The sequence below is a fragment of the Actinomadura bangladeshensis genome (assembly GCF_004348335.1).
GTDB lineage: Bacteria > Actinomycetota > Actinomycetes > Streptosporangiales > Streptosporangiaceae > Spirillospora > Spirillospora bangladeshensis.
Map to the genome: position 1 here is coordinate 1 of NZ_SMJW01000006.1, position 56,204 is coordinate 56,204.

At 69.4% G+C, this 56,204-nt stretch carries 52 protein-coding genes, 2 tRNA genes and 1 pseudogene (1 of these 55 running past the window's edge); 25 read left to right on the forward strand and 30 right to left on the reverse strand.

Annotated features, from left to right (window positions below; genetic code table 11):
- From E1284_RS02430 to E1284_RS41150, 4 genes are all read right to left on the reverse strand, one after another.
- Nucleotides 1–685: hypothetical protein (locus E1284_RS02430; RefSeq protein ID WP_207923517.1), on the reverse strand; the 685-nt coding region annotated here is incomplete at its 3' end.
- Between the two features lie 85 nt (nt 686–770).
- Complete coding sequence (locus E1284_RS02435) at nt 771–2,480, reverse strand: MFS transporter (RefSeq protein WP_131936559.1); 1,710 nt, start codon at nt 2,478–2,480, stop codon at nt 771–773.
- Nucleotides 2,481–2,745: 265 nt separating this feature from the next.
- Complete coding sequence (locus tag E1284_RS02440; protein WP_131936561.1) at nt 2,746–4,638, reverse strand: nSTAND1 domain-containing NTPase; 1,893 nt, start codon at nt 4,636–4,638, stop codon at nt 2,746–2,748.
- A 50-nt stretch (nt 4,639–4,688) separates the two neighbouring features.
- Nucleotides 4,689–4,835, reverse strand: a complete 147-nt coding sequence (locus E1284_RS41150; RefSeq protein WP_165965098.1) for a hypothetical protein — start codon at nt 4,833–4,835, stop codon at nt 4,689–4,691.
- 243 nt (nt 4,836–5,078) lie between these two features.
- Between E1284_RS41150 and fxsT the strand changes: the two genes are divergently transcribed.
- Nucleotides 5,079–7,613 (forward strand): FxSxx-COOH system tetratricopeptide repeat protein, encoded by a 2,535-nt coding sequence (fxsT, locus tag E1284_RS02445; RefSeq protein WP_131936563.1) that lies wholly within the window; start codon nt 5,079–5,081, stop codon nt 7,611–7,613.
- Here fxsT and E1284_RS02450 read toward each other — a convergent pair.
- Together E1284_RS02450 and E1284_RS02455 are read right to left on the reverse strand one after the other, a co-directional pair.
- Nucleotides 7,544–8,827, reverse strand: a complete 1,284-nt coding sequence (locus E1284_RS02450; protein WP_165965099.1) for an FxsB family cyclophane-forming radical SAM/SPASM peptide maturase — start codon at nt 8,825–8,827, stop codon at nt 7,544–7,546. The genes fxsT and E1284_RS02450 overlap by 70 nt on opposite strands.
- Before the next feature lie 77 nt (nt 8,828–8,904).
- The gene (locus E1284_RS02455; protein WP_131936567.1) at nt 8,905–9,450 is read right to left on the reverse strand and encodes a GNAT family N-acetyltransferase; all 546 of its coding nucleotides are present in this window, start codon (nt 9,448–9,450) and stop codon (nt 8,905–8,907) included.
- A 216-nt stretch (nt 9,451–9,666) separates the two neighbouring features.
- Between E1284_RS02455 and E1284_RS02460 the strand changes: the two genes are divergently transcribed.
- From E1284_RS02460 to E1284_RS02470, 3 genes are all read left to right on the forward strand, one after another.
- A complete protein-coding gene (locus E1284_RS02460; RefSeq protein ID WP_131936569.1) occupies nt 9,667–12,405 on the forward strand; it encodes a helix-turn-helix transcriptional regulator in 2,739 nt (912 codons plus the stop codon).
- Nucleotides 12,406–12,539: 134 nt separating this feature from the next.
- Nucleotides 12,540–13,496, forward strand: a complete 957-nt coding sequence (locus E1284_RS02465) for an alpha/beta hydrolase (protein ID WP_131936571.1) — start codon at nt 12,540–12,542, stop codon at nt 13,494–13,496.
- Entirely contained in the window at nt 13,493–14,203 is a 711-nt protein-coding gene (locus tag E1284_RS02470; protein WP_131936573.1) for an alpha/beta fold hydrolase, read from the forward strand. The genes E1284_RS02465 and E1284_RS02470 overlap by 4 nt, the downstream gene beginning before the upstream one ends.
- Before the next feature lie 31 nt (nt 14,204–14,234).
- On the opposite strand, the gene E1284_RS02475 is transcribed toward E1284_RS02470, so the two are convergent.
- A complete protein-coding gene (locus E1284_RS02475) occupies nt 14,235–14,978 on the reverse strand; it encodes a class I SAM-dependent methyltransferase (protein ID WP_131936575.1) in 744 nt (247 codons plus the stop codon).
- A 437-nt stretch (nt 14,979–15,415) separates the two neighbouring features.
- Here E1284_RS02475 and E1284_RS02485 point away from each other — a divergent pair, with 437 nt between their 5' ends.
- Nucleotides 15,416–16,090 (forward strand): hypothetical protein, encoded by a 675-nt coding sequence (locus E1284_RS02485; RefSeq protein ID WP_131936577.1) that lies wholly within the window; start codon nt 15,416–15,418, stop codon nt 16,088–16,090.
- A 97-nt stretch (nt 16,091–16,187) separates the two neighbouring features.
- Here the strand turns inward: E1284_RS02485 and E1284_RS02490 are convergent, their stop codons facing one another.
- The gene (locus E1284_RS02490; protein ID WP_131936579.1) at nt 16,188–16,538 is read right to left on the reverse strand and encodes a hypothetical protein; all 351 of its coding nucleotides are present in this window, start codon (nt 16,536–16,538) and stop codon (nt 16,188–16,190) included.
- Between the two features lie 622 nt (nt 16,539–17,160).
- Here E1284_RS02490 and E1284_RS02495 point away from each other — a divergent pair.
- Nucleotides 17,161–17,823, forward strand: a complete 663-nt coding sequence (locus E1284_RS02495) for a hypothetical protein (protein ID WP_131936581.1) — start codon at nt 17,161–17,163, stop codon at nt 17,821–17,823.
- Nucleotides 17,824–17,921: 98 nt separating this feature from the next.
- Here E1284_RS02495 and E1284_RS02500 read toward each other — a convergent pair whose 3' ends face one another.
- Nucleotides 17,922–18,656 (reverse strand): SMI1/KNR4 family protein, encoded by a 735-nt coding sequence (locus tag E1284_RS02500; protein WP_165965100.1) that lies wholly within the window; start codon nt 18,654–18,656, stop codon nt 17,922–17,924.
- Between the two features lie 356 nt (nt 18,657–19,012).
- Between E1284_RS02500 and E1284_RS02505 the strand changes: the two genes are divergently transcribed.
- The 4 genes from E1284_RS02505 to E1284_RS02525 all read left to right on the forward strand — a co-directional run bounded on the left by E1284_RS02505 (nt 19,013) and on the right by E1284_RS02525 (nt 21,212).
- Complete coding sequence (locus E1284_RS02505) at nt 19,013–19,399, forward strand: DUF4234 domain-containing protein (protein ID WP_131936585.1); 387 nt, start codon at nt 19,013–19,015, stop codon at nt 19,397–19,399.
- Between the two features lie 125 nt (nt 19,400–19,524).
- Nucleotides 19,525–20,007 (forward strand): hypothetical protein, encoded by a 483-nt coding sequence (locus E1284_RS02510; RefSeq protein WP_131936587.1) that lies wholly within the window; start codon nt 19,525–19,527, stop codon nt 20,005–20,007.
- Nucleotides 20,007–20,366: a hypothetical protein gene (locus tag E1284_RS02515; RefSeq protein ID WP_131936589.1), complete on the forward strand. Its 360-nt coding sequence runs from the start codon at nt 20,007–20,009 to the stop codon at nt 20,364–20,366. The genes E1284_RS02510 and E1284_RS02515 overlap by 1 nt, the downstream gene beginning before the upstream one ends.
- A gap of 450 nt (nt 20,367–20,816) precedes the next feature.
- A complete protein-coding gene (locus E1284_RS02525) occupies nt 20,817–21,212 on the forward strand; it encodes a hypothetical protein (protein ID WP_131936593.1) in 396 nt (131 codons plus the stop codon).
- Nucleotides 21,213–21,457: 245 nt separating this feature from the next.
- On the opposite strand, the gene E1284_RS02530 is transcribed toward E1284_RS02525, so the two are convergent.
- From E1284_RS02530 to E1284_RS02545, 4 genes are all read right to left on the reverse strand, one after another.
- Entirely contained in the window at nt 21,458–21,787 is a 330-nt protein-coding gene (locus E1284_RS02530) for a helix-turn-helix domain-containing protein (protein ID WP_131936595.1), read from the reverse strand.
- On the reverse strand, nt 21,784–22,158 hold the full coding sequence (locus E1284_RS02535) for a type II toxin-antitoxin system RelE/ParE family toxin (RefSeq protein WP_131936597.1): 375 nt from the start codon (nt 22,156–22,158) through the stop codon (nt 21,784–21,786). The genes E1284_RS02530 and E1284_RS02535 overlap by 4 nt, the downstream gene beginning before the upstream one ends.
- A gap of 122 nt (nt 22,159–22,280) precedes the next feature.
- Nucleotides 22,281–22,357 (reverse strand) — tRNA-Phe (locus E1284_RS02540).
- A 17-nt stretch (nt 22,358–22,374) separates the two neighbouring features.
- Nucleotides 22,375–22,452 (reverse strand) — tRNA-Asp (locus E1284_RS02545).
- A gap of 286 nt (nt 22,453–22,738) precedes the next feature.
- On the opposite strand from E1284_RS02545, the gene E1284_RS02550 reads away from it, so the two are divergent.
- The 3 genes from E1284_RS02550 to E1284_RS02560 all read left to right on the forward strand — a co-directional run bounded on the left by E1284_RS02550 (nt 22,739) and on the right by E1284_RS02560 (nt 27,150).
- Nucleotides 22,739–24,154 carry an amino acid permease gene (locus E1284_RS02550; protein WP_207923518.1) on the forward strand — a complete coding sequence of 472 codons (1,416 nt, stop codon included), beginning with the start codon at nt 22,739–22,741 and terminating at the stop codon, nt 24,152–24,154.
- Between the two features lie 49 nt (nt 24,155–24,203).
- Nucleotides 24,204–25,871 (forward strand): adenylate/guanylate cyclase domain-containing protein, encoded by a 1,668-nt coding sequence (locus E1284_RS02555; RefSeq protein ID WP_243714208.1) that lies wholly within the window; start codon nt 24,204–24,206, stop codon nt 25,869–25,871.
- 163 nt (nt 25,872–26,034) lie between these two features.
- On the forward strand, nt 26,035–27,150 hold the full coding sequence (locus E1284_RS02560) for a glycerophosphodiester phosphodiesterase (protein ID WP_131936601.1): 1,116 nt from the start codon (nt 26,035–26,037) through the stop codon (nt 27,148–27,150).
- Nucleotides 27,151–27,203: 53 nt separating this feature from the next.
- Here E1284_RS02560 and E1284_RS02565 read toward each other — a convergent pair whose 3' ends face one another.
- Nucleotides 27,204–28,085, reverse strand: a complete 882-nt coding sequence (locus tag E1284_RS02565; RefSeq protein WP_131936603.1) for a LysR family transcriptional regulator — start codon at nt 28,083–28,085, stop codon at nt 27,204–27,206.
- Between the two features lie 269 nt (nt 28,086–28,354).
- Between E1284_RS02565 and E1284_RS02570 the strand changes: the two genes are divergently transcribed.
- Nucleotides 28,355–29,686 (forward strand): sensor histidine kinase, encoded by a 1,332-nt coding sequence (locus E1284_RS02570; protein WP_131936604.1) that lies wholly within the window; start codon nt 28,355–28,357, stop codon nt 29,684–29,686.
- Nucleotides 29,687–29,874: 188 nt separating this feature from the next.
- On the opposite strand, the gene E1284_RS02575 is transcribed toward E1284_RS02570, so the two are convergent.
- Nucleotides 29,875–31,488: a cyclic nucleotide-binding domain-containing protein gene (locus E1284_RS02575; RefSeq protein WP_131936606.1), complete on the reverse strand. Its 1,614-nt coding sequence runs from the start codon at nt 31,486–31,488 to the stop codon at nt 29,875–29,877.
- A gap of 898 nt (nt 31,489–32,386) precedes the next feature.
- On the opposite strand from E1284_RS02575, the gene E1284_RS02580 reads away from it, so the two are divergent.
- Complete coding sequence (locus E1284_RS02580) at nt 32,387–33,259, forward strand: helix-turn-helix domain-containing protein (protein WP_131936608.1); 873 nt, start codon at nt 32,387–32,389, stop codon at nt 33,257–33,259.
- Nucleotides 33,260–33,541: 282 nt separating this feature from the next.
- Nucleotides 33,542–33,727, forward strand: a complete 186-nt coding sequence (locus E1284_RS02585) for a DUF397 domain-containing protein (protein WP_243714209.1) — start codon at nt 33,542–33,544, stop codon at nt 33,725–33,727.
- A 142-nt stretch (nt 33,728–33,869) separates the two neighbouring features.
- Here the strand turns inward: E1284_RS02585 and E1284_RS02590 are convergent, their stop codons facing one another.
- Together E1284_RS02590 and E1284_RS02595 are read right to left on the reverse strand one after the other, a co-directional pair.
- Entirely contained in the window at nt 33,870–34,262 is a 393-nt protein-coding gene (locus tag E1284_RS02590; protein ID WP_131936612.1) for a maleylpyruvate isomerase N-terminal domain-containing protein, read from the reverse strand.
- Between the two features lie 128 nt (nt 34,263–34,390).
- On the reverse strand, nt 34,391–35,008 hold the full coding sequence (locus E1284_RS02595) for an alpha-ketoglutarate-dependent dioxygenase AlkB (RefSeq protein ID WP_131936614.1): 618 nt from the start codon (nt 35,006–35,008) through the stop codon (nt 34,391–34,393).
- Between the two features lie 162 nt (nt 35,009–35,170).
- Between E1284_RS02595 and E1284_RS42845 the strand changes: the two are divergent.
- Nucleotides 35,171–36,079 (forward strand): annotated as a pseudogene (locus E1284_RS42845) (MFS transporter); the annotation flags it as partial.
- Nucleotides 36,080–36,178: 99 nt separating this feature from the next.
- On the opposite strand, the gene E1284_RS02605 reads toward E1284_RS42845, so the two are convergent.
- Together E1284_RS02605 and sigJ are read right to left on the reverse strand one after the other, a co-directional pair.
- The gene (locus E1284_RS02605; RefSeq protein ID WP_243714210.1) at nt 36,179–37,063 is read right to left on the reverse strand and encodes a helix-turn-helix domain-containing protein; all 885 of its coding nucleotides are present in this window, start codon (nt 37,061–37,063) and stop codon (nt 36,179–36,181) included.
- 356 nt (nt 37,064–37,419) lie between these two features.
- Nucleotides 37,420–38,373, reverse strand: a complete 954-nt coding sequence (gene sigJ / locus E1284_RS02610) for an RNA polymerase sigma factor SigJ (RefSeq protein WP_131936618.1) — start codon at nt 38,371–38,373, stop codon at nt 37,420–37,422.
- Nucleotides 38,374–38,531: 158 nt separating this feature from the next.
- Between sigJ and E1284_RS02615 the strand changes: the two genes are divergently transcribed.
- Entirely contained in the window at nt 38,532–39,212 is a 681-nt protein-coding gene (locus E1284_RS02615) for an LUD domain-containing protein (protein ID WP_207923519.1), read from the forward strand.
- On the opposite strand, the gene E1284_RS02620 is transcribed toward E1284_RS02615, so the two are convergent.
- The 4 genes from E1284_RS02620 to E1284_RS02635 form a co-directional block, all read right to left on the reverse strand.
- Nucleotides 39,209–40,246 carry an XRE family transcriptional regulator gene (locus tag E1284_RS02620; protein WP_131936620.1) on the reverse strand — a complete coding sequence of 346 codons (1,038 nt, stop codon included), beginning with the start codon at nt 40,244–40,246 and terminating at the stop codon, nt 39,209–39,211. The two genes, E1284_RS02615 and E1284_RS02620, sit on opposite strands and share 4 nt — an antisense overlap.
- A 16-nt stretch (nt 40,247–40,262) precedes the next feature.
- Nucleotides 40,263–40,913 carry a hypothetical protein gene (locus E1284_RS02625; protein WP_243714211.1) on the reverse strand — a complete coding sequence of 217 codons (651 nt, stop codon included), beginning with the start codon at nt 40,911–40,913 and terminating at the stop codon, nt 40,263–40,265.
- Between the two features lie 56 nt (nt 40,914–40,969).
- Complete coding sequence (locus E1284_RS02630; RefSeq protein WP_131936622.1) at nt 40,970–41,758, reverse strand: glutamate ABC transporter substrate-binding protein; 789 nt, start codon at nt 41,756–41,758, stop codon at nt 40,970–40,972.
- 211 nt (nt 41,759–41,969) lie between these two features.
- On the reverse strand, nt 41,970–42,401 hold the full coding sequence (locus E1284_RS02635) for an SRPBCC family protein (protein ID WP_131936624.1): 432 nt from the start codon (nt 42,399–42,401) through the stop codon (nt 41,970–41,972).
- 77 nt (nt 42,402–42,478) lie between these two features.
- On the opposite strand from E1284_RS02635, the gene E1284_RS02640 reads away from it, so the two are divergent.
- Entirely contained in the window at nt 42,479–43,345 is an 867-nt protein-coding gene (locus E1284_RS02640) for a sigma-70 family RNA polymerase sigma factor (RefSeq protein WP_131936626.1), read from the forward strand.
- Between the two features lie 122 nt (nt 43,346–43,467).
- On the opposite strand, the gene E1284_RS02645 is transcribed toward E1284_RS02640, so the two are convergent.
- Together E1284_RS02645 and E1284_RS02650 are read right to left on the reverse strand one after the other, a co-directional pair.
- Nucleotides 43,468–43,833, reverse strand: coding sequence for a hypothetical protein (locus E1284_RS02645; protein WP_131936628.1), 366 nt, complete (start codon nt 43,831–43,833; stop codon nt 43,468–43,470).
- The gene (locus tag E1284_RS02650; RefSeq protein WP_131936630.1) at nt 43,821–44,225 is read right to left on the reverse strand and encodes an ATP-binding protein; all 405 of its coding nucleotides are present in this window, start codon (nt 44,223–44,225) and stop codon (nt 43,821–43,823) included. Before E1284_RS02650 ends, E1284_RS02645 begins: the two co-directional genes overlap by 13 nt.
- Nucleotides 44,226–45,021: 796 nt before the next feature.
- On the opposite strand from E1284_RS02650, the gene E1284_RS02655 reads away from it, so the two are divergent.
- Entirely contained in the window at nt 45,022–46,248 is a 1,227-nt protein-coding gene (locus E1284_RS02655; RefSeq protein WP_131936632.1) for a helix-turn-helix domain-containing protein, read from the forward strand.
- Nucleotides 46,249–46,465: 217 nt separating this feature from the next.
- Here E1284_RS02655 and E1284_RS02660 read toward each other — a convergent pair whose 3' ends face one another.
- Complete coding sequence (locus E1284_RS02660; RefSeq protein WP_131936634.1) at nt 46,466–47,800, reverse strand: DNA cytosine methyltransferase; 1,335 nt, start codon at nt 47,798–47,800, stop codon at nt 46,466–46,468.
- Between the two features lie 191 nt (nt 47,801–47,991).
- Complete coding sequence (locus E1284_RS02665) at nt 47,992–48,684, reverse strand: hypothetical protein (protein ID WP_243714212.1); 693 nt, start codon at nt 48,682–48,684, stop codon at nt 47,992–47,994.
- 112 nt (nt 48,685–48,796) lie between these two features.
- Between E1284_RS02665 and E1284_RS02670 the strand changes: the two genes are divergently transcribed.
- The 3 genes from E1284_RS02670 to E1284_RS02680 all read left to right on the forward strand — a co-directional run bounded on the left by E1284_RS02670 (nt 48,797) and on the right by E1284_RS02680 (nt 52,867).
- Nucleotides 48,797–50,212 (forward strand): ParB/RepB/Spo0J family partition protein, encoded by a 1,416-nt coding sequence (locus E1284_RS02670; RefSeq protein WP_131936636.1) that lies wholly within the window; start codon nt 48,797–48,799, stop codon nt 50,210–50,212.
- Between the two features lie 2 nt (nt 50,213–50,214).
- On the forward strand, nt 50,215–52,044 hold the full coding sequence (locus E1284_RS02675) for a DEAD/DEAH box helicase (RefSeq protein ID WP_131936638.1): 1,830 nt from the start codon (nt 50,215–50,217) through the stop codon (nt 52,042–52,044).
- Between the two features lie 181 nt (nt 52,045–52,225).
- Nucleotides 52,226–52,867, forward strand: coding sequence for a protein NO VEIN domain-containing protein (locus E1284_RS02680; protein ID WP_165965101.1), 642 nt, complete (start codon nt 52,226–52,228; stop codon nt 52,865–52,867).
- Here E1284_RS02680 and E1284_RS02685 read toward each other — a convergent pair.
- Nucleotides 52,837–53,346 carry a very short patch repair endonuclease gene (locus E1284_RS02685; RefSeq protein ID WP_279433015.1) on the reverse strand — a complete coding sequence of 170 codons (510 nt, stop codon included), beginning with the start codon at nt 53,344–53,346 and terminating at the stop codon, nt 52,837–52,839. The two genes, E1284_RS02680 and E1284_RS02685, sit on opposite strands and share 31 nt — an antisense overlap.
- Before the next feature lie 6 nt (nt 53,347–53,352).
- Nucleotides 53,353–53,604 (reverse strand): DUF6881 domain-containing protein, encoded by a 252-nt coding sequence (locus tag E1284_RS43920; protein WP_424923463.1) that lies wholly within the window; start codon nt 53,602–53,604, stop codon nt 53,353–53,355.
- 433 nt (nt 53,605–54,037) lie between these two features.
- On the opposite strand from E1284_RS43920, the gene E1284_RS02690 reads away from it, so the two are divergent.
- The gene (locus tag E1284_RS02690) at nt 54,038–54,883 is read left to right on the forward strand and encodes an SEL1-like repeat protein (protein ID WP_131936642.1); all 846 of its coding nucleotides are present in this window, start codon (nt 54,038–54,040) and stop codon (nt 54,881–54,883) included.
- 183 nt (nt 54,884–55,066) lie between these two features.
- A complete protein-coding gene (locus E1284_RS02695; protein WP_131936644.1) occupies nt 55,067–55,276 on the forward strand; it encodes a hypothetical protein in 210 nt (69 codons plus the stop codon).
- A gap of 114 nt (nt 55,277–55,390) precedes the next feature.
- Here E1284_RS02695 and argS read toward each other — a convergent pair whose 3' ends face one another.
- Nucleotides 55,391–56,204, reverse strand: partial view of an arginine--tRNA ligase gene (gene argS / locus E1284_RS02700; RefSeq protein ID WP_424923464.1) — the end only. The gene runs 914 nt beyond the window's last position; 814 of the gene's 1,728 nt are visible here — the last part of the coding sequence; its start codon lies beyond the right edge, outside the window; it ends in the stop codon at nt 55,391–55,393.

Genomic DNA, 56,204 nt, shown 5'->3' on the forward strand with positions numbered 1-56,204 from the left:
AAGAGACAGCCGTCGGCTCGGCCGGCGGCGGTAACACCCGGACGGTCCTGGTCACGCGGGGCGGCCCGGGGACGGGACGTCCTGCCGCGGGCACGCCGGGCAGCCGCACCCAGGCATGCGCGACCGTCTCCTTCACCTGGACGTCGATCCGGTGGTACTCGCCGGGATGCACCATGCCCGGGCCGTGCCTGATCACGTCCTCGTGGACGCGGTCGGAGGCGATCAGCGCCAGCTCCGCACCGGACCGCAGCAGCCCCTGCCGGAGCGCGTCGGCCTCCAGCAGGCGGAACACGTGGTTCACCGCCGTCCCGACCAGCCCCTCGCCGTCGGAATGGGCGACTCCCGTGTGCACGGCGACCCTCAGCTGCATGTGCGCGGTGGCGCTGGAGACCTCGTTGTGCCGCCGCACCTCGCCCCGCAGCAGGTCGATCAGGGAGGTGATCAGCCGCGCCGTGTCGACGTCCGGGGGGACCACCACGAGCGCCCCGTCGCCGCGGTCCTCGCGGTAGCAGGCGGGGAACCCGATTCCGTCGGCGTCGAAACTCGCGCGGAGCCCCTCGTAGAGCGCCTTGCGCACCTTCCGCCGGTCGAGGTCGGTGCGCGCCGGATGCCCGAACGAGGCGATGTCGCAGGCGAACAGCGAGCACAACCCGTTGGGCGTCCATCCACCGCCGGATTCGGACATGCGCCGTCGCCTTCAGATCGCGAGCCGTCGAATGCCATCTACCACCATGGCGCGCGAACCCGTCAAGGTCTGGTGACACAAACGGCTAATGCGCGGGCAGCGGTTTCGGCCGGCGCTCGTGAACGGCCTCCGGAACCGGCAGGGACCTCCGGATTTCCAGTGCACTGGTCGAGCGGATCCGGATCACATCGACGATGGGCAGCGCCGGGACTCCGAAGCCCATCGGGAAGATGACGGTGATGCGGATGATGGTCACCGCCGGCGCCCCGAGGGCCATCGGAAGGATCGCGGTGACGCGGACGATGGTGACCGCGCGGACGGCCGCCATGGCCGGCTCGGGCACGGTCGGCATGGTCGGCGTCGCGTAGGCGGGCGGAATGGCGAAGCCGGCCGGGATGATGAAGGCGGCCGGAATGACGAAGGCGGCCGGGACCATGGCGGCGGCCGGAATGGCGGGCGCGACGGGGGGCGCGGGGACGGCCGGAACCGCCGGGACCGACGGCAGGGCCGGGACCGCCGGAATGGCGGGGACCTCCTGGAGGTCCCTCGGCAGGGAGATCCGGTACTTGAGCCGGTCGACCGTCCGGTCCGGCAGCATCCTGCGCGGACGCAGCAGGACGGGCACGGCGAGGCACAGGACCGCGATGACGCAGAACACCAGCCGCGCGGCGCCGTCGGGCCGGAGCTCGGCGATGATGTAGCCGGCGCTCAGCGCGCCCAGCGGGACGGCGCCGCCGGTGACGAAGCGGTTGACGGCCATCACGCGGCCGAGCATGTGCTCGGGCACCCGGCCGGTCTGGTGGTTGATGATCGCCACGTTGAGGAAGCCGCCGGTGACGCTGAGGCCGCCCCACGCGAGCAGGCCCGCGACCGGGTGCACGGTGCCCGCGACGATCCCGATCAGGGCCAGCCAGACCACGACGCAGAACACGATGATGCTCCGCTCCCGCCGGAACCGCTTGCCGACCTTGGGGGCGACGACCGAGCCGATGAGCCCGCCGACGCCCGAGGACGCGAGCAACAGCCCGATCTCGGTACCCGACATGTGCCGCTGCTCGGCCAGCACCACCAGCAGCAGCACGACGGTCTGGAAGAAGAAGTTGCCGACCGCGCAGACCACGATCACCGTGCGGAGAAAGGGGCTGAGGAGGACGAATCTCAGGCTGCCGAGAAATGGGGCGCGCGGCGTCCGCGCGCCCGTCCGGACGGGTGAGCCGTCCGCCTCTCGCGGCTGATAGTCCTTCTTCTTCATCGAGATCAGCGCCCGTATGGAGACCGCCGAGGCCAGGATGCCGAAGAAATACGGAAGCGTTCTGTCGAGGCTGAAGAGCAAGCCTCCGAGGGGCTTGCCCGCCATGAGCGCGAGATGGCCGCGGGCTTCGTTCGTGGCCAGCGCCGACGGCAGTTCCGCGGAGTCGACGACGCGCTGCACCGCGGTGATCTCGGCGGCGTTGTAGAGGACGAGGAAGACGCCTTCGAAGAACGCGCCGAGAATCAGCAGCGTCGCCGGATGGTAGTCGAAAACGATCGCGCAGACGGGCAGCAGGCAGGCGGCGAGCCGCCCCGTCTGGCCGATGAACATCAGCAGCCGCCGGTTGCAGCGATCGACGAACCAGCCGGCCGGGAGCTGCATCAGCAGGGCCGGGATCGTGCTGGCCGCGCCGACCCAGCCCGCGACGACGGGCGAGTGCGTCAGCAGCAGCGCGAGCAGGGGATTGGCCGCGGCCAGGCACATGCTCCCCAGCTGCGAGGCCGCCGAAGCGCTCCACAGCAGGGTGAAGTCACGCCCTCTCATCGGCGCGGACCTCTTCCAGAGTGACCATCCTCATCGAGGGTCGCCCTCCTGGTCATGGAGCGATCGCTAAAACCAACATTGCACAGGTAAAGCTGAGGAGCAGGGCAATGGTGGGACAAAACGGACGAGACTTGCCATCCGCGTCCCTTGGCGATGGGATCGCGATCAAAGGAGCGACGCGCCCGTCATCCGACTCCCGAAGCCAATGCCACGCACGCTATCAGGCTGATGGACCGATTCACCCCAAAGGCTGCCCAGTCAATGCCTATTGAGTCATGAGGCGCTCCGCCTCTTTGTGCAAATGCCGCGGCAACGGCGGCCGCCGCGCGTTGACGGCCCGCCTGGCCAGCCCCGCGGCGGTGTCGGCCGCCCCGCCGAGCCGCAGCACCCGGGCCACGCGCAGCAGCACCGGGCCGCTGTCGTCGGCGTCCGCGGCCAGTTCGAGCTCCTCGGTCGAGGCCAGGCCGCAGGGCCCGTCGCGCGTCCGCCTGGCGAGCGCCCACGCGGCCCGCGTGGAGGGGCGGTCGCCGTGGTCGACGCGGTCCAGGTCGCGGAGGGCCGGCTCGGCCCGGTTCAGGTCGGCCAGCAGCTCGCCGCGCAGCCGGAGCGCCTCCGGGACTCCGCCGTCCTGGCTGAGCGCGTCGTCGAGGACGGCGATCGCCGCCTGCGTCCGCCCGGCGTACCAGAGCGCCTGGGCGAGGCTCGTGCGGACGAAGAGGTCGCCGGGCAGCCGGGTGAGCGCGGCGCGCAGCCGGTTCACGGCCTCGGCGGCGTCCTCGTCCATCCGCAGCCGGCCGATCGCCGCGAGCAGCATGCCGACGCGGACGGTGTCCCCGGCCGCACCGAAGGCGTTCACCGCCTTCTCGTAGTGCTCGACGGCGGGCGCCGTCCCGCCCCGGTGGTAGGCGATGGTGCCGAGCAGGCACTCGGCCGCGCCGCGCAGCCGCGCGTCGCCGGCCGCCCCCGCGGCCACCGCCCGCGCGCGCCGGCGGGCCAGTTCGGGCTCGCCGGAGGTGAACGCCGTCTCGGCGGCGTCCAGCCGCGGCGGCTCCGGCGGCGCGGACGCCGGGTCCGGGCCGAGGTCGCGGACGACGGGCCGGAGGCGGGCCTGGCGCAGCCGGTACCCGCCGCGCTCGCCGGCGGACAGCAGGCGCGCGTCCTCGAGGGCGCGCAGCACCGTGCCGGGCATGTCCCGCGTCTGCGGGACGCCGCCGGACCGGCCTCCGAAGGTCTCCCGGAACCACTCGGTGAGGCCGCTCGGCAGGCGCTCGTACTCATACGCCGTCCTGGCCAGCGCGGTCAGGCAGTGGTCGCGGAGGATCGGGTCCAGTGCCCGCGGCAGGTGCGCGATTCCGGTTCCGCTCTCGGGGCTCAGCTCGCCCCAGAGGCGGCGGCACACCATCTGCAGGAGGGCCGGATCGACATGGGTCTCACCGGCCGCGAGCTCGTCGACGAGTTCCGGTGCGCTCGCGGCCAGCGGATGCCCGGTGCCGCCGAGAGGCCCGCGGACGGCCTGCCGCGCCGCCGCCGGCCGTAACGGCTGCAGCGGGAACCGGGCCACGGCCTCGTCCGGCATGCCGGCCCCGGCCAGCAGCCCGAGGAGCCCGTCGAGGTTCTCGGTGCGGACGGCGATCAGCAGGTGCAGGCCGTGCTGGGCGGCGGCCTCGGCGAGTTCGGCGGCGAACCGGATCCGGTGCCGGTCCCAGTGGCCCGCCGCCCGGAACAGGAGGTCGGCGTGGTCGACGGCGGCGAGGACGGGCACCGGGTCGCCGTAGCGGTCGGTGCGGGTGTTCCTGCGGACCAGCCCGGAGACCGAGGAGCCGGACGCGCGGGTCGGCGACTCGTCCGGGTACCACGACGTGAGCAGCGCGAACGTGAAGGGATTCAGATCCGGTAGCGCGGCCAGCGGGAAGTCGGCGCGGAACGCCGGCCCTCCGATCGGGAGCACGTCCACGCGCGGCCGGCGGCCGAGCCGGGGCAGCACGCCGGCGCGCAGCAGCGAGGACTTGCCCACGCCGGACGGGCCGTGCAGCACGGTCAGCCGGCGGTCCGGCCACAGCTGCGCGAGGGCGGCGGCCTCCTCGTCCCGCCCGTGGAAGAGCGCTTCGTCATCGGTGTCGAAGGGGCGCGAACCGACGAAGGGGGAACGCGTGCTCATGTCTGGTCGCGGCCGGAACAGGCGCCGAGCGGAGCCGGGGCCCCTCGCGGCTAGAACCTGTTCTCGAAACCGGTGCCGTCCAGGATGGGCTGCGTCACGCCGTTGGCCTCCAGGACCGCGTCGGTGAGCACCGGGCTGTCCTCGGGGCGCAGCAGGTCGGGAGTGATCTCGCGGGCGTCGATGGTGAGCGATGGCATGGTACCTCCCAATGACTCCATGACATGGCGACGAGCCGCCTGGGCAAATATAACCGCAAAGTCCGGCGGTACTTGTTCTGTTCCCGAACCTAATGGTGGATGGGGAGCGGCCGAATCAAGTGTGTCGTGTGACGCAAGATGCGGAAAATTGATCGGCCGTGTCCAAATGGTATAGCTGATTGTGCCGACCGGACATAGGCTTGTCCATGGCCAGTGGAATGAGTACGGGTCGGAGGCGGGCGAGTGTCCGGACAAGAGGCAGCCGCGGCGGCTCTGGAGAAGCGCGTTCCCCCGGTCTGGGGGAATGTTCCGCCGCGTAACAAGAATTTCACCGGCCGCGAGGAGTTGCTGGCGGCCCTGCGGGAGGGCATCGCGGAGAAGGTGACGGCGGTCGTCCCGCAGCCGCAGGCGCTGCACGGGCTGGGCGGCGTCGGCAAGACGCTGATGTCGGTCGAGTACATCTACCGCTACCGGCACACCTACGACGTCGTCTGGTGGATTCCGTCCGACCAGCCGTTCCTGGTGAAGACGGCGCTGGCCGATCTCGCTCCGCACCTCGGGTTGCGGTCCGCCGCCGTGAGCGGGATCGAGGAGGCCGCACGAGAGGTCCTGGACGCGCTGCGCCGCGGCGAGCCCTACCAGCGGTGGCTGCTCGTGTTCGACAATGCCGACCAGCCGGAGGATCTGTTCGACATCATCCCGCAGGGACCGGGGCATGTGCTGATCACCTCCCGCAACCACCGCTGGGCGAGCATGGTCGACGCGGTTCCGGTGGACGTCTTCAGCCGGGAGGAGAGCGTCGAGTTCCTCCTGAAGCGGGTGCGCGCCGGAATCACCGGCGAGGACGCCGGCCGCCTCGCCGAACAGCTGGGAGACCTTCCGCTGGCGCTGGAGCAGGCCGGCGCGCTGCTGTTCGAGCGCGGCATGACCGTGCCGGAATACCTGGAGCAGCTGGAGGAGCGCACCAGCCAGCTGCTCTCGCAGGGGCGTCCGGCCGAGTACCCGGTGCCGATGACGGCCGCGTGGAGCGTTTCGGTCGCCAACCTGAGCGAGAGCCTCCCGGAGGCGGTCGACCTGCTGCGGGTCTGCGCGTTCTTCGGCTCCGAGCCCATCCCGCGCGAGGTCATCGGCAGGGCTCCGGACGGTCTCCGGCCGCAGCTGGCGGGACTGATCGGCGACACCATCCGGTTGGGACGGGCGGTCGGCGAACTGGGTCGGTACGCGCTCGCCAGGCTGGACATCAACGCGCGGACGATCGAGGTTCACCGGCTCGTCCAGAGACTTGTGCAGGACGAACTGTCGCCGGAGGAGCAGCGCCGGATCCGGCATGAGGTGCATCTCCTTCTCGCGGCCTACGACGCCGGTGACCCGTACGACGAGGAGACCTGGCCCAAGTACGGCGCGCTGTCCGGGCACCTGACCCCGGCGGGGATCGCCGGTTGCGAGGCACCGGAGGTCCGCGCGTTCGCCATCCGGATGCTGCGCTACATGTTCGGCTCCGGTGACTACGACTCGGCCCGCAAGACCGCGGAGAACTTCATTGAGAAGTGGGGCGCCGATTCGGGACCCGAGCACCCCGATGTGATCCGGATGAAACTCGAGCTCACCAATACGCTGCGTGAAGTCGGAGAGTACGACACCGCCACCGAACTGAACGACGAGATCCTGGCGGCGGCGGAGAAGGTCCTCGGACGGGACGATCCCGACACGCTCAGGTCGCTGCGGGGATCGGCGGCCGACCTGCGGGCCGCCGGCGATTTCCGGGAGGCGCTGAAACGGGACGAGGAGGCGCTGCGCCGCTTTGAGGACAGGTACGGCCCCGAGCACGCCGGGACGCTCCGCGCCGTCAACAACCTCGCCCTCGACTACGGTCTGCTGAGCGACTACGGAAAGGCCCGTGAACTGCACGACCGATCGTATTCCGGTTGGCGGGACCGCGGCGCCAAAATGGTCCGGGCGAGCGTCGTGGCCGCGGTGAGCGGGCTGGCCAGGGCCGTCAGGCTCTCCGGCGGGTACTCGGAGGCGTGCGACCTCGGGTTCGACGCCTACGCGATGGGGCAGGAGTCGCTCGGCGCCGAGCACAACTGGACGCTCCGCACGGGGAAGGATCTGTCGATTGCGCTTCGCAGGTACGGGGAATTCGACCAGGCGGAGGAACTGGCGACGCAGGTGCAGGAGCGCTGCGTCCGGCTGCTCGGCCCCAATTCGCCGGACACGCTGGCCGCCGCCGTCTGCCTGGCCAACCTCTGGCGCACGACGGACCGGCTGGACGAGGCCGCCGAGCTGGTCGCCGACTCGGCCTCCCGGTACGCGGAGGTCCTGCGCCCCGACCACCCCTACACTCTCGCGTGCCTGACCAACCTCGCCGTCCTGCGCCGCATCCAGGGCGATGCGGTGGCCGCGCGCAAGCTGAACGAGCGCGCCCTGGCGGGCCTGGACGCCAGACTCGGCCGGGACCACGACTACTCGTTGACGGTCGCCGTCAATCTCGCCACCGACCTGGTCGCGCTCGGCGACCTCGAGGCGGCGTGCCGGCTCGGCGAGGGGACGCTGCGGCGGCTCCGCGCCCTGTTCGGCGACCTGCACCCGCTGACGCTGACCGGTGGCGCCAACCTCGCCGCCGACCTGAAGGCCGCCGGCCGGACGGAGGAGGCGGCGGAACTGGCCGAGCGCATCCGGACCGGCTACCGGCGGACGCTCGGCCTGAATCACCCGGACGCGGTCGTCTTCGAGGAAGGGCGGCACCTGGACGCCGACTTCGACGCGCCGCCCATCTGATCCCGCCGCGCCCTGATGTCGGCGATGTCGCGGGACACCACCCCGTGGATGTGCGTGATCAGCCGCTGGAGGTCGTGGCAGTAGACGCTCGGATTCCGGAATCCGGCACCGCTCCGGTACCGGTGGGTGTAGTGGCCGGCTCCGCACACTCTGCGGAGCCGGCACTCCCGGCATTCGTCGGCGAGCGCGAGCTCCCTGATCTGGCGGGCGGCGATCGAGGGGTGCATCAGCGCGGTCTCGAACGGGTCGCGGGAGACGTGCAGCGTCGTCCTCGCAGCGCCCTCGTAGGCCGATTTGAGGGTGTCGACCTGCTCGATCTGCCCGTTGGTCTCCACGACCACGATCGCGACGGGGGCCAGCCCCATCGTCTCCCCGGTGGAGCGGCGTCCGAGCAGCAGCCGCAGGACGTCCTCGAAGAGCCGCACGCCGGTGCGCTTCTCCGGCGAGCCGTACCAGCGGTCGAAGACGGTGACGAGCCAGTCGCCATAGGGCGTGGACGCGTCGGGCGGCCGGCCGGGCGGGGGAGCGTCCCAGTTCCCGTGCGGAAGCAGGAAGCTGATGCCGGGCGGCTCGAACTCCAGCATCGCCTCGTACGTCTTCTCCGGATCGTTGGCCAGGTCGACCGTGCTCAGCAGCCCGCTGAAGAGGTGCCGGTACCGTTCGGCGCCGATCCTCAGCAGCCCGTCCCGGACGGCGTGGAAGCTGCCGTGCCCGTTGGCCGTCCTGCGGTGCCGGTCGTGTCCCTCCTCGTCGCCGTCGAGGCTGACCCCGACGTGGACGTCGTACTCGTCGAACAGATCCAGGAACGGCGGGTCGAGCAGCACGCCGTTGGTCTGGATGTTGAAGCGCACGTCGACGTCGGGCGCGCACGCGTCCCGGACGGTCTCGATGGTGTACCGCAGATGGTCCACTCCGGCGAGCAGCGGTTCGCCGCCGTGCAGGGTGACGTCCACCCGGTCGAGCAGCTTCGCCCGCGCGTGCTCGGCGATGCGCCGCGCCGTCCAGTCGACGGTGGGCCTGGCCATCTTCCGCGGCTGGCGGCGCCAGCCCTGGTCGGCCATCTCGTACATGTAGCAGTAGTCGCACGCCAGGTTGCAGCGGCTGTGGACCTTGAGGATGAACTCCCGGAACGGCGTCGGCCGCCAGCCCCGCCCGAGGAGCGACGGGACGTCGAGGGTCTCCGGCCATTCGCTGCCTTCGGGGCCGTCGGCCACGCTGATCGCTCCCTGACCCAGGATCGGGCTGCGGCATATGAGGGATTCTGGGCAGATATGTACTTATCTCAAGATCGCTAAACGTCCTTCCGGAGGCCGTCCCCGGCCAGCAGCACCCACGTCTCGTGCTCGCGCCACTCTCCCTCGATGCGGATGCTCTTCGGCGCCGCCCCCGCCGGCCGGAACCCCGCCCGCTCGACGACCCTCCGGGACGCCGCGTTCCCCGGCTGGACGTCGGCGTCCAGGCGGCGGAGCCCCAACTCCCCGAACGCGTACCGCACCGCCAGCCGCACGCCCTCGCCCACGTACCCGTGCCCGGACGTCGCCGCGAACCCGCCGAACCCGAGCCAGGCGCGCGGCCCGCCGGTGCGCCGCTCGTCCACGATGCCGTTGATGTTCACCAGCCCGGCCAGCTCCCCGGTGCCGTTCAGCACCACCACGAAGCCGACGGCCCGGACCCCGTCGAAGCGCGCCAGGTACGCACCGAACGCGGCGGCACTGGTGGGCGCGTAGATCAGATGCCGGTGCAGGCCCGCGCTCTGCCTGGCCGACCTGACGAAGGCGTCCTCGTCCTCGGCCGCGACCGTCCGCAACGAGACCCGCGCTCCGACCAGCAGCGTCATGCAAGGAACCTAACCGGCGCACCATCGGATGCCGGGCACGATGGCCGGGACGGCCGATGCCGGACGGGCAGTACAGGTCACCGTATTCCCACAAAGTCGCCATGACCGGGTATTGCGGGCGGGTCGGCCCGAGTGGTTCGAGAAAGATGGGATGGGTGCGGGCGGGCACATGTGGCGGGTGCCCGCCGCCGGCTGACCGAGTGGCGGTGGGAATTCGTGTTGCGAGGCCGACGCGGTGAATGCGCCGAGATCGACGGGCTGCTGGAGGCCGTCCGGAGCGGGGAGAGCCGGGCCCTGGTGCTCCGCGGCGAGGCGGGCGCGGGCAAGACCGCGCTGCTGGAGTACCTGGTCGACCGGGCGCCCGGCTTCCGGATCGTGCGCATCACCGGCGTGCAGTCGGAGATGGAGCTGGCCTTCGCCGGCCTGCACCAGCTGTGCGCGCCGATGGCGGACCGCTTCCAGCGCCTGCCCGCCCCGCAGCGCGACGCGCTGCGCGCCGCGCTCGGGCTGAGCGCCGGGCGGGCGCCCGACCGGTTCCTCGTCGGCCTCGCGATCCTCGGCCTGCTCGCCGACGCCGCCCGCGAGCAGCCCCTCGCCTGCGTGGTGGACGACGCGCAGTGGCTCGACCGGGCCTCGGTGCAGGCGCTCGCGTTCGCCGCCCGGCGGCTGCTGGCCGAGTCGGTCGCGATCGCCTTCGCCGCCCGGGAACCGGACGAGGCGCACGAGCTGACCGGGCTGCCGGAGATGGCCGTCGGCGGGCTGCCCGACGCGGAGGCGCGGGCGCTGCTGCGCTCCGTCGTCAGCGGCCCCTGGGACCCGCGGGTCCTCGACCGGGTCGTCGCCGAGGCGCGCGGCAACCCCCTCGCCCTGCTGGAGCTGCCGAAGGAGTCCACGGCGGCCGAACTGGCGGGCGGATTCGGGGTGCCGAGCGCGGCGGGCCTCGCCGGCCGCATCCAGGAGGTCTACGAGCGGCGCGTCGCCGGGCTCCCGCCGGCCACCCGGCGGCTGCTGCTCGCCGCGGCGGCCGAACCCGGCGGCGAGCCGGTACTGCTGTGGCGGGCCGCCGACCGGCTCGGCATCGACCTCGAGGCCGCGACGCCCGCCGAGGCGGCCGGACTGATCGAGATCGGGGACCGGGTGCGGTTCCACCACCCGCTCGTCCGGTCCGCCGTCTACTGGGCCGCGCCGCCCGAGGACCGGCGCGGCGTCCACCGCGTCCTCGCCGAGGTCACCGACGCGCGGGCCGACCCGGACCGCCGCGCCTGGCACGCCGCGCAGGGCGCCCCGGCACCGGAGGAGGGCGTCGCGGCCGAACTCGAACGCTCCGCCGGACGGGCGCGGGCCCGCGGCGGGCTGGCCGCGGCGGCGGCCTTCCTCACCCGGGCGGTGGAGCTGACGCCCGACCCCGTCCGGCGGCAGGAGCGGGCGCTGGCCGCCGCGTGGGCGGCGCACCGGGCGGGCACGCCCGACGGCGCGCTGCGGCTGCTGTCGGTCGCCGAGGCCGCCCCGCTCGACGCGCGGCTGCGCGGCGAGGTCGACCTGCTCCGCGCCGAGATCGCCTTCGCCGTCGACCGGGGCCGCGACGCGCCCGGCCTGCTGCTCACCGCGGCCCGCCGGCTCACCCCGCACGACGTCCGGCTGGCGCGCGACACCTACCTGGAGGCGATCAGCGCGGCACTGTTCGCGGGCCCGCTGGCCGACGGCGCCGGGCAGGCCGAGACGGCCGCGGCCGCCCGCTCCGCGCCGCGGCCGCCCGGCCCGCCGCGTCCCGCCGACCTCCTCCTGGACGGCCTGGCGCTGCGGATCGGCGAGGGCCTCGCCGCCGGGCTGCCCGTCCTGCGGCCCGCGCTGGAGGTGTTCCGCGGCCCGGACCTCTCCGAGGAGGACGGCCTGCGCTGGCTCTGGCTCGCCGGCGTGACCGCCTCGACCCTGTGGGACCACGGCGCCTGGAGCGTGCTCGCGTCCCGGCACGTCCGCCTCGCCCGCGAGTCCGGCCAGACCGCCGCGCTCCCCCTCGCGCTGACCCAGCAGATCGCCGTGGACGTGTTCGCGGGCGACCTGGCGGGCGCCGCGTCGCTCGTCGAGGAGGTCGCGACGGTGTCGGAGGCGACCGGAATCCCCGTCCCGCCCTACGGCGGCCTGCTGGTCGCCGCCTGGCGGGGCCGCGACGCCGAGCTCGCCGGCCTGCTGCGGACCGTCGCGGCGGAGGCGCGGCGCCGGGGCGAGGGCAACGGGCCGACCGTCGGCGCCTGGGCGAAGGCCCTGCTGTGCAACAGCCGCGGCCGCTACGCCGAGGCGGTGGACGCGGTGCCGGACGCCGCGGAGGACCGTCCGGCCGACGTGGGCACCGGACCCTGGGCCCTGGCCGAGTACATCGAGGCGGCGACCCGCGACGGCCGGTTCGCCGAGGCCGCCGTCGCCCTCCGCCGGCTCGGCGAGGCCGCCCTTCCGGCCGGCACGGACTGGGCGCTCGGCGTCCACGCCCGCGCGCGGGCCCTGCTGAGCGAGGACACCGCCGCCGAGGACCACTACCGCGAGGCGATCGACCGCCTCGGCCGCGCCGGCGTCCCCGGCGAACTCGCCCGCGCCCGCCTGCTGTACGGGGAATGGCTGCGGCGCCGGCAGCGCCGGCGGGCCGCCAGGGAGGAACTGCGCGGCGCCCACGCGTCGTTCACCGCGATGGGCATGGCGGCGTTCGCCGGACGGGCCGCCGACGAGCTCCAGGCCACCGGCGAGCACGTCCGCAGGCGCGCCGCCGAGACCGCCGGCGAGCTGACGCCGCAGGAGGCGCAGATCGTCCGGCTCGTCCGGGAGGGCCTGACCAACCCCGAGATCGGGGCCCGGCTCTTCATCAGCCCGCGCACCGTCGAATGGCACCTCCGCAAGACCTTCGGCAAGCTCGGCATCACCTCGCGCAGGCAGCTCCAGCGCACCTCCACCACCGGCAGGGCCTGACCCCGGGGCCGGGGGCCCGTGCCCGGCCCGTGCCCGGCTAGGGACAGGGCCCGTGCCCGACCCTGGTGCCCCGCGACCTCCGTCCGGCGACAGTTGCCGGTAACGGCTCAATCACGGAGGAGGCGAGGGAGAGCATGAGCAACCACATCCTGGAGCCGGCCGCCCAGGAGTTCGCCGAGGCGACGTCCAAACCGCCGTTCATCTACGAGCTCGGGCCCGACGGGGCGCGCAAGGTCCTGGACGACCTGCAGTCCGCGCCGGTGCCGATGCCGGACGTGGACGACACGTGGATCACCGTCCCGTCCGAGGCCGGCGACGTGCGGGTGCGGATCGTCAAGCCCGCCGGGGCGTCCGGGATGCTGCCGGTCGTCCTGTACGTCCACGGCGGCGGCTGGGTGCTGGGCAACGCGGGCACCCACGACCGGCTCGTCCGCGAACTGGCCACCGGGACGGGCGCCGCGGTCGCCTTCGTCGAGTACGACCGGTCGCCCGAGGCCCACTACCCGGTCGCGATCGAGCAGGCGTACGGCACCGCCCGGTGGATCACCGAGCACGGCGCCGGGGAGGGGCTCGACGCCTCCCGCATGGCGGTCGCCGGCGACTCCGTCGGCGGCGCCATGACCGCCGCGCTGGCCATCATGGCCAAGCGGCGCGGCGATGTCCGGTTCGTCCACCAGTCGATGTACTACCCGGTGACCGACGCGGGGCAGGACACCGGCAGCTACCGGGAGTTCGCCGACGGCCCGTACCTCACCGCGAAGGCCATGGCCTGGTTCTGGGACGCCTACACCATGGACCCCGTCCAGCGGACCGAGATCACCGCCTCCCCGCTGCGCGCCACCCTCGACGACCTGCGCGGGCTCCCGCCCGCCTTCCTGATCGTCGACGAGAACGACGTGCTGCGCGACGAGGGCGAGGCCTACGCGCGCCGCCTCACCGAGGCCGGCGTCCCCACCACCAGCGTCCGCTACAACGGCATCCTGCACGACTTCATGATGCTGAACAACGTGACCGAGACCCGCGCCGCCCGGGGCGCCGTCGCCCAGGCGATCGACGTCCTCAAGACCGCGCTCGGAAAGGCGAACACATGAGCAACGACCGACCCGTCATCGTCCTCGTCCACGGCGCCTTCGCCGAGTCGGCGAGCTGGAACCGCGTCATCCGGCGCCTGAACGACCGCGGCCACGAGGCCGTCGCCGCCGGCAACCAGCTGCGCAGCGTCCCCGGCGACGCCGCCTACATCCGCGACGTGGTTGCCGGGCTGAACCGCCCGGTCGTGCTGGCCGCGCACTCCTACGGCGGCATGGTCATCACCGAGGCGGCTTCGGGGAACCCGGCCGTCCGGTCCCTGGTCTACATCGCGGGCTTCGCGCCCGACCGGGACGAGACCGCGTTCCAGCTGTCGGAGAAGTTCGAGGGCAGCACGCTCGGCGCGGCACTGGACGCCTACCCGCTCACCGAGGGCGGCAACGACCTCCGGATCGCCTCGGACAAGTTCCACGCCCAGTTCTGCGCCGACGTCGACGCGGGCGAGGCCGCGCTGATGGCCGCGACCCAGCGCCCGGTGACGGAGCGCGCCCTGACCGGGCCCCTCACGGTGGACGAGCCGGCGTGGCGCCAGAAGCCGTCCTGGTTCATCCTCGGCTCGGACGACCGGAACATCCCGGCGGCCCTGATGCACTTCATGGCCGACCGCGCCGGCTCGCGCGGCACCCGCGAGATCTCGGGCGCCTCCCACGCCATCGCGGTCTCCCAGCCCGATGCGGTGGCCGACACGATCTTGGAGGCATGCGCCTGACGGATCCGTCCGTCCGTCCACGGCCCGGCCTCTATTCGCCGGGCCGTGCCCCATGGTCGAGGGCGCCTGCCTTGCGTGCGAGGACGAGCCGGTAGCGCGGGGCGCCGTCCTCCCGTCGTCCCAAGTCCGTCAAGGGGACCGTTGTCACCGCGAACCCGGCGGCCACCAGATCGCGCCGGACCGCCCCCAGCGGACACGTGCGGTAGTACATGACGAACGGGGGACGCCACAGGGCGTTCCTGACCCGCATGGCCAGGTCGAATCCGAGCAGTGCCCAGTACCAGCCCGAGGCGGGGGACGGCGGCGCGCCGATCGGGAAGACGAAGAGCCCGCCCGGCCGCAGCGCGCGGTGCACTCCTGCGAAGACCGCGGGCCGTTCGGCGGGCAGCACATGCCCGAGCGCCCCGAAGGTGACCGCCAGGTCGAACTCCTCGTCGAAGGCCAGGGCCCGGGCATCGCCGCGCACCCACTCGGCGCCGGGGTGCGCCTTACGCGCTTGCGCGAGCATCCCGGCGCTGAAGTCGACACCCGTGTTCCGTCCCTCGCAGAGCGGCCCTAGGACCCGCATGCCCGCCCCGGTACCGCAGCAGACGTCGAGCCCGTCCCCGAAAGGCCCGAGCGAGCGCAGCGCGCTGACGGTCGCGTCGAGAATGCCGTCAGGCGTCCGGAACGGCGTGCGGTCGAACTTCGGAGCGAGCAGGTCATAACCGTGCTCGACCGACGACAGCGCCTGAACGGCCAGTTCGCGCAGAGAAGGACCTTGAGCCGAGAACACCGCCCAAGGCTACTTCTCCCGGTCCACCGCCGCGGCATCTGCAGGCGTCCGGCATCTCTTGTTCAACTCTGTTGGTACTCCACTGCCGCGAGCCCGCAGTGCGCGTGCACGAACAGGTAAGAGGCGCCTTCGCCATAGTCGAACAGATCTGCGCCACCGACCAGGCCGACGTAGTCCATCGCCTTTCCGCACTTCGGGCAGTCGGCGTAGGCCGGGTCCTGGCTCCTCGGCCCCTCCACCGGGCCGATATTCCGGACGTTCGCTGTGCGCGGACCACGTCGCGCCCCCATCGTCGCGGTACGGGGCCAGCGCGCCCGGGTCGGCCGCCGCGATGTCGGCCAGTTCCTCGACGGCGTCGTCATCGCCGGATCCCACCCGTCCCACAAGATCCTCGATCACGGCGCGACGGTATCCGGGCCCCCTGTCATCATCGGGGGATGAGTGACTGGGAGCTTTTCCTCCGGGAGGTTTCATGGTTCCTCCAACCCGGAGAGAGCGCCGTGGTGGGCGAGGTGCAGCCGTGGACCCGCGGGCCGGCCGAGGACCTGCCCGAGCTCTCCGCACTCCTCGAAGCGACGGTTCTCACCCCCGTTACCGTCGGAGGCACCGCCTACGAGCTGCTCGCCTGGGGTCCGCCGGACGGTCGACGGGGATGGCTCTGCCACCCGCCCCGCTGCGTGGACGGCGGGCCTTTCCCGGCGGCGCACGAGAGCTTCTGGAAACTGTGCGGCGGGATCGTCGAAAGGTTCGGTGAGCCCACCACCTGGTGGGAGAACCAGAACGAGGTGCTCACCGCGGAAGCGGCGCGTGTGCGGGTCGCGGACGTCCTGGCCGACTATGCCTGGCTCTGGGAAGGCGAGGGCCTGGAGGTTCCCATCGACCCGGATGAGTACTACGCCGTCGCCGTAGAGGCGAACGGAAATCTGACACTGGCGCATCGCGACAATGGCCGGCTGCTTCTCTTCGCACCGGACCACGCGTTCAAAGGTGTCGCACCACTGGACGGGTGCCCGCCGTATTCACTGCTCACGATCGATGATGTTCCCGACCTCGCGACGTGGATAGAGGTATGCGCCGCGGCCTGGCGATATCAGTGGGCATACGGCATGTGAGGGCCGTGGGCAGGCCGGTCGCGAAGCCGATCGTTCCAGGTGCACCGAGCGGTCTGCGGCTGTGCCTCACAGCCGCAGACCGCTGGGCGCGTATGTGTTAGTTGTAATGGGCGAACTCTGTGTAGTCGTTCCAGATCCAGCCTTTGACGCCGGTGCAGCAGTCCGAGTGCCACCACAGGTTGCCGGCGTTGTTCACGCATCGCTTGTCGATGCGGAAGAGCGTGCCGGACTTCCAGGTGGCGATGACCGAGGAAGACCCCGAGTAGCTGGTGTGCACCTTCGCCGAGCCGACGATGACTCGCCGAATATGCGGGGTCCAGTCCGAGCAGGAAGCCTGGATGCCCTGCTCGCTCGCCGACGCGCTTGGAATGGCGAACGCAACAGGGGCCATGGTCGCCGTAATCACCGCAGCCGCCATGGCCATGACACGGTTAGCCGCCATTCGCATTTCGAGCTCCCTTCGGGGGGATTTGGTAAGTTGATCATCACCCGACCATGATCGTTTGTCAAGCCCCGATGTGAATTTCTGCTCCGTGGCGCGTCTGATGGCAGATGCCGTGCCGAAGGGGCGGAGGAGGGATGCCTCGCGCGAAAACCAAACGTGAGAATCTCACTAAGTCGACCCCTGTGGGGTCCTTCCAATACATAACTGTCGCTCTGTGGACAGTTTTAGCGGGAAGGCTCCGGAGTTGAGCACCGACAGCCGGACCTGTGCCGGCGGCGGAGCCGAGAGTGCCGCGCCGGAAGCCGCACAGGCGCTCCACCGAGTCAGGGGGAGTGCGACGGCCCTCATCCCAAGACAGGCGACAACGTGTCCGCACGCCCCTCGACGACGAGCGCCCGGGAGCTTCGCAGGCATCGCCCGCATCGAGCGCGCCCGCCTGGGATTTAGGCCCACGATCAATCGACGCGCAGTCGCAATTCCAGCGTGAATTGCCCGATGGGCAGAACGTTCCCACCCACCTCCGCGCATATCACTGCACCAAAATCTCGTGCATGGAGCGCAGGACCTTATTGCGACAGGTCACCTGCGGCGCCTGCGCTAACTCCCAAAGCAGTAGGGTCCCAACATGAGCATGAAACTGCTGCCGGTGGACGGCGTGTGGGTCGATGCCATGATCTCGCTCGCGAACGGTCCGTGGACCAGGCAGGCCGTCGAGCGTCTGTTCGTGGAACGCGGATGGATACAGGCCGACGACGTGGGCACTGCCCGAGTGCCCTGGCAGACGGGTGACGAAGTCTGGCCCCAGTTGGACCTGCCGGTGGCCTCCGGGCCGCTGCCCGACGACTCGGACGAAACCGGATGGCGACTCGACCTGGGCGCGCCCCCGCCGGACGAAGAGACCGGCGAGGTGGACCGTCACTCTTTCGTGGCATTCCCTTTCGCGCTCCTGTGGCCGCCGCTCAACACTGAAGAGCCCGAAGACGACGAAGACGACGAAGACGATCTGCAGGAGGACTACTCGGCCGAGTGGATCCGGTACCCGGACGCCGGTCCTGCCGAGTTCGAAGCCGAGTTCCGCCGCGTGCGCGCGCTCGTGGAGGACCGGATCGGACCGCCCACCCGTACGGTCGGTGGCATCACCAGCGGATGGATGAGGGAGATCTGGGATCGGGGGACGATGGCGCTCACGCTCTCGATCGAAGACGACATCACGACGTACTCCTTCTACGACCACATCGCCCTCGGCATCTGGCCGACCGATGCGGCGGCGGGTACCGAGGACACCTGAGCCCCGAGGTCATAGAGCGGCCAGTCACCGGTCGGCGGCAGACCGACGGCCGCCGAGCCGGCCCAAGGCAGCGACGCGGCCACGTCCACCCGTCCTGATCATGTCGGGTCCGGACTGCGTGGTCGAACGTCCCGGAGCCATGCGGGACGCGTCCCCCAAGAGTCCGCCGGCGTGCCGCCCCATTCGCAGTCCGGTCCCAGGCCACCGATTCTCAGTGTCGAGTTGCCTGGATCGGCCGCGTACAGTTCCAACTCTTCGGCATAGCGGATGAGCAGCTGCGTCCAGGACGGAGCCAGCACGTCCCATGAGGTGCATTCGACGTCAACCCGAACCACTTGTCCGGGCGTTCCGCCCGGGGCCGGATCAAAGTCGAGCAGCCATTGTACGTCGCCATTCATGTCGCCGACGACGAGTGCACCCGGCGAACCGATGATCGGCCGGACCGGCCCGTTCAGGGAGAGCGTCTTCGTATCGACCGCGTATGCCCAGGCCCGAGGGTCGTCCCAGTCCGGCTCCGGATGATGGTTGTCGCGCCACATCCGGGTCGCCTCGATAATCCCGCTTGTGTCGCAGAGGCAGGTCAGCGGTACCGGACTGGGCTCCGGAGGTGGCAGTGCCGGTCCGGGGTCGGTTCCGTTGTGAATGCGCAGACTAGCGCGGAAATCCTGGGGAAGTCGTAGAGCCAGGGCGGCCTCCACCGCATCGATTTCCTGCACCGTGGCCCGCGCATTGAGCTGCCGCAAGGAAGCCGGCAGGACGCGACCCAAGCCGGCCTCGATCCGCGCCCATGCCTCGGCGACCGGCCTGTCGACGTCGCCTCCGGTGTCAGTCATGACGCAGACTCTAGACATCAGCCCTCGCCAGTGCGACGTCGCCGTCGGGCGCAGGATGCGCGGTCGTGTACGTCACATCGGCACCCGAACCGCACCCGGCTCGGTCGGTATCTCCGCCGGGTCGGTCCGCGCGGGGGCCGAACTCTCGCTCGCCGTCTTGCACGAGGCGTCGGCCGGTCGGCGCTATGCGTCCCCTGGTCGTTGCCGCGCCGCCGGTCGGCCGGGAAGTGACCGTGAGCCCGCCGTAGTGAAACCCGTCGGCGTCGGTGACGACCACGGAGATGGTCGACAAGAATCTTGTGACTCTTTGTGTCCACGGTGCAGCTCAATGGGAAATGGCCGCATACGTTCGCGGTATGGATGAGGAGCGTGTGACGGCAGGTAAGCGGCGCGATCCGGTCCTGACCTGGTTGGTCTGGCCGCTCATCACTCTCGGGGTCTATTACTTTGTGTGGTGGTACAAGATCAACCGAGAAGCGCGCGACTCGGGCGTGGAAGTAAGCCCTGGCCTGGCCCTGCTGGCCGTCCTCCTCGGGTGGGTCATCATCGTGCCGCCCTACATCTCCATCTTCCGGACGGGTGAGCGGATTGCGCGCATGCAGGACTCGGCCAACCGCCAGCCCTCCTGCAACAGCTGGATCGGGCTGATCCTGTCGTTCTTCTTCGGGCTCCATGCGCTCTACTACCAGATCGAGTTGAACCGGATCTGGGACGAACCCGTGCATCCATCCCCCGGCAAGTAGCACTGACGCAGGGACGACACCGGAAGGTGACCATCCGGTCACACCCTGGGGAGTAGTTCTTACGAAGATCGAACAGGCGGGTGCGCGAGCTGGTACGGGCGATCTTGCGGCCCTTGACTGAACGCATGCACACATCGCCCTTCCTGCGTGCGGTCGGCCGCCGCACCCTTACCGCCGCCCTGCCGATCGCCCTGTCCGCCGCCGTCCTGGTTCCGCTGCGGGCCTCCGCGGCCGAGGTCCAGGTCGTGTCCACGACGGTCACCCCGTCCCGCATCACCTCCGGTGAACAGGCGATCCAGACGGTCACCCTGGCCGAGCCGGCCCCGGCGGGGGGCGTCACCGTGCAGCTCCTGGACGGCAACGAGTACAGGGACCTGACCTATTTCCAGGCCACCAAGAACAGGGTCACGGTGCCCGAGGGGGAGCGCAGCGTCAGCTTGGCCATCCGGGTGCAGTCCGCGATCAACGAGGGGACGGTGACCCGCCTGACCGCCGGAGCGGGCGGTTCGGTCGCGGAGACGTCGATCACCGTGGACCCGATCGACGGGCGATATCAGGACGTCACCTCGTTCACCATCGACAAGCGCATCGCGGTGGATCCACGGTGATGGCGGCGGTCAGCACGGCCAGGCAGTTCGCCGGCGTCATCGGCGTGCCGAAGAAGTTCTCCGTCGGCGTTCTCGGCCCGGTGCGGCACCGGCCCGGCAATGCCGAGAACTTCGGGGTGGTCGGCCTGGGGGACATCTGGCACCCGTTCGGCGCCAGGATCAACCTGACCAGTGACACGCCCGGCGTCACCACCTCCCTCAACGTGCCCTCCGACGGAAGCATCCCGGCCGACAAGGACGGCGCGCAGTTCAGCATCAGGGTCGCCGACTCGGTCCCGGCCGGGACCAAGGTGAAACTGACCGCGAACTGGGTGCTCGGTCCCGCACCGGTCACCACGGAGTTCACCGTCCAGGACTGACCCCGTCCGGCAACGCCGGGCCCTGCGTGATCTGGCCTCCACGGGCCGCCGCACCACAGCTGGAAGCCACGCCAGCCGCACGCCTCATGGCCCGCCACCGGCGGACCATGAGGGAAGGTCCTCTTCATGGCGCAGTCGGTCAACGACGCCCTCCAACAGACCACCGGACACCCCGCCCGCACCTACGCCCAATGGACCGCGGATCCCCTGGCCGACCTCGGCCGCCGACCAACGAGGCGGGACGGCGACCGGCACCCCCGCCAGGTGCATTGGAAAGACAGCGCCATGGCACAGCTCAACTTGCGAGCTGCCGATCAGCGTCCTGAAGTCCAGTCGCCCGGCGGCGTGCAGTTCCGCCAGCTCCCACACCCCGGGCCCACTCGGCCGGGCGGCGCCGGCACGTCAGGTCCGGGCCTCGTTGCTGTCTCTGAGGGTCCGTAGGGTGGCGCCATGCGTTACCTGGCGGGGTCGTTCGCCGCTGGTGCCCTCCGGCGCGGGAAGGGCATCGAGCAGCTTCTCAGCGCCTTCGAAGAGGAGGGGCGGCGAGGGTTGCGTTACGCCTGCATCTGGCCGGCGAACCGCCATCACGGTTTCGTCGTCCGGCTGTACGTCGTCGAAGAGGTAGAAGGCCTTCCCATCGACGAGTTCGGCGCCTTCTATGAGGACGAGTACGGGGACGGTGCCGAGACCGTTGGGGAGACGGCATCCGCTGAAGCGGCGATCACCCTTGCTGAGCGGAAACTCGCCGCCGCCGCAGGCCGATGGGTGAACCAGGGTGTTCTCGCGGACGAGTATCACGACTACGTCGGTTGCGGCCGTCCGCTGGGTGACTGGAAGCCGGTGTAAGGCAGCGGTGTCGTCAGGACTGTCGTCAAAAGGCCCGGAACCTAACTCAGGTTCCGGGCCTTTTGGCTGGTCAAAGGAGTGGTCAGGGACGGGACGGGGTCGAACCGCCGACCTTCCGCTTTTCAGAAGTAGCAACCACCCTGCCGCCACCCCGTCCACCGAGGTCAGACGGTGCTCGACGTGCGCCCGTGGTGCCGCTTGGTTGCTGACGTTGCCGTCAGGGTTGCCGTCACCGGTCGGAGTCGTCAGGCGACTTTGATCGAGTGAGGGCCGACGCTGACGGTGATGTCGACGTGCCCGCCGAGCGCGGTGGCGTAGGCGCGGAGCGTCTCCAGTTCCATGGCCTCAAGATTGCCGTTTTCGATCTGGGAGACGCGAGACTGTGAGACCCCCAGGACCTGGGCGACCTCGGCTTGCGTCTTGCCGATGGCCTTGCGGAGCTCTTTGAGGTGGTGGCCGGCGACGTAGGCGTCCAACTCGGCGCGAGCCTTGGCCTGGCGCTCGGGGTCGGCCAGTTCAGGGTTGCGGCGGTGTGCTTCGGCCTTGATGTCCTGCCAGCGGCGTCCGGTGCTCATCGTCCGCCCTCCTTATCCTTCGCTGCCCGGTACTCGGCGTAGCGGGCTTCGGCCAGTGGAATCGCCTCGTCGTACCAGCGTGACCACTGCCCGGCCTTGTCTCCGGCCACCAGGAAGATCGCTGTACGCTCCGGGTCGAAGACGAACAGCATGCGGATCTCCGATCGTCCTCGGCTGCCGGGCCGCAGCTCCTTGAGGTTGCGCAGCTCGCTGTGTTCGAGGGTGTCGACCAGCGGCCGCCCCAGCGTCGGTCCGACCTCGGCCAACCTGTCGATGGCCTGCTCGATCAAGGCTGCTGTGTCCAGCTCGGATTCACACAGCTTGAGGAACCAGCTCTCGACCGGTTCGAGGAGAACGACGTCCCAGGGCACCCAACCAATATAACGTCTAGCTCATACTGTGGGGTTGACCGTCCGCTTCTTGATGACGTCCGTTGCCGTCAAACACAACGCCCCGGGCCTCATGGCTCCGGGGCGTTTGTACTGGTCATTTGTGGTGGGCAGGGGCGGGGTCGAACCGCCGACCTTCCGCTTTTCAGGCGGACGCTCGTACCGACTGAGCTACCTGCCCAGGACGCTTGGTGCGCCTGGCGGTCCTGACGGGATTTGAACCCGCGGCCTCCACCTTGACAGGGTGGCGAGCACTCCTAACTGCTCCACAGGACCTTGCTGCTCCGAGCCTAGCGGCTTCGGAGGGGTGTGTCGGCCGGTGGTGACCCCCGGCGTTTGGCACGTCCGAGAGCATACGCGATGGCCGAGGGCGGCGCCAACTCGTTAACGGCGGAGGCGGTGGGGGATAGAGCGATAACGGAGAGGTACCGGGTGAGTACGGGTTGCTGGCGGGTGCCGCGTGTTTGCGGCCTGGGGTCCTAGTCTGTCCGGGTTGCGCAACCGTGCGTGACCGGAGGGTGGCGCCGTCTGTAGCCAGGACGGCCGGAGAAGGGAGGTCGGCGTGGTCGCAAAGCTCCCAGACCAGAGCGCCGAGGACTACCAGAGAGGGCTCGGTACGCGGCAGATCCAGATGCTGGCGATCGGGGGGACGATCGGCACCGGGCTGTTCCTCGGGGCCGGGGAGAACATCGCCAAGGCGGGTCCGAGCCTGATCCTGACGTACGCCGTCGCGGGGCTGGCGTTGTTCTTCGTCATGCGGGCGCTCGGCGAGCTGCTGACGTACCGGAGGGCGGAGGGCGGGTTCGCCGGGTATGCCCGGGAGTTCCTCGGTCCGTTCTGGGGATACGCCACGACCTGGACGTACTGGATCATCTGGGTGACGACCGGGATGGCGGAGCTCACCGCGGCCGGCACGTACATCCAGAAGTGGTGGCCGGGCGTGGAGCAGTGGCAGACGGCGCTGGTGGCGCTGCTCGTGCTGTTCGCGGTGAACCTGATCTCGGTGAAGCTCTTCGGCGAGCTGGAGTTCTGGTTCGCGATGATCAAGATCGCGGCGATCGTGATGATGATCCTCGTCGGGATCGGGGTGCTGGCCTTCGGGTTCAGTGATGCCGGAGACACGGCGAGCGTCGGGAATCTGTGGAATCACGGGGGTGTGTTCCCTGAGGGGTACTCCGCGACGATCATGACGCTGCAGATGGTGATGTTCGCCTACCTGGGCGTGGAGCTGGTGGGGGTCACGGCCGCCGAGGCCAAGGATCCGGAGAAGAACATCCCGCGGGCGATCAACGCGCTGCCCCTGCGGTTCGCGCTGTTCTACCTCGGGTCGCTGCTGGTCATCCTCGCGGTGGTTCCGTGGACGGCGTTCAAGGGCGGGGCCAGCCCGTTCGTGCTGGCGTTCGACAAGATCGGCATCCCCGGCGGCGGGGACATCGTCAACTTCGTGGTGCTGACGGCGGCGCTGTCGTCCTGCAACGCGGGCGGGCTGTACTCGACGTCCAGGATGCTCAGGACGGCCGGCGTCAACGGTGACGGGCCGAAGGTGCTCTCGCGCTTGAACGGACGTGGGGTTCCCATACTGACGGTCGTCATCTCGGCGCTCGTCATGGGGATCGGGGTCGTCATCAACGCGATCGTGCCGGACAAGGCGTTCGAGTACATCACGTCGGTCTCCACTGGTGGCGCACTCCTGGTGTGGACGGTGATCCTGGTCGCGCACATGATGTACCGGCGTCGGGCGACGGCGGGTGCGCTGCCCAAGTCGCCCTACCGGATGCCGTGGGCGCCCTACAGCAGTTGGGCCGTGCTGGCGTTCTTCGCGTTCGTCACGGTGACGATCGCGTGGGAGGCCGATACGCGCGTCGCGCTGTACGTCATGGCCGCGTGGGTCGCGCTCATCGTGGTCGGGTGGCCGTTCGTCCGGCGGAGCTCGCAGACCGCCGAGATGAAGGTCGCGGTGGAGAGCACCAGCGCCTGACCTCCATGGGATGATTCCGTTTGGCGGTCTCATCCCCCCGGAGGCGCGCGTGACCAGCAGGCTTGAGATCCGTGTGCGCTGGGTCCTGCTGGTCGTGGTGGGCGTGGCGAACGTGGTCGGGGCGCTGGTCGTGCTCCTGTTCGCGACGTTCGTCGTGCCCGATCCACCGCTGGACGACCGCGACTACGTCCACATGGTGAACGCGGTGGCGTTCTTCAGCTATCCGGTGGTGGCCGCTCCGGTGGCGCTGGTCTTGGGGTTGTGGCTGTGGCGGCCCGTCGTGACGTTCGTCCGGGACGGGGGAGAACCCGGGCGGGAGCAGCGGCGGGCCGTCCTGCTGGGGCCGCTCCGGCTGACGCTGCTCATCGGGGCCATGTGGACGGTCGGCGCGCTGGGCTGGGCGGTGCTCGATCTCGTGCTGTTCACCGGGCGGCTGGCGGTGAAGACCGGCCTGACGTGCCTGCTCGGCGCGGCGACGACGTGCACGATCGTGTACCTGCTGTCGGAGCGGCTGCTGCGGCCGGCGGCGGCGCTGGTGCTGGGGGCGGAACGTCCGAAGAGGTTCCGGCTGCCCGGGGTGACGACGCGGGTGATGCTCGCCTGGGCGCTCGGGACGGCGATCCCGGTGTTCGGGCTGATCTGCGTCGCGATCGCCGCGCTCGCCGCGCCGGACATCAACGTCGAGCAGCTCGCGATCACGATCCTCGGGCTCGGCGGCGTGGCGCTCCTGGCTGGGGTCTATGTCATCTATATGGCGACACGGGCGATCGCGGATCCGATCAAGGCCGTCCGGAAGGGAATGGCGCAGGTCGAGCGCGGCGATCTGGGCGCCGAGGTCGCGGTGTACGACGCGAGCGAGGTCGGGCAGCTGCAGGCCGGGTTCAACCACATGGTCGCCGGGCTGCGCGAGAACGAGCGGCTGCGGGACCTGTTCGGCCGGCATGTGGGCGAGGAGGTCGCCGACCTGGCGCTGGAGCGCGGCGCCATCACGCTCGGCGGCGAGACGCGCGAGGTGGCCGTGCTGTTCGTCGATCTGACGGGGTCGACCCGGCTCGCCGACACGCGGAGCCCGGACGAGGTCGTCGGGCTGCTCAACCGGTTCTTCGGCGTCGTGGTGACGGTGGTGGCGAAGCACGGCGGCTGGATCAACAAGTTCGAGGGGGACGCGGCGCTGGCGATCTTCGGCGCGCCGACGCGGACGGAGGACTCGGCCGGCGGCGCGCTCGGCGCCGCCCGCGAGCTGGCGGTGCGGCTGCGCGCCGAGGTGCCGATGCTGGACGCGGGGATCGGCGTGTCCGCGGGCCCGGTCGTCGCCGGGTACATCGGCGCCGAGGAGCGGTTCGAGTACACGGTGATCGGCGACCCGGTGAACGAGGCGGCCCGGCTCAGCGACCTGGCGAAGGGCGAGGCGGGACGGGTGCTGGCCTCGGCGGCCGTGCTCGACCTGGCGCATCTCGCCGAGGCCGGCGAATGGGACGTCGGCCGGTCGGTGACACTGCGCGGGCGGAGTCGTCCGACGCGGCTCGGTACGCCGCGCCGTTCAGCGCCGGTCGCCGAACCGGAGGCGGAGCCGGCGCTCGATGCGGAGCGGCCGGTCCGGCGGGTCCGGTTCCCGCGTCCGCTGCGGAGGAGCCGGAGGCTGCTGGTCGGCGCGCTGATCCTCTCGAAGGCCGCCAAGAGCGCGCGTACGCCGGACAAGTCGGAAGAGTCCGAGTAGCGGGGCCTGCGGTTCCGGGGAAAGCGCCGTGTCCTGCCCGGTGCGAACCGATCAACTGCGTATCGTCGCCGACTGTACACGGTCTGCTACCGGCCCATAACTCCGGTGTCACCGGACGGCCCGAGGGTTGGGGCGGACAGCTCCGGCTCCCGAAAGGTGACACATGCACCGACGGAATCGTCTCGCGCTCCTCACGGTCACGGCCACCACGGCGCTCGTCGTGCCGGCGACGGTGGCCGCCGCCGATCCCGGGCCCGACCCGGTCGTGGCTCCGCAGCAGGCCGGCGCGGTGGATCCCGGCGCGCCGCGGCCCGGCGGCGGCCCGCGGCCCGCCGACCCGCGACCGGACGCGACTCAGCCTGGCGCGGCCCAGCCCGGCGCGACTCAGCCCGGCGCGACTCAGCCTGGCGCGGCCCAGCCCGGGGCGGTGCAGCCGGGTGTGCAGCAGTCGGCGTTGGAGCCGCGGCCCGCGGCCGGGAGCGCGCTGCGCGCCGGGATCGTGGACGTCGCGCACCGCGGCGCGTCCGCGTACGCGCCCGAGAACACGCTCGCCGCGTTCAGGCTGGCCAAGGCCAAGCACGCCGACATGTTCGAGCTGGACGTCCAGGAGACCAAGGACCACAAGCTCGTGATCATGCACGACACCACGCTCGACAGGACGACGAACGTCGAGGACCTCTACCCGGACCGCAAGCCGTGGAAGGTCGCCGACTTCACCCTCGCCGAGATCGAGAAGCTGGACGCGGGGTCGTGGTTCGCGGCCGAGTACAAGGGCGAGCGCGTCCCGACGCTGGGCAAGGTGCTGTCCGCGATGCGCGGCAAGGGGCTCGGCATGCTGCTGGAGCTCAAGAGCCCGGACCTGTACCCGGGCATCGAGAAGCGGGTCGCCGCGGCGCTGCAGCGCTCGCCGTCCTGGCTGCGGCATGATCCGCGGGAGCGGCGCCTCGCGGTCCAGTCCTTCGACTGGCACTCCGTGCGGCGGTTCCACACCGTCCTGCCCAAGGTGCCGACGGGTCTGCTCGGCACCCCGAAGGTCGCGGACCTGCCGAAACTCGCCAAGTACGCCGACCAGATCAACCCGACGTTCGGCGGCCTGACCGCGTCCTATGTCAAGAAGGTGCACGCGTCCCACATGGACGTCCTCACCTGGACGATCAACGACCGCGGTGACATGGAGAGGGCCGCCGGCCTCGGCGTGGACGGGATCATCACCAACAAACCGGACGTCCTGCGCGATGTCCTGAAGGCGTCGCGGAGCCAGGAGTCCAAGGCGGCCTGAGGCCGCCGCGACCGGCCCCGGCGCCACGGCGGCGATGATGGCCGGCCGGTGCGTCAGGGCAGCAGCCGGCGGGCGTGGGCCGTGAACGCCCGCGCCGCCGGACTGCGCGGGCCGTCCGCCCGCCAGGCCAGCGCGATCCGGCCGCTCAGCCGGGGCCGGACGATCGGCATCGCGTGCAGCGCGTCCGGCAGGCCGCGGGCGGCGGACTCGGGCAGCACGGCGACGCCGAGCCCGTGCGCGGCGATCTGCGCCAGCACGGGCGGCTCGCCGGCCTCGAACGCGATGCGGGGGCGTAGGCCGGCGTCCGCGAAGGCCGCGTCCAGGACGGCCCGCAGCCCGGTCCCCTTCGGCAGGCTGATCAGCGGCTCCTCACCGAGCGCCCGCAGCGTGATCGTCGACCGTCGTGCGAGAGGATGATCACGGGCGACGGCGGCGTGGACCTCCTGCTCGATGACGACCCTGGTGGCGATGCCCTCGGGCGGTTCGGCGCCGAGGCTGAGGAACGCGAGGTCGACGCGTCCGGTGCGCAGCCCGTCGGTCAGGGTGTCGGCGTCCTTCTGGATGACCGTGATCTCCACATCCGGATGGTCTCGGTGGAATTCGGCGATCATGCCGGGAAGGTCGAGTGACCTGATCCAGTCGATGGTGCCGACGGTGACGTGCCCGCGCAGGAGCCCGGTCAGCTCGTCCACCGACAGCCGCGCGCCCTCGACGGCCGCGAGCGCCGCCCGCGCGTAGGGGAGGACGGCGGCGCCGACCTCGGTGAGCCGGACCGTCCGCCCGGACCGGTCCAGCAGCGGCTGGCCCAGTTCCCGCTCCAGCTGCCGGATCTGCGCGCTGACACCCGGCTGGGCGACGTGCAGCCGTGCGGCCGCCTTGGTGAAGCTGGCCTCTTCGGTCACCGCGACGAAGTACTCCAGCTGGCGCAGCTCCATAACCGGCCATGCTAACCGCGCCTGCGTCCAGCGCCATGGCTTCTGCCGCGACCAGCCCGGACCGTCCATCCCGGGGCGTGCGCCAGGAGCGTGCCGGGCCGTCCAGCGGGCGGGGCGAGGACTGGGGCGGTCGGCCTCGGCAACCATTTCTTTGGACCATCTTGGGTGCGTCGCTGCAGTTCAGAGGACTGATTCCGGTCTGGGCGGTGAATACCTCCCCTGCGGGAGGTCGGGTGTTCGGACGGCGCACATGGTCCATACGGGTGCGGATGACCGTGATTGCCGGAATGGTCACCGCAGTCATCTGCGTCATCGTCGCCATCCTGATCCTTGTGGAGGTGCGCGGCTCGGAGACCGAGTCCAAGCGCAGCCAGGCGACGGCCGCGGCGCTGCGGATCAGCTACGAGATGCGCCGCGGACCGGTGCGGGGCAACATCGACGCGCCGGAGGGCGTGGTCATCCAGGTCATGGACGAGAACCGGACGGTGATCGCGGGCACCCCGGGTCCGTCCCTCGACGGTCCGCCGATCGCCCGTTTCCGCCCCTCTCAGGCCCAGGTGTACTCGACCCGGGACGTCTGCTCGTCGGTGGAACTGCCCGGCTGCGCGTGGGTGATCGGCTTCCGCGTCTACCACACCGGCGGGGACTGGTTCGTCTACGCCGCGGCGGCGACCGTCCCCTGGTACGTCAGTCCCGGCCTGACCATGCTCCTGGTCAGCGTCTCGCTGCTGGTGATCCTGCTGGCCTGCCTGCGCGCCTGGGGGACGGTGGACCAGACCCTCGCCCCGGTGGACGCGATCCGGCGCGAACTGGCGGAGATCACCGCTATGCAGTCGGGCCGCCGGGTCACGGTCCCGGAGAACCGGGACGAGATCAGGCGGCTCGCCGAGGCCGCGAACGCGACCCTCGACCGCCTCGACAGCGCGCTGGAGCGGCAGCGCAGCTTCACCTCCGACGCCTCCCACGACCTGCGCAGCCCGATCGCCGCGGCGCGCACGCAGATCGAGGAGGCGCTCCTCTACCCCGACGAGGTCGACTGGCCGCGCACGGCCCGGGCCGTCATGCAGAGCCTGGAGCGGCTGCAGGCGATCGTCACGGACCTGCTGCAACTGGCCCGCCTGGACGCCGCCGCCTGGAAGGACGTCGAGACGATCGACCTCGGTGCCCTCGTCACCATCGAGATGGCGCGGTCGGAGCGGACGAAGCGGATCGTCCCGCACCTCCAGGAGGGCGTCACGGTCCGCGGCGACCGGCTCCGGCTCGTCCGGCTCTTCACGAATCTGCTGGACAACGCCGAGCGGCACGCCGAATCGCAGGTCGACGTCACGGTCCGGCGCAGCGACGGCCACGCGGTCCTGGAGGTGCAGGACGATGGCGCGGGCATCGCCGAGGAGCACCGCGACGTCGTCTTCCAGCGCTTCGCCCGGCTCGACGCCAGCAAGGCGCGCGACCCGGCCGGCACCGGCCTCGGCCTCCCCATCGCGCGGGAGATCGCGCGGATGCACGGCGGAACCCTGACGATCGAGGACAGCGAGCGCGGCGCCCGTTTCGTCCTGTGCATTCCTCGGAACGTTCCAGACCGTCCCGACCAGGGCCCCTGACCCGGGACTCCGGGCGATGCAGGACGGCGGCGGGCCCGACGGGGCTGGGCGCGGCGGGCCGCGGTGGGGTTCGGGCCGCGGTGGCGGTCCGGGCCGGGCGTGGAAAACCCCGCGGCGTCGGTGCACGCGGGGTTGTCGACGGGTTTGAGGGGCCCGCGCGGGGACGGGCCGGGAGCGGCTTCGTGCGGTCAGATGGCGGATCGGGCGGGCAGCCCGCGCAGGTGGATCCAGCCTTCGATGTCCGTTTCCTTCACCCTGCAGCCGATGGGCTCGTACTCGGCGGCGTTCACGTAGCCGGGGCTGTGGGCGATGACGGAGTCGTAGACGAACCTCGACGCGATGACACCGAGATCGGCGCCCGTCGCGGCGAGCCTCTCCTTGAACGGGGCGGCGTCGAGGAGCCGGGCCGCGTTGATGATCGTCCAGCCGGACACGCCGGGCGGATCGGGCAGCACGGGCCCGACGTCCAGCGCGACCCTGAGCTGGATGCGGACCGCCTCGCTCGACCGGTGGTTGTGGCGCCGCAGCCGCATCCCGAGCGCGGCGATCATGGGATCGATCACGGCGGCGGTCGGTATCCCGGGCGGGACGACGATGAGCGCGCCGTCGCCGCGGTCCTCGCTGTAGCAGGCGTCCCACGGCACCCTCGACTCCTCGAAGGACTGCCGCAGCGCGGCGTACATGGCGCGCCGCACCTCGAGCCGGTCGTTCTCGTCCCGGACGCGCGAACTGAAGCCGGCGATGTCAGTGAACACGATCGTGCAGTTCTGCCCGGCCCACGACGGACCGGCGGAGCCGGACGGTGTGATCGCCATGGGCTGAGTCGGCTGCCCGTGGAACGGCACCTGGACGTCGGCCGCAGGGCGCGCCTGCCAGGCCGCGCTCGCCGCCTCCTCCATGGGCGCCCACCGCCCGGCAGACGACCCGCCCGTGGGGCGCCGTCCGCCGGCGGCCCGGTCCCCGTTCGTGCGATGCGGGTCGGCTGCGGGCACCGTGTACGGGCCAGGCGGCGTGTACTGGTCACCTGCGACATAAGGGCCGGGGGACGGCCCGTACGTAGCAGGGACTCCCTGCGGCGGGTGCGGCCAGACCGCCGGTATCGGTATGTACGCCGTCGCGTACACCTGAGGTGGGTACTGGGTGACCGGCCCTGGCGTGGGCGCCGGCCTGTACTGGCCCGTCTCGTCCCGCATGGCCCTCGACTGCTCGGTGAGCCGGTGGTACATCTCGCGTTCCATGACGACGACCACACGCGGATGGTTGCTGAGGTAGGTGACGAACTGCTGCGTGGTCAGGCGCAGTGCGTGCAGCGTCTCCATCGCGACGATGGTCGCCGAGCGGCGGCGGAGCAGCAGCGCGGCGCGCTCGCCGATGATGTCGCCGGGACCGCGGAAGGCGATGATCCGCTCGCGCCCGTCCCGCTCCACGCAGACCCGCACGGAACCGGACTTGATCACGATGGTGTGGTCGGCGGCCTGGTCCTCCTCCCAGAGCACCGTGCCCGCCGGATAGACGACCTCCTGCGCGGTCGCGAGGAACTCGGCCCGCTCGATGGTGGTGAGGGAGAGCCAGAACCCGGGCCGCTGGGACGTTCCGCCCGCCCGGCCGGACGCCGGAGACGCCGAGGGCGGCGCACCCTGCGCGGACGCCGGGCCGGCGGTGGCCGCCGGGGCGGGCGCCGCCATGCTCACCAGGTCCGTGTTCTCGCTCGAGGATCGGCTGTGCTCGCTCCCGGAACCGGTGGAGGACGCGTCCGGGCGGACGATCTGGTCCGGGTCGTGCAGGCGCCCGTGTTCGCTCATCCGAACACCGCCCCGGCGATCGGCCGAAGGGAACTCCCGGGGCTGGAAGAACTCGTGGGGTGGACGTCGAAGGTCGGGGGACGAATCTGCTGTCTTGACATGTCAGGAACCCCATGCCTCGAAGCGCGAATTCGGCCTCCGTGCGCCGGTGCCCGGGATCGCCCGGCATCGGGTCGCGGCGGCCGAAGTCGCATCACCTATAGCCCGTTCCGCGTGATCGCGGTTAGACTGGGTGAGTCCGCAGAAAACGTTTTGGCAGGTCAGCCTGGATCTTTCTGCGTTTTCGCAGGGTATCTGCGCAGACCCGCCGGAGCGCTTTCGCGCGGCTCGGGAGTCGCTCTCCGCTTTCCGTCGATCGTCTTGGCTGCCAACCGGTGACCGGCTGAAAGTGGCGGGCGACTCTGTTTTTTCGCGGTCGGTCGCCGGCCGTTCCCGCCGGCGATGCCGAAGTCTCGTGGTGCGGCTGACCTCCCCGTTCGGTGCGCGTCCCGTTCGTGCTGCCTGCGCCGGCGATGCCCGGGTGGCCCGTGACCCCGTGGCCCGTGTGTCCGTCGCCCGTGCATCCGGCCGGTCGCGAGCGCCCGTCCGGGATGACGCGCGTTCCCGTCCGGACCCTCACCCTGCGTCAGATCGTCGGCCCCTTCGAAGTGGCACGACGCTCTGTTGCAAGCCGTCGTCTGTTATTCTGCTACCTAGCACATTACAACATAGTCATCGGGTGTGCAGCAGTCTGGAAGCTTCCGACGCGAGTTTTGGGCGATATGGCGGGGTCTGCGCGGGGAGTGAAGATCGCATGACCAAGAGATGTAGCGCCGTGGTGGCAAGCGGGATGTCAGGTCCCCCTTTGCCATGTAGCATTCAGGTTGCTGGCACCAACTACTTAGAGTGAGCGAACGCCATGTCCAGTGACCAGGGGCCGATAGTCCAGAGTGCGCTGCTGCGGGCGGAGCTCGTCCGGCTGCGCAAGCAGAAGAAGCTGACGCAGGAGCAGGTGGCGCGGCAACTCGAATGGTCCCCGTCGAAGCTCATCCGGGTCGAGGGCGGCAAGAACGCCATCACCCGGACCGACCTGCAGGCCCTCCTCGCGGTGTACGACGTCACCTCGGAAGGCCGCCAGGAGCGGCTGCAGGCACTGGCCCGCGGCGCGCGCGAACCCGCCTGGTGGAACGTCTACCGCGGTGAGCTCGACCCCAGCTTCCTCAACTACGTCGGGTACTCGGCGGGCGCGGCCTTCATCCGGCAGTACCACGGGACGGCGGTCCCCGGGCTCATCCAGACGCCGGAGTACGCCGAGGTCCTCTCGACCGGCAGGGCGCCGGAGAGGGCGCGGGTGCTCGCGGCGAAGCTGCGCATCCAGCGGCAGCAGGAGCTCGCCAAACGGGAGAACCCGCCCCGCCAGCACTACATCATCGACGAGGCGGTCATCCGCCGGCACGTCGGCATCAGGACCGACCCCGCGATCATGCCCGCCCAGCTCAACCACGTCGCCGACGCCGCCGAGAGCGACGACCTGCTGACGGTGCGGGTCATCCCGTTCAGCACGGGGGCGCACCTCGGCATGGAGGGGCCGTTCAGCATCCTGGAGTTCGACGGCGACCTCGACGACGTCCTCTATCTGGAGGGGAGGTCGGGGGCCAGCGTGATGATCAGCGGCGAGGACGACAAGGTCATCGAGTATCGCGACACCTTCGAGCTGCTCCTGGAGCAGGCGCTGCCGGCCGATCAGTCCGTCGCGCTGCTGCGCCAGGCCGCCGAAGACCTCATGGCCTGACTGAGGAACCGCAACTCGACTCGACCGGAGGTGAAGGCCGCAGCGGACATCCGACAAGGCGAGTGGCCGTCATAGCACGCAGCGTGATCTTGTGTTCCCTTGTAGGCGGAATAAGTAGAACCGTTTACACTCGTGATCGGGAAATTATCCACAAGGTCGTGGTTTGTCGTGCCCTGCTCGGTGCTCGTCCGGCGGGTGTTCTCGGCCGATCGGTTGGCGAGACGGCACCCGCCGGCAATGGACGGAGGTTGCTGGATGGTCTACGGGTCGACTCGGGGAGATGTGCTGAACTGGCGGAAGAGTAGCGCGAGCGGCGACGACACCACGTGCGTGGAGGTGGCGGCACTGGACTCCTCGGTGCTGGTCCGCGACTCGCGCGATCACTCCGCCGGTGTCATCGCTCTCGGCCGCACGCAGTGGAATGCGCTGATGGACGCAGTCCGGGACGGCGACCTGGATCTGGTTTGAGTCCCGTGACTCATTTCCCGCGCCACTCTCAATAATTGTCGACCATTGCACACCGTCGACACCTTTACCAGCGATCTTTGACAAACCGCGCGCCGGCGTCCGCCCCCCGGACGGCGACTCCCCTCAGGTGCAGGACAGACCGTTAGTACAGGAAAGGGATTGCGAGGTGCGTGGCACCGCTCAGGCCCGTGGCGGGGGAGCGGCCCAGGAGCCAGGCGAGAAGAGATGGTGCGGGACCGGTCACCAGGTGGTCGCCGGTCCCGTGGTATTCACCGGTGTCCGTGGCGTGCAGGCGGAGGGCCGGACCATCATCGCGCCGTGCGAAGGAGGCGGTGACGCCGGCAAGCATGCGGCTGGTGAAGTCGGCGGGCCAGTCGCCGGGAGCGAAGCTGGCGTCCAGGTCGACGTGGGTGAGGACGTGGCCGCGCGTCCAGTCCGGAAGGAGGGACGGCCCGCGGACGTCGGCGTCGTCGAGCCGGGCCGCGGTCGCCAGGAGGGCCTGCGTCGCGGCGGTGATCTCAGCGAGGGAGATCATGCGAAGCGCGGAGTTGGGGGGCGAGTTGCCTGCACTTCGAGGCCGATGCCCCGGTTCGCCCCGGTGACCGGCGTGACGGTCATTGGCGGTCTCCCCCGAGATGATCACGTCGCTCTGCGGTGGCCGGGTCAGCGTACGCCGCGAGGGCGGAACTGGATGCTGATGCGGGGGCCGGTGACGCGGGCGCTCTTCGGGATGGCGTGCTCCCATGTCCGCTGGCAGCTCCCGCCCATCACGATGAGGTCGCCGTGTCCCAGCTCATGGCGGATCGTCTGGCCGCCGCCGCGCGGACGCAGCAGAAGGCTTCGCGGCGTCCCGACGGATAGGATCGCCACCATCGTGTCGTGCGTGGCACCACGTCCGATGGTGTCGCCGTGCCACGCCACACTGTCGCGGCCGTCCCGGTACAGGCAGAGGCCGGCGGTGCGGAACGGCTCACCGAGTTCGCCGGCGTAGTGGTCGTCGAGCGCCGCCTTGGCCTCGTCCAGGACGGGATCGGGGAGCGGGGTGCTCTCGTCGTAGAACGCCAGGAGCCGGGGCACGTCCACGACCCGCTCGTACATGCGCCGCCGTTCCGCGCGCCACGGGACGGACGTGAGCAGCCGCTCGAACAGCGCGTCCGCACCGGGGATCCAGCCGGGCAGGACGTCCACCCAGGCACCGCGGGCCAGGCGTGTCCGGCGCGCCGACGTCAGCGGACGCGGGCCCTGCTCGTCCGTGAAGTCCAGCAGCGAGCCTTGGAACATGCCGCCACTGTACCCCTTTCGCTCAAACATGTGTTCGATCAAGGCGCGGGAGCGTGTTCTGTCGGTGGCGGACCGTAGCCTTCGCTCGTGATGAGAGATCTGCCGCGTCCGGCGAAGGCGCTCGTGGGCGTCCGAGTGATCAACCAGCTCGGCGCGTACGTGATGGCGTTCCTCGCCGTGCTCGCGGGCGCCGACCTCGCCGCGGCGGCGCTGGCCGTCTTCGGGGTCGCGGCGCTGGTCTCGCGCTGGCTCGGCGGTGTGCTGCTCGACAGGTTCGCGCCGCGGACGCTCGTCGTCCTCGGCCTGGCATCGACGGGCGCCGCTCTCCTGCTCCTGGCCGCCGCGCAGGGGAGCGTGCAGGTACTGGTCGCGGTCGCCCTGGTCGGCCTGGCCTTCGAGATCCAGGAACCCGCCACGCAAGAGGCACTGGCCAGGGTCGACGGCCGCCGCGACGACATCTACGGGGTGCTCGGCACATCCCTGGTCGCCGCCGGAGCACTCGGCGGCCTGCTCGCCGCCGTCCTGCTGCCGCTGGGCGCGCGCTGGCTCGCGGTCGTGGACGGAACAACCTGCCTACTGGCGGCCGCCGTGGCGATGACGTTCCTGGAACGGGAGCCGCCGACAAAGCGGACACAGGCCGTCCCCTGGCGCCCGTCCCGGCAACTGCTCCGGCTGACCACCGCAGGGACGGCGTTCGCGTGCGGTTACCTGGCCGTGCTGATGTTCATGCCGCTGATGCTGCTCCAACGCGGCGCGCCCGCCTGGCTCCCCGGGCTGACGCTGACCGCCGCCGCGCTGCTCGCACCCTTGACCGGGCGCCTGGGGCGGCGCCGCCTGAACGCGCTCGCACACGAGCGCGTCCTCGCCGTCGGGAGCGGCGTCCTCGGAGTGCTCGCGCTGGTGCTGGCCGCCGGCCGGGCCGTCCCGCTGACGGTCGCGGCCTACCTGGCCTGGGCGGTCGTCGACAGCGTCCTGATGGGACGCTGGCAGGCGGTGATCGCCGACGCCGCGCCGGAGGCGGAGCGGCCCCGCTGGTTCGCGTTCTTCGGGTCGTCGTGGGGCGTCGCCCAGTTCGCCGTCCCGGGCCTGGTGGCGGTGGCGGGCGCGGCGATGCCGGTCGGCGCGGCCGGGTTCCTGCTGACCCCGGCCTTCCTGCGCCGGGCCGGGCCGTCAGTAGTCGCTGAGGAGGTCCTTGAGGAAGGCGGTGGTACGGGCGGGGCGCGCGGCGCGGATCGCGAGCAGGTCCATGATCTTCTGGTAGCGGGCGGCCTCGCCCCCCTCGGGGTAGCGGGCGCCGGTGAGCTGCTCCAGGTAGACGACGTCGTCGAGGTCGTGCTCGGCGAACCGGACGACCGTGATCGGCCCGCCGAGCGCCAGATGCCCGCCGGCGGAGAACGGCAGGACCTGTAGCCGCACGTTCGGCATGCCCTCCGACACGGCGATGAGGTGCTCGATCTGGCCGCGCATCGTCTCCGGCCCGCCGAACGGCCGCCGCAGCGCCGCCTCGTCGATGACCGCCCACAGCGTCGCCGGGCCGGCCGGCCGATGCAGGATGTGCTGCCGCGTCATCCGGACGGTGAGCCGCCGCTCGAGCCCGTCGTAGGAGGCGTCATGGTGTTCGAGCCCGATGACGGCCCGTGCGTAGTCGCGCGTCTGTAACAGGCCGGGGATGTACTGGACCTCGTAGCTGCGGATCGTCGCCGCCGACTGCTCCAGGCCGAGGTACTGCTCGAACCAACTCGGCACGACGTCGCCGTAGCCCTGCCACCAGCCGGGCTTCTTCGCCTCTTGGACGAGTTCGAGAAAGCTCGCGCGCTCGTCCTCGTCGTGGACGCCGTAGAGGTCGAGCAGGTCGAGGACGTCCCGGACCTTGAACCCGTGCCGCCCCAACTCGAGCCGGCTCATCTTGGACGCCGAAGAGCGGATCGCGTCGCCCGCCTCCGCCCGGCCGATGCCCTTGTCCTCCCGCATCCGCCGGAGCCGCGCCCCGATCTGCATGCGCAGCGCGGTCGGCCCCGCCTGCGCGCGCGGACCTGCCTGCCGATTGTCCAGCACAAGATCTCCAGCGTCCCGTACGTCCCGACAACCCTCGGAGGGTCTCACAGCAGAGCCGGAAGCGCAGGAAACCTCCGGCCAGAGATATGTAACTCCTGACGCCCCCCGGCAAGGAGGAATTGGTCCATTCACACACCGGCTGACGCAACCCGCCCGATGATCCAGGTCACCTCCCCGGAGACCGAGTCGCTCACCACTCCGCAGAAGCGCGCACGGCGCACCAGCCGACCTCCTCGGGCATGACGGCTGAACCACACCGAGCTTGGTCCGAAGACCCCACTGTGTGTGTGAGGCGGGCGTGGGGCACTGAGCGCGGGGTTCAGCCGCGTTGGGGGCTGGCCGGGTGTGGCGTGTCGTTAGTCCGTTGTCCAGGGGCGGAGCTTCTCGGGGTTGCGCATTACCCAGATGTGCTTGATCCGGTCGTCCGCGATATCGAAGGCGAGGACCGTTACGGTGACGCCGTCCTGCTGGGCCACGAGGCCGGGCTGACCGTTGACGGTTCGCTCCAGCACCATCATGTTGTCGGGCCTCCGGCCGGCGAGGTCGATCCAGGCGTGCGCGATCGGCTCGGCGCCTTCGATGGGGTCCAGGAAGGTCAGGGCGAGTCCGCCGCCGTCGGCGATGGCGGTGGCGTCGGGGTCGAGGAGCGCGAGTAGGGCGTTGATGTCCTTGGCCTCCCACGCCTGCTTGAAGTCGCGGACGATGCCGGCGCGCTGGGCGGGCGGGGTCGCGGCGGGCTGCGAGGCGCGTATGCGGCGGCGGGCCGAGGATGCCAGCTGGCGGCATGCCGCCGGGGAGCGGCCGACGATCTCGCCCACCTCGGCGAAGGAGTGGCAGAAGACGTCGTGCAGGATGAACGCGACGCGTTCGGCCGGGGTCATCGCTTCGAGCACGACGAGGAAGGCCAGATTGACCGACTCGTCCAAGGTGACCCGGTCAGCGGGGTCGATGGCGGTGCCGCCCGGTCGTCCGATGACCCATTCCGTGCTTCCCGGAAGCGGCTCGGGGATCCATTCGCCCACGTAGGTCTCTCGGCGGGCCCGCGCCGACTTGAGCAGGTTGAGGCAGATGCGGCCGGCGACCGTCGTCAGCCAGGCGCCGGGGGAGACGATGGCGTCCTGCTGCTGCCGGGACATGGCGTACCAGCGGGTGTAAGTCTCCTGGACGGCGTCCTCGGCCTCGACGAGGGAGCCCAGCAGCCGGTACGCGAGATTGATCAGCCGGCGCCGCTCGCTCATGATCGCGTCCAGGTCCGGCTCGGGTCGGCCTCCGCCCGAGCCGACCGTGTGCGGTCCGGGCCGGGTGGTCATGGTCCGTCGCCTCCCCTCGGTCGCTTCCGCCTTCATCAGTTCGACAAGACAGCGCACCGGAATGTGAGGCGACGTGCCCGCCTCACATTCCCGGGGGTTGTGTTGTCGAACTGCTGAGACGAGCACATCATCCAGCGAACGGGGAGATCAGCGACATCATGACCACTTCACTGCACGACACCGCGTTCGTCGACCCGGCCCCTGCGCAGCGCCTGGAGCGGACGGCCGCTGCGCTGGTCGCGAATGGTTTCACGGTGGAAGTCCTCGACGATGTGGCCGCCGCGCGTGCCCGCATCAAGGAACTGATCCCCGAGGGCGCCGAGGTGTTCACCGGGGCCAGCGAGACCCTCCGCCTGTCCGGGATCGACGAGGACATCAACGCCGGTGGACGGTACCGGGCCAGCAGGCCGCGCCTCCTGGCGATGGACCGCGCCACGCAGATGGACGACATCCGGCGGCTGAGCGCCACTCCCGACGTCATCGTGGGCAGCGTGCAGGCGGTCACCGAGACCGGCTCGCTGGTGGTCGCCTCGGGCAGCGGGAGCCAGTTGCCCGGCTACGCCGGCGGCGCCGCCCGCGCGATCTGGATCGTCGGGGCACAGAAAGTGGTACCCGATCTGAGTACCGCACTGCGCCGTATCGAGGACCATTGCCTTCCGCTGGAAAGTGCCCGCACCCAGGCGGCCTATGGGTCGCCCAGCGCTATCAACCGCCTCTCATCCTCAACGCCGAACTTCGTCCCGGACGCGGCACCGTCCTGCTCCTCCGCGAAGCCATCGGCTTCTGAACCGGCACCATGCGTTCGCAGTCGGGGGACGGTGTTAGCCGGGGCCGGTTAGCGCGGAGGGACGAGTAGGTCTAGGTCGGCCCGGGGGACGCGGGCCCGGTCGGCGACGGCGTCGCGGTCGGTGCCGGCGTGGGCGACGATCTCGATCGCGCGGGTCAGCATCGTGGGCTGCTCCAGCGGCTTCGCCGGGCCCGGTTCGTGGCGGCGCCAGCCGCGCGAGCTCATGGCGCTCATCGCGTTCCGGTACGCGGTCTCCTTCATGATGCCGAGCGTGCGGGCACGGTAGAGGAGCGCCGCCAGGCTGACGCCCCAGGTCGTCTTGAGGTGGGCGAGGCGGTCCCAGTCGGGGGCGGCGGGCAGTTCGGCGGCGATGTCCTGTTCGGGCATGAGGAATTCGGCCGCGAAGCGGTGCGCCTGGTCCTCGACGACCTTCTCGCCGGGTTCGGCGTCGGCGTGCATGACCAGATGCCCCAGCTCATGGGCCGCGTCGAACCTGTTGCGCCAGTAGTCGCCCTTGGCCGGGTTGAAGAAGACCATCGGCCGCGGGTGGACGCCGACACTGAACGCGTCGACCCGCTCCGCCGCCTGCGGCAGGACGAGGACGATCACGCCGTGTTGTTCGAGCAGCCGGACCACGTGCGGCACCGGCCCGGCCTGCGCCAGCAGCGCCTTCCTGGTCAGCCGGGCGGCCTCGACGGGCCCGGGGCCGGCGATCTCGTCCGGCGACACCGGGTATTCGGGCAGGTCGACTTCGGGGAAGTCGACGAGGTCTTCGAGGGCGGCGACGACGTCGGTGGCGATGCGCCCGTAGGCGAGCGCCTGGTCGCGCTCGATCTGGCTGGTCGACCTGAGCGACCGGAAATGGGCGCCGTCCATGGAAACGGGACTGCGGCCGGCCTGGAAGAACTCGGCGGGGACGCCGAGCGCGATGGCGAGCCGTTTCAGCGTCAGCTCGTCCGGTGGCTGGACGCCCGCCTCGTACCGTCCGATCGCTTTCGGCGTCGTCCCGACGGCGTCCGCGAGCTGGTTCTTCCGCAAGCCTCTGAGCCGCCGGGCCAGCGTCAGCCGCTCGCAGTCGAACAGCACCCTGCGCCACCCTTTGCTAGGCCGTCTTCGTCTCCCCGCGGAGCCGCATCGGGACGTCGTCTTCCTTGTCGTCCCAGAGCGGCATCGTCCGCTCGACGAGCTTACGACGTGGATCGGGCCCGATGGCGTCGTCCAGCTGTTTCACCCAGTGCCAGGCGGTGCCGCCGTCCGCGTTCCATCGGGGACGGCCCAGGAAGAGCTCCATTTCGAAGGGGTCCTCGGTGGCGCTGTGCGCGAGGACCAGGGTCACGACGCCGGGCGTGTCGTGGACCTCCAGGCCGAAGGGCAGCGTCAGCTGCGGGTCTTCGACGTATCCCTGGCGGGCGACGGCCTGCTTGGTGGGGCTGTCCCGGTCCCACCGGATTCCTCGGACGTTGCCGAACTCGTGCCGCTTGAGCAGGACGCGATAACGCCCGTAACGCCAGCCGGGCGAGCCGTTCAAGTCGTCCCGGACGACCTGCTTCGCCAGCTCGCCACGCCCGAAGACGCGGTCGAGGTGGTGCGCCAGCGTTTCGAACGCGCCGACGCCGTACGTGCGCTCCTTGAAGCCCGCCTCACGGCTCAATCCGTTGAACAGGGCGAGCGTCGCCTCGCGGTGCGCCTCCCGCACGCCGTGCAGGAAGCCCGCCGCCAAGAGCTCGTCCCAAGCATCCCGGTCTTCAGCCACGCCTCCACTGTAGGGAGGGCCACTGACATTACGAGTGACGCCCGATGCGCGTGACACTACGAGCAGCCCTCGAACTGCGGCACCTCCTCGACGAGCTTCAGACCGCTCGACCCGAACCACTTGCGCAGCAGCCAGCTCGCCGTCCCGTCCTGGTACATGGTGGTGACGGCCCGATTGACCTTCTCGCAGGCATCGATGTCGCCTTTCCGCATGCCGATGCCGTAACGCTCGTCGGTGAACGGCGTGTTGAGGATTTCCAGGTCCGGTGCCGCGAACCCGGCCAGCACCAGGTCCCCGGTGGAAACCGCGTCCACCGCGCCCGCGCGCAGCTTCGCCACACAATCGCTATAGGACGAGGCGGGGACGAGTTCGGCGGCAACGCCGAGGCCGCTGATCACACGCGATGTGGACACCGACCCGCTCGCCTGGCACATCCGCCGCCCGGCCAGGTCGCGGACATTCCGAATGCCGACCTGGCCGCGCCGGACCATGACGTCCTGATGCGCGACGTAATAGGGGCCGGCGAACGTGACGAGATGCGCGCGATCGGGGGTGATGGAGTAGGAGGCGAGCACGAGATCGACCGAATGCTCGTCGAGCTTCTCCTCCCGGTTGTCCGACCTGACCTCCTTGAAGGTCACGCGGGAGGCACCGAGCCGGCGGGCGATGTAGTAGCCGACATCGACCTCGAAGCCGCGGAAGACGCCGTTCTCCTTGCGGCCGAGTCCAGGCTGGTCGGCTTTGACCCCGACGACGATGACGTCCTCTCCGGGAATGGACGCGCTCGCGGTAGCGCACCCCGCAAGGCCAATGACGAGGGCCAGGCTTATCAGAAAGTGCCGCACACTCCCTGGCTATCGACACGAATGAACAAGAGCGTGAACGGAGGAGGGCTGCACTCCTGCCCGGAGATGGCGCTCATCGACGTCGCGTCGGCGGCCGGTCGGCGGCCGGTCGGCGGCGAAGAGCCGCACCTGTCGAAGACTGGGCTCAGGGCCGATCCGCCCCTCGCGCACCCACAGGGCATGCACGGTCAGCAGCACAACAATTGTCCCGCTACCCGCGGCCCTCAAGCAGCTCCTTCAACCGCTGGTGGCTCGCGGGCGCGACCTTTGTGGCCATACGGCGGACCATCGGCACCAGGGCCGAGGCCATCCCGCGTCCGTCGAAGTCGAGTCCGAAGGTCACCCGGCACCGGTCGGCGGCGATCGGTTCGATGTCGACGGTCGCGTTCGGACGGATCGGCCCGTCCACGCCCCGGGCCGCCCACGTGCGCGGCGGCACGCTCTCGGTGATCTCCTGCGTCATGGACCTTTCGGCACCGCCGATCTTCCGGACGGTGGTGAAGTGCGACCCGACCTCGTCCCCCTGGACGCTCACACGCGTCACGTCCCGCTGCCACTCGGGAAACTTCGCCGGGTCGACCACGTAGGCGAACACCTCGTCCGCCGGCCGGTTGATCTCGATGCTGTTCACCAAGGCGGTCATGTCTCCTCCCGATGCAGTCACATTTGCCCTGAGCGATCCGTCATAGACACGACGAATGCCGGGGGAAGGATGTGACCGTGGACGACGAGCAGCTCGCGGAACGGTTCGAGGCCAATCGCCCACGCCTGGCTGGGCTCGCGTACCGGATGCTCGGCTCGCCGACAGAGGCGCACGATGCCGTCCAGGAGGCGTGGCTGCGCCTGTCCAGGACGAACGCCGACCGCATCGAGAACCTCAACGGGTGGCTGACGACGATCGTCGCCCACATCTGCATAGACATGCTGCGGTCCCGGACGTCCCGCCGGGAAGATCCGCTCGACGAGCGCCTACCCGAGCCGCTGATCAGCCAGGACGGCTCCGACCCCGAAGAACAGGCGCTGCTCGCGGACGCAGTCGGCGTCGCGATGCTCGTCGTCCTGGACACCCTCACACCGGCCGAGCGCCTGGCCTTCGTCCTGCACGACCTGTTCCAGATGCCGTTCGACGAGATCGCCCGCATCCTCGACCGGAGCTCGACGGCGACCCGTCAACTGGCCAGCCGAGCCCGCCGCCGCGTCCGCGCAGCCCCCGTCCCAGATCCGGACATGAGCCGCCAACGCGCCGTGGTGGACGCGTTCTTGACCGCGTCCAAGAACGGCGACCTGGAGGCCCTGGTGGCGACCCTCGCGCCCGACATCGTCCTGCGCGCCGAGGCCGAGGGCGAGTTCCTGCACCTCCGCGGTGCCCGGACGATTGCCCAGCGCGCGATCGCCTTCTCGTTCCGCGCGGAGTTCGCCCGCCCAGCCCTGATCAACGGCACCGCCGGCCTGGTCGTCGCCACCGAAGACGAACCGATAGCCGTAATGGCCTTCACCGTAGTCAACGACAAGATCGCCGAACTGGACATCTACGCCGACCCGTCCCGCCTGGCCACCCTCGACCCGCCCCTCTTCGACGTCCCCTGACCCCGCCAGACCCTCTGCGGCCAGCCGGAGATGGTCGCAGTCGGGGTGGCTCAGTGGTGCACCCCACGCCTGCGGTCGCTCCAGAGGACGTCCCCGGCGCCAGGACGTACTCATGCCATGGGCTACCAAGTGCCCGGGAACATCTGGTGCTTGAGGAGCCGATCGATCTGCTCGGCTGCCGACTTGGCGTCGCCGCAGGGCCACAAGTACCCCTGCCTTCCGCGCAGCGTCTCGTAGTAGCCCCACGTTCCACCGGGAGTGGCCCGGACGGAGACGACGAGCCCGACGTCTTTTGAGAAACCGGCATGCACCCACAGCATGGGCAGTGGCGTAGGGAACTCCTCGGGCCGATAGAACTTGATGTAGCGCCATCCCTGCGGCTGGAGGGCGATGGCCAGCGCGTCCAGGTAGCGAATCGCAGTTCGCCTGCCCAACCGCGTCCGCAGGCGGAGCACCTGGCGTGTGGCCTGGACGCTCAGAGTGCGCATTTGGCCCAGGTCACCTTCCCGCCTTCGGCCAGCGGATCCGTGCCCCACTCCTCTGCGAGTGCGGCGACCAAGAGCAGCCCACGTCCGTTGATCGCGGTGTCACTCTCCGGCTGGACGCAGGGAACGCCATCGCCGCCGTCCTCGACCTCGATGATGGGCCGCCCGTCCGACTCGTCCCGCACCACGCGGACGACGATCGGCGGCAGCCCGTGCAGAAGCGAATTCGTGACCAGCTCGGACACGATGAGCTGCGCGGTGTAGGCATCCTTGATGCCTCGATCCTGGAACCATTCACCGACGAACTGCCGCGCCGCCGCAGGTGCCTGCTTATCCGCGCCCCAGACGAGCAGCTCCAGATCACCCACCTGGATGATCATCTCCTCGTCCTCCATGTGGCCGCTCAACACTCTCCACCTTCCGTACTCGTTATGACTCCAGGCACGTCCGGCCCCCAGGCCCCCGGCCGCCCCGTCGCGGCGACCGCATGCGACGGCGAACCCGCTGATGACGCGGCGGCCGCCCTTGTCCCACCCGTCGCGACTCCCCACAGGGACGGACGTGCTGAGACGATCGCCCCCCAGCGCCGCGCACCGCCATGACCGCCTCGGCGAGACCAGCCGGGGTGGCAGCCTCGACGAGCCGCCCTTCGACCAGCGCCCACCACCGACGCGTATGAAACCCGAACCACGCCACCACACCGAAGCGGCGCTCCAGCTCACCGATCTCGGCCCGGATGAGCGGCCCCGTGTCTACCGGGACCGTCACGTCGGCAAGCATGATCACGCCTCCGCTTCAGACAGCAGCGCGTCCAGTTCCTCGACCGTTCGCGCCCGAAGTAGCCGGTGCGGCGACGCACCCGGCAGGGTTTGAGCAAGCCAGTCGCCATGGCGTCCGCCGGGCAGGACTTCGCGCCAGATGTCCCATATGTGGCCGTGCTTGGCGCGCAGTACCTCAGCTGCTGAGGGACGAGGTGTTGGCACAGTGGACGCTCATCTCGGCTTCCTGGCTGCTAGGACGCCGGAGACGCTACGTTCAGTTACCGTGTCGGTACAGACACGCTGCGCGGTCGTTTCCGTCGGTTCGCGCCGGAAGGGATATGCGGCGTAGTCGTTTGAATACTGACCCCGAAACGGCAGGGCCCCTCGACTTACGCTGAGGTTGTCCAGATGCTCAGGGAAAGGCAGGTCCATGCAGGACGCCAGCATCAGCGACCGCGTCCGGGAGTTGCGACGCCGACGCGGGATGACTCAAGAGGAGCTTGCCGAGCAGGCCAACCTGTCGCTCGCGGTCATCAAGAAACTGGAACAAGGCGGCACCTGCCGTATGGAGACCTACCACCATCTCGCCCGCGCCCTCGGCGTCACCACTGTGTGGTTCGCCTCTGCTGGATCACCGGAACCGACCGAGGCCACCGTCGATGAGGTGGTGCTCGCGGACATGAGATCGGCGATCAACCCTCCGGTCGGCTTCGCTGGACGCCCCCTGTACGGCACCGCTGATGGCGACCATCCAGATCTGGCGCGCCTTGGACGGGCGGTCTCCGCGGTCGCTGCCAAGTACCACGCCGATGCCTACGATGACCTCGCGGTGTTCATGCCGGCCTTGGTGCGGTCCGCTCACCATCACGTCGAGGTGTACAACACCGGAGAACAACGGCAAGAGGCGCTGCGACTGCGTGCCGACATCACCGGGCTCGTGGGCCGTTATCTCATCCAGATCCGTGCACACGACCTGGCGCTGATCGCCCTGCACGCCTCGCTACGGGACGCGCTGGAAATCGGTGATGTTCCGCTCGCCACCGCGTCCGTCAGCTCCCAGGCGTGGGCAATGCTGAGGCAGGGACGCCTCGCCGAGGTCGAGCGGCTATGCGTCGACACCGCTGGACAGATCGAACCGAAGATGAGTAAGGCATCCCCCGACGAACTGTCCGGCTGGGGTTACCTGCTGCTACGGGCCGCCGCGGCTGCCTCCCGCAACAACCGTGCCGATGAGGCCCGGGAGTACGTCCGCGCCGCCGGGGCGGCAGGCGCACGGCTCGGACGACAGCACGAGAACCTAGCCGGACATGTCGCGTTCGGGCCCCTCACCCCTGCACTTCTGGGGCCGGAGATCGAGTTGCTGGACGGTCGCCCCGACCAGGCGCTGGAGTTGGCGCGGGACCTCCCGCGCGACGTGGGCGCCGCGAACACCTCCGGATGGGACCGGCACCGCCTGGACGTGGCTCGCGCGAAATTGCAAACCGGGGACCCGGAGAAGGCAACCGAAATCATGCAAACGATCCGCGCGGAACATCCCTCCTGGCTGCGCTACCAGCAGTACGGCCGCGACATCACCCGCGAATTGCTAGGGAGTCGGCCGAGGATGCCCTCCCAAGCCATGCTCGACCTAGCCGACTTCATGGGCGTAGAGCCGTAAGCAGCATAACGAGCAGACCAGGGCCAACCTAGAGACATCCCCATGACCAATCAGTAGCGCAGGAGCGCGCACAGCGGCAGAGCCAACGACGCGGCTTGAGTCGAGTTGGCCAGGCTCCCACCTGCAACTCGCCCGGATGGCGTGCGCCTCTCACTGGCTGGCGCGAGGTTCACGTTCTTTCGATGTCTTGCCGACTCCAATCGCACCCGAGACAAAATCAGCTGATCTTCGCGCGATGCTCGGCAAACAGATGATGCCGCTGGTGGTCGTCCTGGCCTAGGAATGCCTTGAAGTCCCCCAAGAGGAATGCGACTTCGCCATTCGCGCGCAGCTTCTTGGTCAGCTCGAAATCATGACCGAGATGGACGAGGCGGCGCTCAACCTCGGGTTGTTCCAGCGGTGTGCCGCTGCTCGCGAGCTTGGCGACCAGTTGCTCGACCGTCATAGGACGCTTCCGGTCTCGCAGGATCTTGTAGACAGGATCGAGGGTAACTTTGGAGCTCTCGACGAGCGAACGCGGCTCGCCCTCCTTCAGGAGTGCCATTCTTATTGCTTCCCCGAGCGCCTTGGCGACTGGTGGGGGGAATGCATTGCCGATCTGCCGGTACCTTGAGGTCTTGCGTCCGAGGAACTCCCAGTCGGCGAAATCGGGACCGTACCAGCCCTGAATGCGGGCGACCATCTCCACTGTCAGCATCGGATGTTCGACACCCTTGACTCTCGGGTTCGTCGGCCCGGGAGGGTCGTCGGCCACCCCCTTGGCGTCAACACCCATCTCGGCCCAAGCCGCTTTCGCGCGGGTAGGTCCGAGGTCTGCTCCGCCATGCTTCTTCGAACCGCCCACAATCGTAGGGGCGATGCCGTTCGCCTTCTTGACCCATTCTATGAGCCTGTCTGTACTCCAGTCGCCCTGAGCCATCAGGTCACTGAGTAGTTCTCCGACTGTAGGAGGGGGGGTGGGATGCGGTGCTGGCCAGTGGAAATGCTCCGCATACTCGCGCTGCAATGCGATAAGTACAAATCGAGGACGGAGTTGGGAGACTCCGAACTGGTCGGCTTGGAGCAGCCTCCACTCGGCGACATAGCCAAATTCGTGCAGCCGGTCGAGAACGTGCTGGCGATAAGCCGTGAACCGGTTTCCGCTCAGTCCCTTGACATTCTCCAGAAGAAGGGCTTTAGGCCTCATCCGACCGCACAGCGCCACTGCCCAGGCAAACAGATCGCGCTCATCGCTAGCGCCCAGTTGCTTTCCGGCGATACTGAATGGCGGGCATGGGACACCGCCGGCCAGCAAATCCACTCCCTCATGCTCGCTGGGGTTCCAAACATCAGGATCGGCTACGTCTCCGACGCGGACCGTATCCTCAGCTTCTTTCTCCTTGTAGCCCAGGACTTTAACAAGGTTATGGCGAAGCGTCCTAGCTGCGTTATCGTCCAGTTCGACCGCTAGGCGGTGGCGGAAGCCGGCGCGCTCTAGGCCGAGCGACTGGCCGCCTGCGCCAGCGCAGATCTCGACGACTTCAAGTGGATTGTCCTCGGCTGCTTCGGACAAGTCGTTCTCCTTCCAAGCACCCGGCGGACCTGTAATGCGGCCTGTGTTGTGTTCTGCCAAGTCCCAGCCTCCCACGCGGCCGCAGGGCCGGAGCGAAGGCCCCGTACGTTTCAGCGTGCCGGTCGGCGCTAGCACAAGCAGTGTGGAAGTTTACGGTCAGCGGGTCCACCCGTCGACCTGCGCCGCGCCCACTACTGGAGTTCGGCCTTCAACTCTGCGAGGACTTCGGCTCGAGCGTCGGCAGGTAGGCGCCGGTAGGCCGACCAGACGCGGTCGAGGGGGGTGGATACACGACGGTTGCGGTCGATCCACCGGGCAAGGCGCCTCCGGTCTGCCGGATCCAGGATGCGGATGTCAGCCGCGACCTCGTCTGCTCTGGCCCGAGCGTTGGAGGACCCGGCCCGGCAGCGCTTGCACTCGGTAAGCAGCAGCACCTCCTCACGACCGTCGGGGAGCACCGTGGCGCGCCGCGTCACTGACAGCACCGCTGTCTTGTTGGGGTCATCCGGGTACTCCTCTCCACCGGATATGCCGCAGACCGTGCAGAGGAAGTCGTCACGTTCCTGGACAGCCCTGATCTCTTTGGAGGAGAGGGTCTTCCGGGGAGCGGCGGCGCGTCTCTCCTTCGGGTCCCAGACGGCTACCCCTGCTTTGACGAAGCGCTGCTCCTCAGCTGCCAAGCTGGCGTCCTCGGTGTTGGCCAGGATGGTCCAGCCGTAGTCCCGCAGATCGCGCACCCGGCGATCGATCTGCGCCATCCCGGGGAAGGCGTCCCGCAGTTGCCCTTTGGTGAAGGTGTTGCCCTCGCCCACCTCCTGAACGAGCCAGAGAGCGGCCCGGACCATGCCGCCGGCTTTGCTGGTGCTCCAGGCAGGTGCGTTCACTCTGTCTTCTCCTCACCCCAAGCAGCAAGATCGTTGGTCCTAGCGGCCCAGGCGCTTGGTATCGCGAAGCTTACGGCGATCGCTACGCTAGCTGGTTGGAGGGACTTTATTCATGGTTGCGAAGTTCGGCATTCCACCCGAGGGTGAAACGATCAGGGAGCTGGTCCAAGAGCGGCTGAAGCAGGCAGTAGCTGAGGACGGCGCCAAGGTGACCGTCGACTGGCGGGGGGCCGAGCAGCGGCACCTCTACGTGATCTCGATGCCGGTCAGCATGCTCTACTTCAACCCGGACACCCACCGGGTCCGCGCCCAGCGCACCCTTGATCCTGAACGCAACCGCGTCCTCGACGAGCGGCCGTGGAGCGAGGAGGGCCAGGAGTACCTCCGCTACTTGCTGACTCGTGACCCGAAGGATCTGAGCAAGACCGACCCTGACTATGCGGCACTCCTCGACGAGCTGGAAGAGTTCGGGCAGCGAGATCCTGGGATCATCAGTCCGGACGGCATCCTCGTCGACGGCAACACACGCTGTGCTGCGCTGCGAGAGCTTGGGAAGGAGCACATTCGTGTTGGCGTCCTTCCCGAAGACACCAGTCGGCAGGACATCAACAGGGTTGAGCTGTCCCTGCAGTTGCGCCGCGACAAGCGCCGTGACTACTCCTACCTCAACCGGCTCATAGCCGTAGAGGAGGAGCTGGCAGCGGGACGGAAGCAGGAGGACGTTGCCAGAGAGTTCAACATCAAGCTGCCGACCCTCAAGCGGGACCGCTGGGTATTCGAACTGATCAACGATGCCATCGACCGCAGCAAGACGGACGGTGGTGTGGGCCTCCGCCTAGTCGACTTCGAGGACCACCAGGAGAAGCTGCGGGAGCTGGCTCGTGACTACGCTTCCTTGGCCGCAACAGACCCTGACGCGGCTGAGCGGTTGAAGGAAGCACGTCTCGCCATGGTGGTGCTCAACCTCCCCAAGACGACGCTCCGCTTGGCGCAGGCAGACTTCTATGACCGCTACCTTGAGCAGCGGCTCCCCAACTCGCTTCGGCCGGATGCTGGGGAGAGTCCAACCTCGCTGGGCGTGCCCGGGCTCGACGACGTCGTCGTCCCCGACGAAGCAGCCGGCGTCAAGGCTGTCCGCGACCTTACCGACAAGCTGTTGCAAGCGGATGCCGCCAGGAGGGCACCAGACAAGCTGCCTTCTGCAAAAGTCTCAGCTGCGAATACTGTTTTCACGGCTGCTCGGGAGGTGTTTGACACAGCAACCACCCTCGCTGGGAAAGACTTCAGGCTCCGCAAGAGGCAGACCGCGGTTCCAGAGAGGGTGGCGGACGCAGCGGAATTCATCGAGCAGTGCGCAACTGAGTTCGCCGAGGCGAAGGCCAGACGCGCTCTAGACGAGGACGCCTTCGACGATGCTCTGATTACCCTGCGCGATAGCCTGGCGCGTCTCGCGAAGCAGGCCGGCAGGACGTTCACCTCCCCCGGTGACGGTGTCGAATGGCTGCTCAACGCAACAAAGGACCGGTAGCAATGGAGGACGCTGCCGCGCCGAGCCTCGAGCTCGGCTTCGGGGACGAAGCTGTCACGGTCCGGCTGCATGCCCGCAAGGACCGTGTAGCTGACCTGCGCCGACTCGCCCTGCGATTCCAGAGCGGCGTCCAGCGCACCCCCACCATTCTCGACATCGAGATCGATGACCTGCTCAGCAACCTCCGCGCGCTCAGCGGGTGGCCGGAGCCCGCCACCGTGCAGTGGGATCCGCAGTTGGCCGACCTTGTCAGAGACTCCACCGCCGACGCGCAGGCTGTCGCCCGGCGACTGGCCCCAGCTGCAGTGGCCGAGCCGGAGAGTGCGGCAGAGGGAATCGAGGACCTCCTCGGCTCTAACTGGGTAGGCGACCTCACCTCCTTCCAGAGCCGTGACGTCGCCAAGCTCCTGTCGCTGCGCCATGGCGCGAACTTCTCTGTCCCTGGGGCTGGAAAGACCCGCGTCGGCTTGGCAGTCTTCCAGGCGCTCCGTGTCCGCGGACAGGTCGAGCGGATGCTGGTCGTCAGCCCAAAGTCCGCCTACGAATCGTGGCTGTACGAGAACAGCGTCTGCTTCAGCCAGCCCCTGCGAATGTCCGTGTACGGCAGACGCCCGGACCCGTCAGCTGATGTCATGATCATCAACTACGAACGTCTGGACGGCGCTGTCGAAGAGCTCAGCGCATGGCTGTCGGCTCGGCCGTCGTTGCTGCTGCTGGACGAAGCCCACCGGATGAAGGCAGGCGCCCGGGGCGTCTACGGGGCCGCATGCCTGGCTCTCGGGCCGCGGGCCCGGCGCAGACTGATTCTGACCGGAACTCCAGCACCCAATGGCGCCAAAGACCTGGAGAACCTGTTCGGATTTGTTTGGCCGGGTTATGGGCGTCAGCAAGTGATCCAAGCTGTCGGGGGCGGCGACCTTGCTAAGGCAAGCACGGTCCTTCGCCCGCTGTTCGCGCGCACGACGAAGCGCGAGCTGGGCCTGCCTCCGGTGAGGACGACCATCCGTTCGCTCGAGCTACCGCCCCTGCACAGCGAGATATATGAGGCGCTCATCGGCAGGTTCTCTGCCCGTGCCACCGGCTCGGAGGCCGACTTCCTCGCCTGGGGGAAGATCACGGTCTATCTGCTGATGGCTGCGACCAGCCCAGCGCTCCTCCACGCGGGAACCACTCGGTACGAACCGCTGGAGTACCAGGTCCCACCTTTGCAAGTGCCGCAGGGGTCGCGGTTGTCCGAGCTGCTGCGGGACCTGCCGCACTACGAGTTCTCACCCAAGTACCGCGAGGCGCTGGCGATTGTGGAAGCCAATGCCGCACAGGGCCGGAAGACCCTGGTGTGGTCTACCTTCATCCGCAGTCTCAACACGCTCGACCGCATGTTCAAGATGTACCAGCCGGCGCTGGTCCACGGCGGTACGGAGGACCGCGAAGCAGAAATCGCCCGCTTCCGTGACGACCCCGACTGCATGGTGCTCTTGTCGAACCCGGCAACCCTCGGCGAGGGGATCAGCCTCCACCACCATTGCCACGACGCGGTTTATATCGACAGGGACTTCGCGGCCGGCCGCTTCCTGCAGAGTTTGGACCGGATCCACCGCCTCGGGCTGGCTCCCGAGACGGAAACCCGCGTCACCGTGCTGGCATCCGAAGAGACCATCGACGAAGTCGTGAGGACGAGGCTCGAAGAGAAGCTCCACTTCATGGGGTCGGTGCTGGACGACCCGGGCGTTAAGCAGCTTTCCGATCTCGACGAGGAGCCTGCCGTCGGCGGCGGCCTGGACGAGGTTGACCTCCAGGCACTGATGGGCCATTTCCGTGCCCATGCCTCCTGACCCGGTTCTCCGGGCTGCCGCGCGCTGGTTGGAGAAGCTACCCGCCAACGGCCGGGCGAGGTGCCGGGCGCTCTTTACCACTCATGCCGATTACAGCGACATCAGTCCTGCCCAGTACGACGAGGCGTACAGATGGCTGGCCGAGACGGGCCTTGCGCGAGGGCTAGACGACACCACTCCAGTGGGGCAGCGCATCTTCCGGGCTGTACTCCTGGCCGGCGGTGCTCCGTGGTTTCCAGATGCCGACCTCCATGTACGCGAACCTGCTGAGCTGCCCATTGATGCAGTACGAGCCGCCGCGGTGCTCGGGCTCAGCGACCTGGAGGCATTCCAAGAAATCCATGCCGTGTGGGGCAAGGTCGACGCGGCGACACGCTTGAAGGTGGGTTCGGCCGGAGAGGCTGCTCTCGTGCGGCTGCTCACGGCGTCCACCACCGCGGCGGTCGAGCATGTCGCCGCTCACTCTGATGGTTACGGCTACGACATCGCGGTGCTTGCCGGCCGGCACAGCCTGCACATCGAAGCCAAAGCCACCACACGTCGCAACCGCCTTACCTTTTTCCTATCGCGGCGCGAGTACGAGGTCATGCGATACGACCAGTCCTGGCAGCTGGTCGTCGTCCAACTCACGGACGACCTTGCTGTCAGCGCGGTCGGCTCTGTCGACCCGAGCTGGATCGAGGCCCAGGCTCCGGACGACCAGGGGCCGCTCGGGCGCTGGGAGTCGTGCCGGATCGACGTACCACCGGAGCAAGTAGCCGACGGAATCCCGCGGCTCGGTCCCGTGCTAGCTCAGGGGGCATCGCCGCTGCTGCGCGGCTGAAGCGACGGGCCTCCAGCCGAGCGGCGGCGGGCCAGGACTGCTTCGCAGACGGTACGGGCACAGCCAGCAGCCGCCTCGTGCTCCCAGAAGCGCAGCACCAACCAGCCAGCTTCCTCCAAACGGGCGTCAGTGTCCCGATCGCGCTCCATGTTGCGGCCGATCTTGTCGCGCCAGTACTCCGGGTTGGTCTTCGGCGGCACGAAGTGCTCAGGGCAGCCGTGCCAGAAGCAGCCGTCGATGAAGACGGCGACCCGAGTCGGCCGGAAGACCAAGTCAGCGGTCCGGCGCATACCTGCGAGCGGCTTGGCTGCCACCCGGTAGCGCAGCCCGGCGGCGTGAACCAGGGATCGCAGCGCGAGCTCAGGCGAGGTATCACGGTTCCGGTTGCCCAGCATGCTGCGCCGGTTGGCGGCCGACGATGCCCAAGAACCTTCCGGAGCCTGCCAGGATTCGCTGCCTGCCGCGTCACCGTCAGTCACGCGCACTCACTCCTCCTGCGCTGCCCGCGCCCGAACCCACGCCTCTTCGAACTCATGTTGGCTGATCACGCGAGGCCGGAGCTCGTTCTGGGCAGCGATCTCCTCCACCGTCCGACAGGCGCCCCGAAGGCAGGTGGCGCCGGACTCGCGGTGCTCGTCAGCGTACTCCAAGCGCCGTCTCGAACGACCTCGATCTTGCGGCTCTCGTAGCCGTCCTCGCCGTCCTCGCCGTCCTCGCTGTAGATTTCGACGGCTCATCGTTGAAGTCGTGGAACCACTTGACCTTCAAGTACCAGACCATCGTTCGCCCCCAGTCCTCGATCCTTCGCCGAGCGGCCGTGGTTCCCGCCCGGCGGGTCAGGTTGAGTTGCCGTTCTATGCCGCAACCTGACCAGTGCGAGAGAGCCTGCGTAGAGACGTTGAGCTGCTGAAATATTTCACAAGATGCACCTGCCGGTCGTGCGCAACCTTGCGAGAGCGTGTGGGTGAGTTACCGGCCCGCTGCGTCGGCGCAGGGATGGGCGGCGGACATGCGTTGCGCCGGTAGGCGCGAAGATGAAAAAAATTGAAATTGCGACATAGGTGGACGAAATGTGCGATGGTGCTGGTGTTGGGCAGGTATCGCAACTTGCGCAACTCTGGCATACCGGTCTAGCCTTCCTGATCGTCAGGTTCTCGGTGGAGTGGAAAGGTGCTCGGCGGCATGGAGGATGAGCAAGTCGTCAAGCGGATACCTTGTGAACAGACACGCATGGTGAAAGCACTGATCAGAAGGTCGGGACTTAACCAGGGCACCATCTCGGAAGAGAGTGAGCGCGTCTCGGAGGAATACAGGGAGATCTGCTCGGACCTGCCGAAAATCCTGAGTCGTCCGACGATCAGCCGCATGGTTACAGGTAGCAACTTGGTCAAGATGAGAAGATGCAACCTCGTGCTTCTCCATCTGACGGTCCGATGTGCTGAGAGTTCGATGCAGGGTGCCGGTGCCGCATCGCGCCAAGCAATGGAAGAAGCGGAGGCATTCGCTAGTGCTGTGCTCGCTGCGGGTGTTGAGTCGGGAGCGCGGCTGCCCAGTTCCTACGACCCTAATGATCCGCGTCATGATCGTACGGTCGACTTGTTCGGCGGCTATGGCATCAGCCTGCTCGAAGCCGGCGTTGCCAGAGGGGAAGCATCCTCATTGCGCAAACTTGCCGTGCTCCAGTGGCTCTCCGGCAACACTGACGATGCCCGCTATTGGAGCCGTCGGGCGGGTGAGGCGGTAGCGGAGCAGCCGTCTGCCCTCGACAACGCGAGTGCGGCGCAGGAGGCGTTCGCGGCAGGCCGCTGGTACCTCTTCCATCAAAACCGGGCGGTCGCTGAAACCTACCTCGAACTCGCGGCGTCGACCGGCCATGCCGATGCCGCCTTCCTCCTAGGTGAAGTCCTAGAGGCGCTGGAGCGCATCGAAGAAGCACGACGTTGGTTCTCGATCGCAGAGACCAACGGCCACAGCGAGGCCGGCGAGCGGCTGGCCGCCATCGATGGAGCCGCCTGACAGCTTGGTCGGCTGGGCCTCGGGCAGGATAGGCGACCGCCCGAGGCGAGTCTGGCAAGAGAGGGGGTGAGCGACCAGACGCAGACCTGACAGCACTGACGGGTTCCTCGATGACAGCGAGGAACCCGTCTGATGATCCGACCATCCCGGAGCTTCGAACCCACCAGGAAGGCCCAACCACCTATGAATCTGCCGCCCGGACCGCGTCGCCGTCAAATCTTCGTTGCGGCCGCTGCGCTGCTGATCGTCGGCGCGTTCGTGTTCGGCGTGCTGATCACGTACCACCCGCGGATCGCCGCGGCGGCTGGTGTCGTGGTCCCGCTCGTCCTCGGAGGCCTGAGTCTCCTTATCTCGCTGTACAAGGGCGGCTCTCAGCCGCCTACCACGACCTAGGGGTGCCGGGCGGTGGGCCTCGATCACTCCGGGGCCCACCCCGACTGCAGTAGTACGAGAGCCTCCCGTCCGGTACGCCGGGGCCCCATTCCCGTTGCTCGCAGGACATGCCCGTTACAGGCGTTCAGGGGCTTGGATTCCGAGGAGGGCGAGGCCGTGGCGGATCACGCGGGCGGTGTGGGTGCTCAGGGCGAGCCGGGATGCTCGGACGGCGTCGCCGGCGGTGAGGACGGGGCAGGTCTCGTAGAACGTCGAGAAGGCCGTCGCGGTCTCGAACAGGTGGGTGCACAGCCGGTGCGGTTCGGCGAAACGCGCGGCGGCGGTGACGGCGGCGGGGTACTGGCTGAGCTTGAGGGCCAGGGCTCGTTCGGCCGGCTCGGCGAGGAGCAGGTTCGCCGAACCGTCACCGGCGCCGCTATCAGCGGCCTTGCGGATCAGGGACCGGATTCTGGCGTGCGCGTACTGGAGGTAGGTGGCGGTGTTGCCGTCCATCGACATCATCCGGTCCCAGTCGAACACGTAGTCCTTCTCGCGCGCGGTGGACAGGTCGGCGTACTTGACGGCGCCGATTCCGACCGCGCGGGCGATCTCGGCCTGCTCGTCCGCGCTCAGTTCGCTGCGGTCGGCGACGATCGCGGCCGCGCGGGTCACCGCCTCTTGCAGAAGATCCGCCAGTTTCAGCCCGGCGCCCTTACGCGAGCCGAGGACCTTGCCGTCGCTGCCCAGCACCGACCCGAACGCCACGTGCGTTGCAGTGCTGGTCGGGGCGAGCCACTCGGCCTCTCGCGCAGCTGCGAAAATCATCTTGAAGTGCAGGGCCTGCGGCGCACCCACCACGTACAGCAGCAGATCGCCCTTGAGGTCCTGCGACCGGTAGCGGATGGTCGCAAGGTCGGTGGTGTCGTAGTTGTAGCCGCCGTCGCGCTTG

What these genes read in the sequence shown, in the direction of transcription:
- E1284_RS02615 (WP_207923519.1), top strand. Translation starts at nt 38,532, where the DNA reads ATGACCACTTCACTGCACGACACCGCGTTCGTCGACCCGGCCCCTGCG.
- E1284_RS02675 (WP_131936638.1), top strand. Translation starts at nt 50,215, where the DNA reads ATGGAGGACGCTGCCGCGCCGAGCCTCGAGCTCGGCTTCGGGGACGAA.
- E1284_RS41150 (WP_165965098.1), bottom strand. Translation starts at nt 4,835, where the DNA reads ATGCCATCGCTCACCATCGACGCCCGCGAGATCACTCCCGACCTGCTG.
- E1284_RS02645 (WP_131936628.1), bottom strand. Translation starts at nt 43,833, where the DNA reads ATGCGCACTCTGAGCGTCCAGGCCACACGCCAGGTGCTCCGCCTGCGG.
- E1284_RS02470 (WP_131936573.1), top strand. Translation starts at nt 13,493, where the DNA reads ATGAGCAACGACCGACCCGTCATCGTCCTCGTCCACGGCGCCTTCGCC.
- E1284_RS02510 (WP_131936587.1), top strand. Translation starts at nt 19,525, where the DNA reads ATGCACACATCGCCCTTCCTGCGTGCGGTCGGCCGCCGCACCCTTACC.
- E1284_RS02670 (WP_131936636.1), top strand. Translation starts at nt 48,797, where the DNA reads ATGGTTGCGAAGTTCGGCATTCCACCCGAGGGTGAAACGATCAGGGAG.
- E1284_RS02695 (WP_131936644.1), top strand. Translation starts at nt 55,067, where the DNA reads ATGAATCTGCCGCCCGGACCGCGTCGCCGTCAAATCTTCGTTGCGGCC.
- E1284_RS02635 (WP_131936624.1), bottom strand. Translation starts at nt 42,401, where the DNA reads ATGACCGCCTTGGTGAACAGCATCGAGATCAACCGGCCGGCGGACGAG.
- E1284_RS02560 (WP_131936601.1), top strand. Translation starts at nt 26,035, where the DNA reads ATGCACCGACGGAATCGTCTCGCGCTCCTCACGGTCACGGCCACCACG.
- E1284_RS02495 (WP_131936581.1), top strand. Translation starts at nt 17,161, where the DNA reads ATGAGCATGAAACTGCTGCCGGTGGACGGCGTGTGGGTCGATGCCATG.
- sigJ (WP_131936618.1), bottom strand. Translation starts at nt 38,373, where the DNA reads ATGACCACCCGGCCCGGACCGCACACGGTCGGCTCGGGCGGAGGCCGA.
- E1284_RS02580 (WP_131936608.1), top strand. Translation starts at nt 32,387, where the DNA reads ATGTCCAGTGACCAGGGGCCGATAGTCCAGAGTGCGCTGCTGCGGGCG.
- E1284_RS02500 (WP_165965100.1), bottom strand. Translation starts at nt 18,656, where the DNA reads ATGACTGACACCGGAGGCGACGTCGACAGGCCGGTCGCCGAGGCATGG.
- E1284_RS02525 (WP_131936593.1), top strand. Translation starts at nt 20,817, where the DNA reads ATGCGTTACCTGGCGGGGTCGTTCGCCGCTGGTGCCCTCCGGCGCGGG.
- E1284_RS02530 (WP_131936595.1), bottom strand. Translation starts at nt 21,787, where the DNA reads ATGAGCACCGGACGCCGCTGGCAGGACATCAAGGCCGAAGCACACCGC.
- E1284_RS02595 (WP_131936614.1), bottom strand. Translation starts at nt 35,008, where the DNA reads ATGTTCCAAGGCTCGCTGCTGGACTTCACGGACGAGCAGGGCCCGCGT.
- E1284_RS02570 (WP_131936604.1), top strand. Translation starts at nt 28,355, where the DNA reads ATGACCGTGATTGCCGGAATGGTCACCGCAGTCATCTGCGTCATCGTC.
- E1284_RS02455 (WP_131936567.1), bottom strand. Translation starts at nt 9,450, where the DNA reads ATGACGCTGCTGGTCGGAGCGCGGGTCTCGTTGCGGACGGTCGCGGCC.
- E1284_RS02485 (WP_131936577.1), top strand. Translation starts at nt 15,416, where the DNA reads ATGAGTGACTGGGAGCTTTTCCTCCGGGAGGTTTCATGGTTCCTCCAA.
- E1284_RS02440 (WP_131936561.1), bottom strand. Translation starts at nt 4,638, where the DNA reads ATGAGCACGCGTTCCCCCTTCGTCGGTTCGCGCCCCTTCGACACCGAT.
- E1284_RS02655 (WP_131936632.1), top strand. Translation starts at nt 45,022, where the DNA reads ATGCAGGACGCCAGCATCAGCGACCGCGTCCGGGAGTTGCGACGCCGA.
- E1284_RS02505 (WP_131936585.1), top strand. Translation starts at nt 19,013, where the DNA reads ATGGATGAGGAGCGTGTGACGGCAGGTAAGCGGCGCGATCCGGTCCTG.
- E1284_RS43920 (WP_424923463.1), bottom strand. Translation starts at nt 53,604, where the DNA reads ATGAGCCGTCGAAATCTACAGCGAGGACGGCGAGGACGGCGAGGACGG.
- E1284_RS02490 (WP_131936579.1), bottom strand. Translation starts at nt 16,538, where the DNA reads ATGCGAATGGCGGCTAACCGTGTCATGGCCATGGCGGCTGCGGTGATT.
- E1284_RS02465 (WP_131936571.1), top strand. Translation starts at nt 12,540, where the DNA reads ATGAGCAACCACATCCTGGAGCCGGCCGCCCAGGAGTTCGCCGAGGCG.
- E1284_RS02590 (WP_131936612.1), bottom strand. Translation starts at nt 34,262, where the DNA reads ATGATCTCCCTCGCTGAGATCACCGCCGCGACGCAGGCCCTCCTGGCG.
- E1284_RS02515 (WP_131936589.1), top strand. Translation starts at nt 20,007, where the DNA reads ATGGCGGCGGTCAGCACGGCCAGGCAGTTCGCCGGCGTCATCGGCGTG.
- E1284_RS02565 (WP_131936603.1), bottom strand. Translation starts at nt 28,085, where the DNA reads ATGGAGCTGCGCCAGCTGGAGTACTTCGTCGCGGTGACCGAAGAGGCC.
- E1284_RS02435 (WP_131936559.1), bottom strand. Translation starts at nt 2,480, where the DNA reads ATGAGAGGGCGTGACTTCACCCTGCTGTGGAGCGCTTCGGCGGCCTCG.
- E1284_RS02650 (WP_131936630.1), bottom strand. Translation starts at nt 44,225, where the DNA reads ATGGAGGACGAGGAGATGATCATCCAGGTGGGTGATCTGGAGCTGCTC.
- E1284_RS02575 (WP_131936606.1), bottom strand. Translation starts at nt 31,488, where the DNA reads ATGAGCGAACACGGGCGCCTGCACGACCCGGACCAGATCGTCCGCCCG.